This window comes from Altericroceibacterium xinjiangense (assembly GCF_003958635.1).
Taxonomy (GTDB): Bacteria; Pseudomonadota; Alphaproteobacteria; order Sphingomonadales; family Sphingomonadaceae; genus Altericroceibacterium_A; species Altericroceibacterium_A xinjiangense.
The window spans coordinates 1-40934 of sequence record NZ_RSEK01000014.1; the positions used below are offsets into that span (position 1 = coordinate 1).

A 40934-nucleotide genomic window follows, 5' to 3' on the forward strand; every position below is an offset into this window, starting at 1 on the left:
CCCCCGCAACCAACAGCCCATAACAACCAACAAGCCCCCTACGCATACGCGGCGGGGGATGTTCGTGTTGCTGGGTTCCATCGCACTCCACCTGTTCGGCGAAATCGGGTACTGTCAGAAGGACTGCACCGGATAGCAACATGCCGTCGAACCGAGGTGCGCAAGGCCATGCCGCGTCCTTGCAAGCCAGCCAATTTATTCGGGTATTTCCACTCCTCGCCCGAGGTGAGCCGCTTGGTTGTGATGAAGTATGTTCGCTTTCCGCCTTCACTGCGGAACGTGGAGGACCTGCTGTCTGAGTGCGGTATTTGCTGTCTGCCGCGAAACAGTGCGGCAGTGGTGGAACAGGTTGGCCCGATGTTTGCGGCCGACATCCGCCGGCAACGGGTTTCGCGCATGCGCGGCTTTCGTCATTGGAAGCGGTACTTGGACGAAATGTACGTTCGGATGAATGGGAAGATCGTGCACCTCTCGCGTGCCGTCAATTACCCGGACGAAGTCAGCGAAAGCTATGTCACCTGGACCCGCGATAAGGCTGTGGCCCTGCGGTTCACACGCGCAAGACGCTGAAGCGGCACGGCGAGGTGGAGCCAATCACGACCGGCGGACTGCGCTCCTATAAGGCAGCCATGGTTGAACTCGGGTGTGAGGCCAAACAGGAGACCGGCCGCTGGGCGAATAACCGCGCCGAAAACTCGCACACCTGGACGCCCCTATTATCCTCTGGCGCGTAATGGGCTGACGTGATTCACCTGTTCCGGAAATCGGAGGACGAGATGAAGCTGTCCGGCCTGCTTGCGATAGGTGATCATCGGAAACGACGCTCCGAGACCGGCGATCCGCTGGAGACGCTGCAGAAGATCATCGATATCGAGGCGTTCCGCCCGATGCTGGAGGCGAGGCTTGGGTATTCGGATGCTTCGAAGGGCGGAAGGCTTCCGTACAATCCGGTAATGACGTTCAGGATGCTGATCTTGGCCCGATGGGGCAGTCCTGCGCGAAATTGCCAGGACGACAACAGGGGCTCCGACGCTTGGGCCGACATTCCTATCGCTTCAAGGCCGGTGAGGAATGGCTGCGTAGGGCAAGCCGATGCGCGAGCATGTCCGCCGGGACAACGCGACCAAATCAGCGGTGCGATCGACGGTCGAGCATGTCTTCGCCCAGCAGAAAGACCGCATGGACCTGTTCATCCGCCCAATCGTCATCAAACGAGCGACGGCCAGGACCGGCTTGGTCAACATCGCCTACGACATGGGCCGCCCCGTCTCCCGCGAGCGACGCACGATGACAGGACAGCTGCGCCTGAAATCCAGGGAAATGCTCCGGACCAACACCCGAAAACTACGAAATTCGCATCAAGTGGCGCGAAAGCCGCGGGAATCAGGGCCGCGCCTGCTCGGTTTACCAGGCTCAGTCCAAGGCCGCTTTCTAGGCTGCGTGGATGGAGACCTCTACCTGCCGTTCCGACGACGAGAGCGAGCAATGCTGAGCTTCCGGCGAATGAAGTCGCTTCAGGCATTCGCTTCGATCGACGCCTCTTTCGCTAACCACTTCAACTCCGAACGCCGCCTCGTCTACAGGCAGACCTACAAGACCCGTCGCTTGGCCGCCATGGCCGAGTGGCGGAGGCTTGTCGGCTGAGGCTGCACCCGCACAGGCGGATTCCGTCGGACGGAGAGCAGTTCGCATCCGACTGACAGCGCCCCTGAACTGAGGAAGTCAATCCGGACGACGATCACACCCGCTAACAGGGTTGAACTTTGACGCCAGTCCACACTTTGGCCGAAACGTGCTCATCCAGCACTTGTGGCACGCCTGCTTCCGTGCCAGCCATGGTTTCGAATACCGGGGGTCTTAAGTGTGTCGAAACTGAGTCTTTTTGCGTCTTGTTCGGCGCTTTGCCTGCTTTGCGCGTGCGGTGGAGGCGGAGGGGTGGCGTCCGCACCGATACCAGCGCCGGCTCCGAGCCCAACGCCCACCCCGTCCCCGGCACCGACGCCCGCTCCGAGCCCGACGGCAAACACCTCTTTGCTTGAGCCGCTGCGGAGCGAAACGTTCCAAGCCGTCGCGGCGAAGGGACGCGAGGCCAATCCTGGCGGCACAAGTACTACGCCGGGACCTACAAGCTTGTCCGTGTCTTACAACGCGGCGACGGACAGCTACACGATAACAAGTCCGCTTGGTTCGGCTACGTTTGCGCCCGGCGATGCCGACCAAACGGCCACAAGTGACCGCATGTCGGCGTACTCTCGCGCGGCCGACGGCGTTACGGACCAGCTTCTGCTGAGCAAGCCTGGGGATGCCGGCTTTCTGAACTACCGCTATGTCGGTGCGGGCCTCTGGCAAAGGACCGAAGCGGGTCAGGGGGTCGAGATCAACGACTACACTGCATTCACATACGGCATCAGCACGACCCCAGATGCCGCGCACCGGGACCGCGACCTTCAGCACCGGCGTCACGGGCCTGCAGGAGACCGAATATGGCTTGGCGCAGTTCAACGGTAGCGGCCTTTTCTCCTTCAGCTTCGGCGGATGGAGCTGGAACGGCAAGGGCGCGACGATAGCAAGACTGCCTCTATCGCGGGAGCCGATCGATTCGAAACAGGACAGTCTTCTGGTCGTGGGCCATTTTTCTGGTTTTGGGCAAATTTCGTCCGGCGGCAACAGATTCCAGGGCTCTCTGACACTCACCTCCGGCTATCAATATTCGGGCTCACTTGACGGCAGGTTTTACGGACCGGCAGCGGAGGAGATCGGCGCGACATTCTCCGGGACCGATAGTATTGGCAAGCAGATGACGGGCACGCTGACAGGTCGGTTGGGAACTGCGGCGGAGAAGTTCGAGACGCTGCAGAACCTGTTCGGGCGGACTCCTCTGCCGGAGCTAGAGATTGCCCTATCTTACACCCGGAACGCTGACGGGACGTATTCTGACGCCCGGCTCCGGAGCCCTGGATACTCTTCATCTGCCGTTGTCATTGATCCAGAAACTGACACGATGGAGTTTGGCTTTGCCACGCTTTCGCCGGAGAACCGCGTTACCGAAGAAAGCGACAGCCGATTCTCCACCTACCACGTATCCCCCGACACCGCTGGCCCCCGGACTTATCGGGTGTTGAACTCTTCTGGCAGTAACGACCAACTGGCTCTGACTTACACCAACCTGGCCTTGGAGACGATAGGGCCCAAGGACTCACCCTCTGTCGATACCGCGAGGGTATATGGAATCCCGTCGCATTTCACCGCGCTGCCCCGCACCGGAACCGGCGTTTACAATGGCGTGCTCTACGGCACGGCAATCGGTAGCGGCGAAAAAGCGGATCGATTCCTTCTTAGCGGGACGGCAGGGCTCACGTTCGACTGGGCGGGGAATGTCTTTACAGGCACGCTCGTGCCGGTCGCCGCCAATGAGCGCACCGGCGAGAATTTTGCGCTCGGGACCTATTCGCTCATCAACGGCAGTTTCGCGGGAGTGACCGGCAGTTCAACCTATTTTGAGAGTGACATCGGCGGTGTCGACGCTACGACTGGACGCCTGAACGGACGGTTCTACGGGCCAGCAGCAGAGGAGATCGGCGCGGTCTTTTCGTTGACCACCCCTGGCGCGGGGACCGTGCTCATCGGCTCGGGGGCGATCGTAGGTACCCGCTGATCGTGCGTGGAAGACGCTTACTGCTAGGTGCAATTGCAGCGATCTTCACCGTCACGTCCGGCCTCGGCATGGCGGTGGAAGCTCGGGCGCAGCAACAGCTGGAGAACCTGCGCGCAACGGATCTGTTTGCCCTGGCAGCCGAGGCCGCGGCGAAGGGACAAAGCGACGATCCGCTAACGCTTTACAATGCTCTGTCCCGCGATCCGGACATCGAGATCCGCACCGAAGCGCGATTTCGCAAAGGGCAACTTCTCGAATCGCTTGGTCGCCCGGCGGATGCGGCCCTCGAGTACCGGGCAATACTCGACGCCAAGCCCGATGCGACGCGCGTCAGGCTGGAGCTGGCGCGCATGCTCGTTCTCCTCGGCGATGAGCGAGGCGCTCGCCGCGCTTTACGCCAGGCGCAAGCGGCAGAGCTTCCGCCCGACACAGCTGCCCTTATCGACCAATTCGCCGCTTCGCTGCGATCGAGGCGACCTTTCGGCGGATCGGTACAGGTTGGTCTGGCGCCGGACACGAACATCAACCGGGCCACAAGCGCCCGAACGCTGGAGACGATCATCGCCCCGCTGACCCTGTCCGAAGACGCCAGGGGGCAATCCGGCGTCGGGCTGCTGGCGGCGGGCCAAGCCTATGCGCGTGTCTCCGTTGCTCCAGACCTGTCGATCGTGCCGCGCGTCTCGGGCCGGGGTGCGTTCTACCGTGAAAGTGCTTTCAACGATATTTCCGGGTCGGCGCTTCTGGGGCTTGAATGGCAACTGGGCAATGATCGCCTGACGCCGTCCGCCGGACGAACCTGGCGATGGTACGGGGACAACCTTCTCGCGACGACCGACACTGTCACGCTCACCTGGATTCGCCCTGTCAATCGGCGCATGCAGGTCATTGCATCGGGGAGTGCCGCGTACGCCGACTATAAGCAGAACCGATTGCAATCAGGCGGCCTCTACGATCTGTCTGCAACGCTGGAATACGCGCTGGATCAGCGCAGCGGGATTGGGACCACTCTTAGCGGCACCCGACAAGACGCGGCGGACCCCGGCTATGCTACGACGTCTGGCGGATTCGTCCTTTATGGCTGGCGCGAAGCGGGCCGAACGACCGTGTTCGCGACGGTCGGCGCCCGGCGAACTGCGGGCGATGAGCGCCTGTTTCTGTTTCTTGAGCCCCGCCGGGAATGGCTGTTGCAGGCATCCGCTGGCGCGACACTTCGGCAGTTCACATGGCAGGGTTTTGCCCCGACAGTGCGAGCGGGGATCGAACGTAACGTTTCCAACGTAGGTCTCTACGACTACCGGAGATTCAATACGGAATTCGGCATAACGCGTGCGTTCTAGGGCCCCGTTTCTTGATCTGCGCGAATGACGGCAGGTAATTCTGTGTTACTTGTGTGAGCTCCGGCTAGCACGGTTTGAACATCTCGCCCCAAGGGTACTGAACCCCCTGGTGGTGCCGGAGAGGCTTTGCCCCTCAGCTGCGGGAGAACTGTTCGAACCGGTATTGCGGTCTCCGGATTCTTATCCGCCGCTTCTCGGCTCAAGATGGGCGGCCTTCTCGGCTCGCAGCCGCAAACCGGACTGGCGGCAGTCGGCCATTCCCAGTTACAGGCAAGCTATACAAACGCGCCCGTTACGTTGAGATGTGGCTGCTCGAGTCCCTCGATGCGGCCGATGCCGGCGTGCACGCCCGATCGCGCGTGCAGTACCGGGGGAAGCTCTACCGGGCGCTGAACCCGGTCTATGCCCGCGAGCCGCTCTCGGGTCGGGGAGCCAAGCTGTATGGCGGCCGGTTCAATCCCAAGGGCGCGCCGGCGCTCTACCTGTCACTGTCGCTCGACACCGCGATCCGGGAAGCCAATCGAGCCGGCAGCCTGCAGCCGACGACGATTGTTGCTTACGACGCTGACATCGACAACGTCTTCGATACCCGCGATACCGACGCGCTTGCCGGCCTGTCGCTGACGGCGAGCGATCTTGCGGATCCTGCCTGGCGCGACCTGATGAAGCGGGACGGTATCGCACCGACCCAGCAGTTCGCATTGGGCTGCATCGCGCAAGGACATCATGGCCTGCTCGTGCGCAGCTTCGCGCGCGGGACCGGCGAGGGAGATTCCAACCTCGGCCTCCGGGTCTGGGGCGACGCCGGACCGGCCCGCCTTGCGGTTGCCGACGACCAGGATAGGTTGCGGATCTAGCCCTGGAGCGCAGACAGCGGCCAGATCTGGCACCGGCTTGATCCACCGGAACCCTGTGGCCGATCCGGCAGGGTCCGGCAGGGCAGCTCAGGCCGCTCTGGTCGAGTAGCAGAGGTTTGTGAGCCAAGGCTTGCACTCGCCCAGGGAGATTGCGCCCAACGGCGAGCGGTTCGCAACCGAGTGATAGCACCGGTTACTTCCTCCAAAGTTGGGACGCTAATCGGGCTTTACGACACCGGTGTCATTCCGTAAGCAGGACTTGGGAGAAGGATGTGCGCTTTCCAGCATTAACTCGCAGAACGATGCTCACCGGGATTGCCGGTACGGCGCTGACGGCTTCCATTGCCGGCTGCGTCCGCTTTCGAGCAGGGGCACAGCCAGCCGACATGCCGACGCCTGTGACGGGGGTCGCCGGGGCGGGGCCGGGACTGCAGTGGCGCCGCGGCCATGACAATCAGCGCATCGCTGATCTAGGCAACGGTCAATACCTCAATCCAATCGTGTCGGGGGATCATCCGGATCCGACCATCCTCAAGGATGGCCAAGACTACTACATGACCTTCTCGACCTTCGACTCCTATCCGGGGCTGGTGATCTGGCACTCGCGCGATCTGGTCAACTGGGAGCCGCTGACTGCAGCATTGACAACGAATATCGGGTCAGTCTGGGCGCCCGAGCTGGTCAAGCACGATGGGCGCTACTTTCTCTACATCCCGGCACGAACCGCGGACTACCGTTCGAGTTATGTGATCTGGGCGGACCGCATCGAGGGACCCTGGAGCGAACCGATCGACCTCAAGCTGCCCGACCACATCGATCCTGGGCATGCCGTGGGCGAAGACGGGTCACGCTGGCTGTTCCTTTCCGGCGGGGACCGCGTGCCGCTGGCACCGGACGGGCTCTCCACCATCGGCCAGGTCGAACACGTCTACGATCCATGGCGCTATCCGGACGATTGGGTGGTGGAGGGTTTCTCGCCGGAGGGACCGAAGATCACCCATCATGGCGATTACTACTACCTGATAACTGCCGTGGGAGGGACTGCTGGTCCGCCGACCGGGCACATGGTGATCGCGGCGCGATCCCGCTCGATCCACGGACCGTGGGAGGATGCGCCGAACAATCCGCTGGTGCGCACGACCGACCTCTCGGAGAACTGGTGGTCGCGCGGCCACGCTACCTTGGTGGAGGGGCCATCCGGCGACTGGTGGTCAGTCTACCATGGTTATGAGAACGGGTTGTGGACCCTGGGCCGGCAAACTTTGCTCGATCCGATTGAGTGGACCGATGACGGCTGGTTTCGAATGACAGGCGGGGATTTGTCGAGCCCGATGGCAAAGCCGGCTGGCGGCACGGCCGTGCGGCACGGGCAGCCGCTGTCTGATAGCTTCGAAAAACTTGAATTTGGCCGCAAGTGGAACTTCTTCAAGCCTTCCCCGACGGAGCGCGATCGCGTGCGGGTGGCGGACAACACGTTGTTCCTGAAAGGCCGCGGCACGGCGCCGTCCAATTCCTCTCCGCTGCTGCTGATCGCCGGCGATCAGTCGTATGTGTTCGAAGCCGATATCGAAATTCCGCCCGGCGGCACGGCGGGGCTGATCCTGTTCTACGACGAGAAACTCTATGCCGGCCTCGGCTTCGACAAAAATCGCTTCGTCACGCATCAATACGGGATTGAGCGCGGCCGGCCGGCCAATCCGCATGGCCGCAGCCTGCGGATGCGCGTCACCAATGATCGCAACATCGTCACCTTCGATACGAGCGACGATGGGGGGCGGACGTGGCACCGCTTCGACCGCGGCATGGAGGTATCGGGTTATCACCACAACGTGCGGGGCGGCTTCCTGATGCTCCGCCCCGGGCTTTACGCCGCTGGCCCAGGAGAAGCACGGTTCAAAAACTTTACCTTTCGCGCGCTGTGAAGCGGCTGCGCACTGGGGCCGCGCTTGCGGCACTGCTGGCGACGAGCTGCGCGCCTATGACTGCGGCGGAAGGAGCGCTGCAACCTTCCGCCGCAGTCTGGCAGTTCGACAATCTTGAGCACATCGGCGGCGCTCGCGTCGGGGTGGAGGGCGATCCACAGGTCGTCGCCACCGGCCTCGGCCCTGCCGTTCAATTCGACGGGGAGGAGGACGCGCTGTTCATCGAAACCCATCCTTTAGCGGGCGCGCGGCAATTCACTGCGGAGGCCATCTTCCGCCCGGAAGGCGGCGCCTTCGAGCAGCGCTGGATGCATCTTGCGGAAGCAGGCGCCGATGCGCCCGTCGGTGTCTATCCTCCCGTTCCGCCAAGCGGACCGCGGATGTTGTTTGAAATTCGGGTGGTGGGAGACCGCTGGTATCTTGACGCATTCACGTCCGGACCCGGCTATTCGCAGGCGCTGATGGCACCCGAGAAGACGTTCCCGGTCGGCCGCTGGTATCATGTGGCACAGACCTATGACGGGCGCACCTACCGAAGCTTCGTGAACGGGGAGCTGCAGGCGGAGGCGGAGATCGCGTTCAAGCCGCAGGGGCCGGGCTATTCATCCGTCGGCACCCGGATCAACCGGCGCGACTATTTCAACGGGCAAGTGCTGTCCGCACGCTTCACGCCCGCCGCGCTGTCGCCCGATCAGTTCATGCCGCCACCAGTGCCGAAAAGCGATTGAGGCGAGCTTCGACAAACGAAGCCGCTCGTACGGGAAAGGATCATCGATGAACCGCCGCCAATTGCTGGGAAGTGCCGCAGCACTGTCGCTCGCGTGGCAAATCGGTCCCGTCTTTGCGCAGGGTGCGGGGGACGAGCAGATCCTGCAAGCGATGCAGCGCGCCACCCGCTTCATGACGGATCGCGTGGCGGTCAACGGCGGTTATGTCTGGTCCTATCTGCCCGACATGTCCCGCCGGTGGGGCGAAATGGAAGCCAAGCCGTCGATGATCTGGATCCAGAATCCGGGGACTGCGGCAATGGGCCACCTGTTTCTCGACGCGTATCATGCGACGGGTGACGAGATGTATTATCGCGCCGCCGAGGATGTCGCCGGCGCGCTGATCTGGGGCCAACATCCATCCGGCGGATGGAACTACCACATCGATTTCGGCGGCGATGCGTCGGCACGCGACTGGTACGAAACGATCGGAGTCCACGGCCGCCGGCTTGAGGAATTCCGCCACTATTACGGCAATGCGACCTTCGACGATGGCGGCACGGTAGACAGCGGCAAGTTTCTTCTGCGCCTCTACCTTGAAAGGCGCGATCCCAAGTATCGCGCCCCGCTCGACAGGGCGGTCCAGTTCGTGCTCGATGCGCAGTACCCTATCGGCGGGTGGCCGCAGCGTTTCCCGATCAACCGCGAATATTCGAACGGCGGCTTGCCCGACTACACGGCGAACATCACCTTCAATGACGAGGTCAACGCTAACAACGTCGAATTCCTGGTGCAGGTCTACCAAGGCTTGGGAGAGGAGCGCGTGCTCGATGCGGTCCGGCGCGGAATGGGTGTCGTGCTGCTCGCGCAGCAGGGACAGCCGCAGCCGGGCTGGGCGCTCCAGTACACGCCCGCGCTGGAGCCTGCAGGCGCTCGCACATCCGAGCCGGTGTCGCTGGCGACGCATACGACGTACGCCTCCATCCAGCAGTTGATGCAGTATTACCGGTGGACCGGTGACAGCAAGTACCTGGCTCGTGTTCCTGAGGCGATCGCGTGGCTTGAAAAGCTGGAACTGCCGCCCGAACGGCAGGTCAACGGTTTCACCCACCCTACCTTTATAGAGGTCGGCACCGACCGCGCGCTTTACCTCAACACCACCGGCACCTGGACCGGCGACGCCCGCAACGAGACAGTCTACCAGCCGCGTGACGGGGTCAGCTGGGTGAACCGCAAGCTGGACCTCCAGAAGCTGCGGGACGAGTACCGCAAGCTTGCGGCAATGCCCGTTGCCGAGGCGACGAAAGGCTCTCCGCTGCTGGCGGACAACCGAATCCTCCTGCCGCGGTACTACCTCGTGGATGAGCAGCGCGGTTCCGACCTCAACATCGGTGACAGCGCAGGCGGCAGCAACATTGCGGCGCTGCTGGGCAGTCTCAACGCGGAGGGCTACTGGCCGACGCCTCTGCGTGCCACCAGTCATCCCTACCGCACCGATCCAGAGGCTGCCCTCCTGCCGCCGGTCCGTGCGGCGGATGGCGAGCTGGTCGACCCGCGCGACACCTCCCCCTTCGTCACGAATGATCCGGTAACCGGCATTTCGACAGGCACATACATTAACAACATGAGCGCGCTTATCCGCGCGCTTGGAAGGTAACCGTGATGAGGCGCATCCTTCTTGCAGCCTTTCTGCTGGCGCATGGCTCGGCGGCGGTGGCTGCCGAGGGACCTTGGTACACGCAAGGCGAGTTCCGGCCGGAGCAGCGCATAGCGATCGAGGTACGCAATCCGCTTAGCCAGGCGCGTACGGAAAGCCCTGTCGTGATCCGCCGATCCGATCTGCCGATGCTGCACGACGTGCACGAATTGTCGATCACTCTGGTAGATCCGGCCGGGACGCCGCGCTCCGAACCATCTATCCGCACCCGCGCCGCCGAGGGAGCGCATGGCCGCGTGGCGGAAGCCAACGGTCGCGCCTTTGATTACCAGTTCGACGACCTGGACGAAGACGGCCTTTGGGATGAGCTGTTCTTCATCGCCGACTTCGCGCCTGGCGAGACGAAGACGGTCTACGCCTACCTCGGCCCGCAGCAGCGAGGTTGGAACCCGCATCGAACCCACGCCGCGATCGGCAGCTACATGCGCCATACCGTTCCGTTTTGGGAAAGCGAGAACGTCGGGTGGAAGCTGTGGTACCCGACCGATATCGACGTCTACGGCAAGCGCCAGCCGCAGCTGATGTCGAACCGGCTCTACATGGAAAATCTTGACGGTTACGCCGTCTCGCTGATCGATCCGAAGCTTGGCTCGGACATCATGACGGTGGCGGATTCCTTCGGCGGTGGAGGCATCGGCGTGTTTGACGATCCGACCCAGCCTGAGGCTGTATCGCGCCCGCGCTTCACGCCGGAGGCTACCGGCGGCGACAATTTCAACGCCGGTCCGGTCAGCGATACGCGCTACGCCTTCTCGGTTCTGGCAAATGGCCCCTTACGCAGCATCGTGCGGGTCCGGACGATGAACTGGGACAGCGGGCAGGGCGAGTACGAGGTAGAGCAGGTCTACACGGCCTATGCCGGGCAGGATTACACGACGGCCAAGGTCCACTTCCCGCGCTTCGAGCCGGAGCACCCCGGGGCCGCCTTCGCCGTCGGCATCCGACAACGTCCCGGCGAGACCGGGTTCGTGCAGAAGGACGGCATGGTCATCACCACCGCGCCGGAGATCATTCGCAACCCGGACGACGTCGAAGCGGTGCAGCCGGACATGGCGGTGGACTTTGCGGGTACGGCGCTGGTGGTGCGCGACGAGTACAATCCCGACTACGTGTTCAGCCCCGCGCGCGGCGGCAATCACATCATGCGGGTCAAGCCCACTGCCCACAACGGGTTCGAATATCTGCTCGCGGCCGGGTGGAGCGAGGGCACCGGCCCGGCCACGGCCGAAGCATTCAGGATATACGTCGAGAACGCCGCACGCGAATACGAGGCACCGGTCCAGTTTGTCGCCGCTTCACAGCAGATGTGGACCAACGGGAACCCGGGCGGATGACCGCGCCTCCGGAGAAGACCGGGCGTCGGGGGCGTACGGTTACGCTCGGCCTTGCGGCCCTTCTGCTTGCCCCTGCCGCCCTCGCGCAGCAAGCCGCGCCTGCGGCCCATCCTTTCGTCACGCTGGATGCGAAGGAGCGGCTCGTCTACCGACCGGCTGCGTCAGGCGACCGGATCATCGATTTCTCGCACGCGGGCTATGCGGGCGGGGGCGTGCCAATCCCTACGCCGGCTGCCACCATCGTGGTGCCGCCGCAGACAGGGGACGCCCGGGAGGCGATCCAGACCGCCATCGATCTGGTTTCGGCCCGATCGCCCGGCCCGAGCGGCATTCGAGGCGTCGTGCTTCTGCAGCCCGGGACCTATCGCATCGAAGGACAACTGAAGATCGACACCGGCGGGGTGGTCCTGCGTGGCTCGGGCATGGGGCCGGGCGGCACCCAGCTCATTGCGACCGGCCAGGATCGGCGCGCGCTGATCGACGTTCGCGGTGCGGGCACGATCCAGGAGGAACAGGGCAAACGTGCCGCGGTCGTCAGCGCGCGGGCGCCTGTGGGGAGCCTGACGCTGACGATTGCGAGCGCCGACGGCCTGCGCATCGGCGATCCGATTGTCGTCTACCGCCCGTCGACCACGGAGTGGATAGACCGCTTGGGCATGAACCGCTTCGAAGGTTGGCGGCCGGAGAACCGGCTGCACTGGCAGCCCGGCACGCGCGATATTCTGTGGGAGCGGCGGATTACGGGTATCGATGACAATCGCCTGCACTTGGACGCACCGCTCACTACGGCACTGGAACCGGCTGACGGCGCGTATGTCGCTCCCTATCGCTTCCCCGGCCGCATCGCGGACGTGGGAGTGGAAAACCTGGCGCTGGTTTCCGAAGTCGATCCGACGCGCCCGAAGGATGAGGACCACGCCTGGTTCGCCATCAGTCTCGATACGGTGGAGGATGCCTGGGTGCGAAACGTGACGGCGCGGCAGTTCGCCAGCTATGGCGTCAACATCGGCCCACAGGCGCGCCGCATCACCGTGCAGGATGTGTCGGCGGCGGATCCCGTGTCGGAGATCGGCGGTTTCCGGCGCCGGGTGTTCTATACCGCCGGCCAGCAGACCTTGTTCAACCGCTGCCGCAGCCGGCACGGTGCCCACGACATGGCCATGGGCCACGCGGCTGCCGGTCCCAACGTGTTCCTCGATTGCGTGACGGAGGAATCGCTCGACGACAGCGGTCCGCTTGAGAGCTGGTCTTCCGGTTCGCTATTCGACCGCGTTCGGATTGGGGGCAACGCGCTGCGGCTGACCGATCGCGGCACCGGTGGGCAGGGAGCCGGATGGACGGCCGCCAATTCCGTGCTCTGGAATTGCGAGGCGACCGATGTCGAGGCGGCGAATCCGCCCGGAGCCTGGAACATTGCAGCCGGTTGCAAGGGAACAGCATCGGGCGACGGGATCGTGGTCGATCCCCGGGCCGTGCCGTACCGTGATTTCTTCCGGGCGCTTTCCGTCGCACCGGACAGTCTTTATCGCGCCCAACTTAAGGAGCGCCGCGGGGCTAGGGCGCTGGCGGTGCTGGATCCCGCGGTCATTCCTGTCGATCCGACGGGCGTTCCGCGGCTGACCCAGCGCCACATCGCGGACCGGCGCGAGCGCCTGGCTGCGGCGGCGGGCGAGCCGATGCCGCCGCTCAGGATCGAGGACGGGCGCTTCATGATCGGCGATCGGCCAGCCTGGGCGGGCCAGCGAAGCTTCGCCTGGTTTCAGGGCCAGATGCCGCCCGCCCTCGCGGAGAGCTTCGGCCCGGCAATTACCCGCTTCGCCCCCGGCCGCATCGGACCCGGCCTGACCGATGAACTGGAGGACGTGGTCGACGGCATGTCCTTCGGTGAAGCGTTCACCCACCACTACGGGCTCTGGTATGACCGCCGGCGGGTGAACCATGACTATGACGGTTCGGCCGAGCGCCGCTCGGGCGAGGTCTGGGGGCCTCTGCTGGAACAGCCATGGAGCCGCAGCGGGGAGGGGCGCGCCTGGGACGGCTTGAGCAAGTACGATCTGACACGCTTCAATCCATGGTTCTTCGATCGCGTAGATGAGTTCGCGCGGCTGGCGGATGAGCGCGGGCGCATCCTCTATTACAACTTCTACTTCCAGCATAACCTTCTGGAGAGCCGGTCACACTACGCCGACTTTCCGTGGCGCCCGGTGAACACGGTGCAACCGACCGGCATGCCTGACGAAGTGCCCGCGGCGAGCGCGTTCTACGACGTGTCGGACCCGGTCCGCCGCGATCTCCATCGGCGCTACATCCGTCATTCTCTCGACCAGCTGCGCGGCAGCAGCAATGTCGTCTACGGCATCGACCGCGAATATACCGGGCCGATCAGCTTCGTGAACTTCTGGCTCGACACGATCGCCGAATGGTCAGGCGAGCATGGGGAGCAGCCGTTCGTCAGTCTCGAGGTGCCGAAGGACCAGCTCGATGCCATCCTCGCCGATCCGGTTCGTGCACCGCTGATCAGCGCCATGGATGTGCATCACTGGGTCTATCGGCCCGACGCCTCGCTGTTTGCCGTCGACGGCGACGTGGATCTGGCGCCGCGCCAGCAGTTCGGTGCGATCGTCCGTCCGCAGGATATCGCTGCGCTTCGTGCGCGGCATCCGGAACTGCCCGCCGACCCCGAAGCCTTGAGCGCGACGCCAGAATACCAGGCGATGCGCAGCGACCTCTGGCGGTCGACGGAAGCGATGCGATACCGCGCTTGGCGCGAATATCGAGACCGCCATCCGCGACTCGTGCAACTTACGCCGCAGGACCACTTCCCGCGGCTGACGGCAGCCGTGGAACGCGCAGTGCCCGCCGCGATGCGCGCGGGGCTGGAGCCGACCAATGCGGTGCTCGCAGGAGCGGAGAGCGCGTGGGCATCCCGTCATCCCCGGTCGGGCGTCTGGCTGGTCTATTCCACCACTGGGGGTGTCCCGGAACTCGACCCGGCGCAGGTCCAGGGACGGTTTCAGCTGCGCTGGATACCGGCTGTTGGGGAGGAGATCGTGAGCCAGTGGAACAGCGGAGCGGCGCTCCTGCCACCGCCGGGCGTGCGGGCGCCTTGGGCCGCCTGGCTCACGCCGGTGTCAGAGTGCCTGGTTGTGCAAGTTCACCAAGAATTGGGGAGCAAATGCTGATGCATTCAGCCCCGGGATTTTCACAGGAGGCCCGTTTCGACTGGCTTCCGCTACTTTCTCTGGCCCCCTGCAACCTGTGCCGTTCCATCGCGCCGGCCGATGTCGGGCAGGCTTTTGCAAACAGGATTGATGACAGATGATAAAGGTATTGCGCTCGGCGTTTACTGCCGCCGCCGTTCTTCTCGTCAGCACGGCACCGGCCCAGGCTGCACCGCGAGAGGAGATCCTTGAAACCATGAAGAAGGCGACTCGCTTCATGGTCGAGGAGGTTGCAACCGGAGAAGGCGGCTATGTCTGGTCGTACCTTCCCGATATGTCGCGCCGCTGGGGCGAACTGGAAGCGTACCCGAGCATGGTCTGGGTCCAGCCTCCGGGCACGCCGACCATGGGTCACCTGTTCCTCGACGCCTATCATGCGACGAAGGACGAGTATTATTACAATGCGGCTGAGAAGACGGCGGCCGTCCTGATCGCCGGTCAGCATCCGAGCGGCGGATGGAACTATTTCTTCGACCTCGCCGGGGAGCCTTCGACCCAGCGCTGGTACGACACAGTCGGCAAGAACGCCTGGCGGCTTGAGGAATTCCAGCACAACTGGGGTAACGCCACGTTCGACGATGCCGGCACGTCGGAAGCGATGCAGTTCCTCCTCCGGCTCTATGCAGAGAAGCGCGATCCCAAGTACCTGCCGGCGCTGGAAAGGGCACGCGACTTCGTGCTGGAAAGCCAGTATCCGATCGGAGGCTGGCCGCAGCGTTACCCGCTGCGGCACGACTTCGCGAAGAACGGCAAGCCGGACTACTCGTCGTTCATCACCTTCAACGACGATGTCGCGGGCGAGAACATCAAGTTCCTGCTGATGTATGATCGCGTGCTCAACGACGAGAGAGTGAAGGACGCGATCTACCGCGCCATGAACGCCTTTCTCGTCACCCAGCAAGGAGCACCGCAGCCGGGTTGGGCGTTGCAGTACACGCCGATCGATCTGCAGCCTGCCGGAGCGCGCAGCTATGAACCCAAAGCTCTGGCGACACACACCACGGCGGCCAACATTCGGCAACTGTTCGACTTCTACCAGCTGACCGGCGACACAAAGTTCCTGGCCCGCATCCCGGAGGCGCTGGACTGGCTGGAATCGGTGCGTCTCCCTGCGGATCTGGTCAAGGATGGTCGCGCCTATCCCACTTTTGTCGAAATCGGGACCAATCGGCCGCTGTTCATCCACCGCCGCGGTTCGAACGTGGTTAACGGTGAATACTATGCCGACTACGATCCATCGGACACTATCGGCCACTACAGCTCCTTCCGCAGCATCGACGTTGCGGGCCTGCGCGAGGAATACGAGCGCCTGAAGGCGACGCCGCCTGAAGAGGTGGTCAAGGGCTCGGCGCTGAAGTCCGAAGCCCCGGCGCCGCTTCCCCGCTACTTTGTCGCAGACATGTCCGGAGGCGGCCAGGAAGGTTCAAGGGAGGCTGACCAGATCATTGCAGCCCTCAACCGGCAGGGCTGGTGGCCAACGCCGTTGGAGACGACCAGCAATCCCTATCGAGGGAGCGGGGCGCTGGATGCGCAGCCTGGCGACTACCGCCGGACCCACGTAGGCGATGCCACCGATACCTCACCTTACGCCGCAGACACGCCTGCGGTGGGCATTTCGACCAGCAGTTACATCGAGAATATGGCGGCGCTGATCGCCGAGCTTGAGAAGGAAAGGAGGTAGTATGAAGAATATTGCATTGTTCGCCGCCTTGGTGCTCGCCAGTCCGGTTGCCGGCCAGCAGACCCCGCCCGAGTATGGCGACGCGATCTCGCTGGAGCACGCTAAGACGATCGTTGCCGCTGCGGAGCAGGAGGCTCGCGCTCGCCAGTTCAAAATGGCCTTCGCCATTGTAGATCCTGCGGGGGAGTTGATCCTTTTTCACAGGATGGATGGAACCCAGTATGGCTCGACCGATGTGGCGCGTGAAAAGGCGAGGACCGCCGCCCGCTTCAAGCGCCCTACCAAGGTCTTCTTCGATGCCGTGTCAGGGGGGCGCACCCCGACGCTCAGCGTTCCTGGCGTGATCGCGATCGAAGGCGGGGTTCCGATCCTGGTCAACGGCGAGATCGTTGGGGGGCTCGGCGTCAGCGGGGGCACTGCGGAACAGGATGGCGAGATCGCGAGCGCGGGACTGGCTCGGGCGCGATGACGTTCCGGCGCTGAGGGGGAGAAGAGATCGGCTCGATAGCGGCGCGCCCGGCGATGATTACCTGGCTAGACCCCGCTATCGCTTGTCCCAGGTCTTTTGAAGGCACTGCGCTGGCGATCTGCTGCCGCGTGAAAGGCCGATAGCCGGAGCTCAGCCGGATTGCGCTTGTCGAGCCATGTGGCTCACTTGAGCGACGCTGACCCGGCGACGCCTCACGGCCGGATTCAGCTGCTCTCTACTCCGCTCCGGCGGGAGGCGAGGGGGAGTTTTGTACCGCGCCTGTTTCATCGCAGGGCAGCTCCCTACGGTGCGATATGCGCCTCGATAACGCCCACGCCCTCAAAGAGGGCGCGAATGTAGGCACCCGGCAAGACTTCGTGGACTCCCGTGATCGCTCCACTCGATACCCACCATCCAGCCTGCGGAGTAATCCCTCGTTGCTGCAAGTTGCTCAACAGGTAGCGGACGGCGCCGAAGGGGCCGTCCAGCATCGTCGCGGTGGTCGCCTCGCCAGCGACTTCTCCATTCACTTCAAGCTTCACCTCGATGCTTTCGAGTTCCGCCCAGAGTTGCCGATCGACCCGGGGGCCGAGTACCAGCCCTGCATTGTTGCCATGATCCGAAACAGTGACGCAGGGGCCGTCCGTGTTGATACCCGGATAAGGGGAAGAGGCGATCTCGATACCGATTCTGATCTCGTCGATCCACTGGCGAACGGATTCATTGGTCCGCGGTATCTCATGATCGGAAGCAGGCGGGGCAAGCCGCAGCATGAATTCCGCTTCAGCAGCGGCAAAACCGCCCCTGAAGATCGGCATGGTGGCCGCTTCACCCGTGCCGTCCACGATCGTGTCGGCAAAAATAGGCCCAGCAAGGCGATTCGATCCCAAGCGGCTGTCCTCGGGTGGGTTGATCTTGCCGACCTTCCACCCGCCGATCGGCCTCGCCCAGAGGGACAGTGCTCGGTCCTGGATGCGGTAGGCCGCTTCCAGATCCGCTGGCCGTTCACCAGGGTACGTCCGCAGTATCTCACCCGAGCGCCTTGCCTCCACGAATGCTTCGGCGACATCACGATTAGCGGCGACCAAAATCCCATCTCCCGAAATGCAGGTTTGGGGCTATGTGAGCGCTATGGACACCGGTGTCAAACTTTTGATCTTTTCGGCACGGGTCAGAAGCATCCGGCAGGTGCGGCAGGACCGAAGAGATTTGGAATCGGGAGGGAAGAAGGCTGGCAGAACGTGTGGCTACAAGCCGGTGGTAATTGACGATGTTGCGGGGATCCGGGGCCCCAGAGGATCGGAGATGCATCGGGTTGGGGTTGCTGCAGCCGAAGGTTCCCGCCGCCTCCAACCGCTATTTTTTCTCGCAATGACAACGCTGCTGAGGCCCACGATGTGTACGCCAGTGCAGACTCTATGTGCCGAACGAATCGGTGCGGATCGTGCCTGTGCGTCAATGCAGCCGTCGCCGTTCAATCTCACGCGGCACCTCATTCTTCAGCCCAGTGGCTTAAACCGCCAAATGATCGACAGCGGTTGAAATCCATGTTCGAATGCGACTAAGCAGTGGTATGACACCGGTGTCCAGCTTACGCGGAGCCGAACAGCACAAGACGAACTGGGAGACATTGAATGTTTGCGAAGACTTATCACGCCACGCATCCGGACATGATGGGGAGCGTCACGAACGAGGAGTTGCGTGAGCGTTATCTGGTGCAGGGGTTGTTTGTGGATGGGCGGGTTACGCTCAAGTATTCGCACAACGAGCGATTCGTGATCGGCGGGGTTGTACCGCAAGGCGGCGCGATTGCGTTGCCGGCGCAGACCGAGCCGGAGAGCGCGAAGGGGCGTCCGTTCCTTGAGCGGCGCGAGATGGCGGCGGTGAATATCGGCTCCGAGGGGGCGATCACGGTCGACGGTCAGCGCTTCGAGATGAAGAACAAGGAGTGCCTCTACGTCCCGATGGGTTCGAAGGACGTCAGCTTCGAGGGGGAGGGCGCGCGGTTCTATCTTGCCTCGCTGCCGGCGCACAAGGCGCTGCCGATCAAGCACATCACCCTGGAGCAGGCCAATCCGCTGGAGCGCGGCGATCTCGTCAACTCGAACCAGCGCACGATCTACCAGCTGGTGATCCCCGGCGTGTGCGACAGCGCGCAGCTTCTGCTCGGCCTGACGGTGCTGGAGGAGGGCAGCGTGTGGAACACGATGCCGCCGCACCTGCACGACCGGCGCAGCGAGATCTATCTCTACTTCGACCTGCCGACCGAGGATGACCGGGTGATGCACTACATGGGCGAACCCGACAGCATGCGGCACCTCGTCATGGCCAACGAGGAGGCGGTGATCAGCCCGCCCTGGTCGATCCACATGGGTTCGGGCACCAAGAACTACGCCTTCATCTGGGCGATGGGCGGGGAGAACCTCGACTACACGGACATGAACGTGCTGGATATCTGCCAGCTCAAGTGAGGGGGAAAGCTGCAATGGCCATATCATTTGACCTGTCGGGCAAGGTCGCGCTCGTCACGGGCGCCAACACGGGGATCGGGCAGGGGATCGCACTGGCGCTCGCTGGTGCCGGGGCGGACCTGGTGCTCGTCGGCCACCTGCCGCCCGAGGAGACGATCAGCGCAGCCGGAAAGCTGGGCCGAAAAACGTGGTTCATCGAAGCGGACCTGCTGACGATCGAGCCGGTGGAGGGCATCGTGCAGCAAGCGCTCGATGCAGCCGGCCGGATCGACATCCTGGTCAACAACGCCGGGATCATCCGGCGCGCGGATTCGACGGAGTTTTCCGAACGCGACTGGGATGAGGTGATGAACATCAACGTCAAGACGGTGTTCTTCATGTGCCAGCGCGTGGGCCGGCACATGATCGAGCGAGGCTCGGGCAAGATCATCAACATTGCCTCGATGCTCAGCTTCCAGGGCGGCATTCGGGTGCCGAGCTATACCGCATCGAAATCCGGCGTGGCGGGGATCACCCGGCTGCTGGCCAACGAATGGGCCGGCAAGGGGATCAACATCAACGCCATCGCGCCGGGCTATGTCGCGACCGACAACACCGCGCAGCTGCGCGCCGATCCGGAGCGTTCGCAGGCGATCCTCGACCGTATTCCCGCGGGCCGCTGGGCGAGCCCGGAGGACATGGGAGGGGCAGCGGTGTTCCTCGCCTCGCCGGCATCCGACTACGTGCAGGGCCACGTGCTGGCGGTCGACGGCGGCTGGCTCGCGCGATGAGCACAAACGCAGGTGCACCGGTCGTCTGCTTCGGAGAAATGCTCCTGCGGCTCACACCCCGCTCACAAACACCACTCGTCCGCACCAACCAACTCGCGGTCGACGTCGGCGGAGCAGAGGCAAACGTCGCATGCGCACTCGCCAGCCTTGGCCGGTCGACCCGAATGGTGACCGTGCTGCCCGACAATCCGCTCGGGCGCATGGTGCAGATGCAACTCGCCGCAGCCGGCGTCGATACTCGTGCCGTCGTGAAGACCGAGGGGCGGATGGGCCTCTACTTCTACGAGCCGCCGACGGGCCCCATTGCCGGCCGCGTAACGTACGACCGGGCCGACAGCGCCTTCGCCCTGGCCGATGCCGGTTCGCTCGACTTCGCGGGTACGTTGGAAGGTGCGGCGTTGCTGCACATCTCGGGCATCACGCCCGCGCTGGGACCACGGGGCGTGGCACTGGCCCGCGAGGCGGTCGAGGCGGCCAAGCACGCCGGCGTGCCGATCTGCTTCGACGGCAACTATCGCGCCAATCTCTGGTCCGCATGGGACTGTGATCCCCGGGCGATCCTGCGTGAGCTTGTTGGAGAGGCGCGTGTCCTGATCGGAAATCATCGCGACATCTCGCTGCTGCTCGGCGAAACATTTTCCGGCGACGGGCCGGAGCGCCGCCGGATGGCATCGGAAGCGGCATTCGCCGAATTCCCGAATCTGGAGCTCATCGCTTCAACCGCGCGGCACGTGGAGACGGGCGCGATCCACCGGATCACTGCGCGGATCGATCTGCGCGGCGAAGGTGTCCAGACTGAGGAAGCGCGAGTCGAAGGAATCGTTGACCGGATCGGCACCGGCGATGCCTTCGCTGCGGGGTTGCTCCTGCGTTACCTGGAGGGTGCTTCGGCGCAGGAGATGGCGAAATCAGCGCTGGCACTGGCAGTGATGAAGCACGGTCTGCCCGGCGACACGATCCTGGTGACCCGGCGTGAACTCGAGGAGTTCGATCTTGGTGGTGGCGATGTCAGGCGATAATGGTGTTTCACGTCGTGAGGTCGTCAAGGCCGGCCTGGCCGGTGCCGCGATGATTGCAGGAGCCCGGTTGAGCGCCCAAAACAATTCTCAACCGGCTTCTCCGCGCGCAGGCCGCTATGCCGGCTTCGTCGACCGCGGCGTTCCCGCCTTTCTCGGCATTCGCTACGCCACCGCCGAACGCTTCGCGCGGCCGCAGCCGGTGCCCTTCCAGGGAGAGACGGTGCGGGCGACGCAGTTCGGGCCGATCGCACCGCAGGCCGGGATGCAGGACCACGTGCAGAGCGAGGACGCACTCTACCTCAACGTCTGGACCCCGGACGCCGATCCCCGTGCGCTTCGGCCGGTGATGGTCTATTTCCATGGCGGCGCCTACACGTCTGGGAGCGTGACCGATCCGCTGACCCACGGGCCTTACCTGGCCGCGGCGCAGGACGTAGTCGTCGTCTCGGTCAATCAGCGCCTCAACGTGCTCGGCTACGCCTGGCTCGCGCCATACGGAGAGCGCTTCGCCGACAGCGGCAATCTCGGCCAGCTTGATCTGATTACGGCGCTTCGTTGGGTGCGCGACAATATCGCGGCTTTTGGCGGCGATCCGTCGCGTGTGATGGTGTTCGGCCAATCCGGCGGCGGCGCCAAGATCGCGACGCTGATGGCAATGCCAGCCGCCCGCGGGCTGTTCCATTCGGCAGCGACCATGAGCGGCCAGCAGGTGACAGCCAGCGGCCCGGGCAACGCCCGCGCACGAATGCGCGCCTTCTGGGCGGAACTGGGGCTGGACGAGGGCGACGTTGAAAGCTTGCTGACGCTCCCGGTGGAGCGGTTAGTGGAAGGGCTCGGAGCCACTGATCCGATTCTCGGAGGGCGGGTGTATTTCGGCCCCGTTCTCGACATGACCAATTTGCCGCGCCATCCCTTCTGGCCCAATGCGGCGGAGCAATCGGTCGGCATTCCGATGATACTGGGCAACACGCTGCATGAGACGCGCGCCTTCATCGATCCGCGGGGGGAGGTGCTCCAAGGGCTCGACTGGTCGAATGTCGCAGAGCGGCTCGCTTCGCAGATCAAGGTGGACCTCGATCCGCGCTGGGTTGTCGCCCAATACCGGAAGCAGTTCCCCGACTTCACGCCCGAACAAGTGTTCTACGCCGCCACGACTGCCGGGCGAAGCTGGCCGGGCCAAGTCATCGAGGCGGAAGAGCGGGTGCGGGCAGGAGCGGAAGCAACCTGGGTCTACCAGCTCGATCGTCCTTCGCCTGTCGATCCGCTCCGCGGCGCGGCGCACACCGACGATCTCCCGTACCTGTTCGGGACGCTCGATGCCCCGGGCAGCTATTCGGGCACGGATGAGCGGGCGCGTGAGATCAGCCGCCAGATGAGGGAAGGCTTCGCCGGACTCGCGCGCACGGGGCGACCAGGTCTCGACTACTGGACCAACTACACCCTGCCGGAGCGCGCGACGCTGGTTATTGGCGAGGAGGCGACGCGGATGGTCGATGACCCGCGACGTTGGCAGCGTGAGCTTTGGGCTTTGGCGCCATACATCCAGCCGGGCAGCTGAAGCTCGCGCCAGCGAACGCGAGCAGGTGAGATGACGCGACCACGTCGGCGCGGGAGAGCCACTGAGCGCGTTCGGCAGGACGTTTAGCTATCTACCTCGCCTGTTGATCCGTTGTCGACGGGCAGCGTCGCACCGGGCGCCCGAAGCGTTGCCGAGCCGAGCGAGGCTATCGCTTGGATCTCGGAGCGTGCTTCCAACCTCGCCCGGCGGTCTCTGAACGTCTGTGGCCGACGGGATGCTCACCGATTGCGGGATTAGGATGGAGGACCCGGCGGCGGAACTCCATCAGGCGTGGCTGCGCGGCGGCACCGCGGGTCCGGTAGGCGGCGGACATGCCAATCGCCGCGTGGGGAGGAGGCTCGCGTACGGTTACCTCGCTCTCGGTGATCACTGCCATCGCGGCGGAGGCAATGCTGACAGGACGACGGACTGCATGGCACACCCGGCCACGCTCAGCCCCAGCAGGGGCAGGAGCAGGAGCCTCTCACCGTCCAGCGCTCCTCATGTCGCGATGGCGGGGTGAGAGGTGCTCCTGCGCACCCTCCGCCCTCGATAAGCACCTTCGAGTGGGGGAATCGTTGCGAGGTTCCAGTCGCTTTACCCGAAGACTGCGCGGGTCGGCGTGATCCCGGATGTTCGCCAACTTCGGACCCGCTGATTCGCGGACCCTCGGCAGTGGTGGCTACGGCCGGGCTGCCCGGCCGCGGGCTGGCCAATGTGACGGCGCGAGTGATGCTGCGGCTGCGCTTCTTCGGTCGATTGGCGCGGCTCGGCAGTGGCCGCGCCTCCCGTAGGACCTGCCGCGCAGCATGCACAAACATCTCTCCTCAGTTAAGCTTCTGATCGGGCTTGACAGCCGTGCGGAGCAAGCGCACTTAATGAATGACACCGGTGTCCAAGAAGCCGGAGCAACATGGAGCAGGATGCGAAAGGGGCGGCCTTTACAGGCGCTGCCGGCTCACTTCCTGCTGCAACATGAACAGAGGGAGGGGACATGACGCGTCCAGTCGTTTCGTCGAGTCTGAAGTCCGTGCTGCTGGCCGGGGGGGCATTCCTGCTACCCGCAGCGGCGATGGGGCAGGACATTGCCGTACCGCCGCCGCCGTTGCCGGAATCCGCTGACGTGCTCGAAGAGCAGATCAGCGAAGAGGTGCCCGTTTCGGAGATTGTGGTAACCGGTTTCCAAGCGTCGTTGAATGCCGCGGTTGCCGCCAAGCGCGCGTCGGCCAGTCAAGTCGACGTGATCGTGGCGGAAGACATCGCCAAGTTCCCCGACACCAATCTTGCCGAGTCGCTCCAGCGGGTCCCCGGCGTCGCGATCCAGCGCGATGCGGGCGAGGGCCGGCAAATCGTGGTGCGCGGCCTCGGCTCCCAGTTCACCCGCGTGCGCGTCAACGGGATGGAGGCGATTGCCGCCTCTCCAGACAACGCCGGCCGGGGCTTCGACTTCAATATTTTCGCTTCGGAGCTGTTCAGCTCGATTATCGTCCACAAGACGGCGGAGGCCTCACTTGATGAGGGCTCGCTTGGTGCGGTCGTGGATCTCAACACCGGCAACCCCCTGTCCTACGATCCCGGGTTCAGCCTCGTCGGTTCGGCCCAGGTGCGTTACAACGACCTGAACGAAAATGTCGGTCCGCGCCTAGCTGGACTGGTTGGCTGGACCAACGAAGATCAGACGCTTGGCGTATCCGTTTCGGCTGCATACTCGAAGTATGAAACCTCACAGCTGGGCAACAACACCGTACGGTGGCAGCAAGCCGCGTTCCGCTCGGTTGAAGGCACGGATTGCTTCGCCAACCGAACCTATGTGTCGAGCCCCGTGTGTGACGAGGTCGGTCTCGCTTTCCATCCGCGCATTCCGCGCTACGGCCTGATCAGCCATGATCGCGAGCGCCTCGGGCTTACCGGATCGATCCAGTGGGCGCCCTCGGACCGAACCAATATCTCGATCGACGGTCTGTATGCGAACTTCAGCGAGGATCGCCAGGAGTTTTGGGGTGAGGTGCTGTTCCGCTCCAACGAGCGCACGATCGATGTCGTCGATTACACGATCGATGAGAACAACAATCTGATCAAGGGCACGTTCGACAACGCCTGGGTGCGCACCGAGAATTATCTCCGCCAAACGGAAACCGACTTCTATCAGGTTTCGGGCCGCCTTGAGCACCAGCTGACCGACAGGCTCGCAGTCAACCTGCTCGCGGGCAAGTCGAGGTCGAACGCCGACAGCCCGGTCGAGACGACACTGATCTTCGACGATCGCGACTTCAAGGGTTACAGCCACGATTACACCGACATGTACCGCCCCGTGCTGACCTTTGGCGGCGACGGGATCAGCGATCCCGCGCAGTTCCAGCTTGCCGAGTTCCGTGATCGGCCGGGCAGCGTGGTGAACGAGTTCCAGACGCTGTCAGGCAACGTCGTGTGGGAGGTCACCGACGAAGCCTTCCTCGAAGTAGGCGCCCTCTACCGCAAGTTCGGATTCGACCAGGAATCGTTCCGGCGTGACAGCACTTACTGCGGTGCCTTCTCGTGTGCGCCGGGGCAGTATGGTCTGCCGGTCACGGCAGACATATCCGAGCTTTTCACCCTTGGCAGCGCGGGACAGCCGGCCGGGACCACCACCACCTGGCTCATCCCCCAGCTTCAGGCAGCCGCCGACGCGGTGAACCTGTATGAGCGGGAGGCGAGGCGGGACCTTGGCAGCAGCCCTGCTGTGACCGAAGAAGTGACCGGCGGCTATTTTCAGGTGGACTGGGACACCGAGGTGCTCGGCTTCCGCACCACCGGCAACTTCGGCACGCGCTACGTCAACACCGATCAGAGTTCGACCGGCTTCATCGGCGCCCAGGAGGTCACGGTTGAGCGCAGTTATGACGACTGGTTGCCAGCGATCAATCTGAACGTGTTTCTTTCCGACGATCTCATCCTGCGCGGCGCAGTAAGCAAGGTCATTACCCGGCCTTCGCTCGGCACCCTTTCCCCAGGCGGCTCCATTGACGAGTTCAACTTCCGGCTCAGTTCGGGCAATCCGTTCCTCGATCCGTATCGGGCGGTCGCTTACGATGCCTCGCTCGAATGGTACGTTGCGCCCGGCGCTCTCGCCTCGGTCGCGGTTTTCGCCAAGGATATCGCGAGCTTCCCGATCGCGAGCTCGTTGACGGGCACTTTTGCCTCTTTCGCAAGCTACGGGTTTACGACCGACCAGCTCACCCCGGGCACGCCTGTGTACAACGCTCTCGTCGGAGGCGGCAATCCGAACGTCCCCTTCGAATTCCGCACGCAGGTAAATGGGGAGGGCGCAAGCCTCAAGGGCATTGAGCTGTCGCTCGTACTGCCGTTCTCGGCTTTTGCGGAGGGCTTCTTCGCCGACTTCGGGATTATCGCCAACGGGACCCTGATCGACAGTGATGTGGACTACACGATCCTCGGCCCGGCCACCGCACTGAATTCAAGCGGCAATCCGACCGGGGGCACGACCGATATCTATGTCCGGCCGCTGATCGACCTCGCCAAGAAGGCCGCCAACGGCACGATCTACTACGAGAATGAACGGTTCTCGGCTCGTGTTTCTGCCGCCTGGCGCGACGGTTACATCGATGGCACCAGCGGCAACCGGAACATCTTTGAAGGGTTCGGGAGCACGCTAAACGTCGATGCGTCGATCCGCTATCGGCTGACGGAGCAGATCGAATTCGCGGTGGAGGGCACCAACCTGACCGACCAGTACCGCACGCGCTGGGTCAACGACCCTTCCATGCGGAACTACGAGTACAACCATTTCGGCCGGGTCATCATGGCTGGCGTCCGCTTCCAGCTCTAGGCGGAGAGTCGATAAATGGACGTGAATCGCCGATCGCTGCTGGCGGGGGGTGCGGGCCTGATGGCCCTCGCCGCCAGCCGGGTAGCAGCACAGACAGCCCCGCCCGTCGCGGGCGGGGCTCTCCCTCCAGGGCTCCCGCAGCCGACCGAGACGATCGATCTCTGGCCGGCTGGGGCTCCGGGAATGCCGGCGCGCCCGCCAGTCGAGACGGTGGACGAACGATCGACCGATACCCTCGTCACTGATCGCGCTGTACGCGGAATTTCGGTGCCGCGCATGGCGGTGTTCCGGCCCGACCGGCCGAACGGCGCGGCCGTCCTGCTGATGCCGGGCGGCGGCTACCGCCATGTCGTGGTCGACAAGGAAGGCTATGAGATGGCGCGCTGGCTGAAAGCACGCAACTTCACGGCCTTCGTCCTGTTCTATCGCCTGCCAGCCGAGGGATGGGCTGCAGGACCGGATGTGGCTCTTGCCGATGCCCAGCGCGCCATGCGTCTCATTCGGTACAATCATGCGGACTTCGCGATCGATCCGGAACGCGTCGGGGCGATGGGCTTCTCTGCCGGTGGGCACCTGTGTGCCGATCTCGGCACGCGCTTTGCTCATCCCGCCTACCGCCCGGTGGACGAGGCTGATGCGCTGAGTGCCAAACCGATCTGTGCAGCGCCGATCTATCCCGTCGTTTCCATGATTTCTGGTATCGCACATGCCGGGTCGCGCGACCTTCTGCTGGGGCCGAATCCATCCCCTGCGCTCGAAGCGCAGCATTCTCCCGATCGCAACGTGCCCTCCGACGCGCCGCCTTTTTTTCTGCTCCACGCGGAGGATGACGAAGTGGTACCTGTCGAGAACACGCTGCTTCTGCGGACCGCGCTGGAAGCTCGAGGCATTCCGGTCGAGACGCATCTTTTTCAGCACGGCGGTCATGGGTTCGGCCTACGCAAGACGATTGGCAGGCCGGTTGAGCTTTGGCCGGAGTTGTGGCGGGCCTGGATCCGTGGAACCGGCCTCGCATGATCCAGCTCGACTGCTCCTTCGCGCGCCGAAGAATCTCCCCGCAAGCCGCCGGTTCTGCTGGCGCACTCGGCTGTAAAATCGAGCCACGACCTGGGCGGAGAGCCCTCGTTCGGGCGGTGCTCTCTGCGTGAACAACCCCGCTCAGGGCATGGAGATGCCCGCCTGCAGCCCTGCGGACCGAAGGGATGGGTTGGCGCTCCGGGCAGGTTTTCACAACGGGGAGGCGAGCAAGAGCCGTTGTTGTGGCTTTCCCTATCACCGTCTTTGAGGATTGAGGAATTGCAGGAAAGAAGCCGATTGCCGTCGAGCCTCTGCACGCCCCTGGGACGTAGATCCGTCCTGATGGGCGGCATTGCTGCCTCCGCTGCGGCGTTCCTGCCGGGGTGCAAACCGCAACTGGCGGGGGTGCTTACCAGTTCAGACACCCACCCGGCGGACTATCCCACGGTTCAGGCGGTCGAGTACATGGGCAAGCTCCTCGCCGAGCGTACCGGGGGACGTCTCGGGATCAAGGTTTATGCCGGCGGGCAGTTAGGCAGCGAGACCGACACGCTTGAGATAACCAGCTTCGGTGGGCTTGACCTCAACCGCATCAATCTTGCGCCGCTGAATTCGATAGAGCCGGCAACCCTTCCTTTTGCGCTGCCCTTCGTGTTCGACTCGGTGGCGCACATGCGGCGGGTGGTGGACAGCGAACTCGGGGACGAGGTGCTGGCATCGCTCGAGCCGCACGGCCTCGTCGGATTGGTGTTCTACGATTCGGGCGCCCGCCATTTCTACAACACCAAGCGTCCGATCGTCACGCCTGCCGACATGGTCGGATTGAAGCTGCGAGTGCCTGCTTCCGACCTGTACGTAGCAATGGTGAATGCACTGGGTGCGAACGCGGTGCCGATCCCTTTCGGCGAAGTCTATCAGGCGCTTGCCCAGGGTGTGATCGACGGGGCGGAGAACAACTGGCCCTCTTTCGTCAGCGCCCGCCATTATGAAGTGGCGCCGTATTTCAGCCTGACCGCGCACTTGCTGACACCTGAAGCTCTGGTGATCAGCAAGGAGACATGGGATCAGCTCAGTCCGGATGACCGTGCCCTTGTCCGCCTTGCGGCGCGAGATTCGGTACCGTTCATGCGTCGGCTGTGGGATGCGCGGGTCGAAGAGGCGCGCGCGACGATCATCGCCTCCGAGGTGCTGGTCAACTCGGTTGATACCGATCCTTTCGCCGCGCTGATGCGGCCCGTGTGGGACGAGTTCATCACCACGCCGCAGCAGGCGGCGCTGGTGGAGCGTATTCTCGAAATGGGGAGTGGCAGATGACCCGCACATTATCGGATTGGCTCATCCGCTTCGGTTCGTTCGGGCTCGTGGCGATGACTGCGATCATCGGCTGGCAGGTCTTCGGACGATACGCACTGCAGTTCAGCCCATCGTGGACTGAGCAGGCCTCGCTGGTGCTGATGATCTGGTACGTGATGTTCGGGGCGGCCGCCGGGGTTTACGAAGGATTTCACATCCGCATCGCGCTGCTCGATGAAAGGCTCGGAGAAAGAGCTGTGACGGTGCGGCGTCTGGTCGCGGCCATCGTAGCAGTGCTCGGCGCGATACTGCTGATCTACGGCGTGCAGATGTGTTGGCTCGTGCGGACGAATGTCATTCCCTCGCTCGGGATCAGCCGCTCCCTTGCTTACGTTCCGCTGCCCGTGTCGGGCTTCCTGATGGTCGTCTTTGCAATCCCGCGCATCGTCAGCGGAGCACCTTATGCGGATGAAGGAGTCGACTGATGGAGCTTGCTGTCCTCTTCGGCGCCCTGTTTCTCCTGCTGGTGATCGGCGTTCCGGTCGGTTTCGCGCTGCTGGGCGCGTCGCTGGCGTGCTTTGTGGTAATGGGAATCCCGGCCATCGTCGCAGTGCAGCGGGTCGCTGCCGGGATCAGCGTATTCGCGCTGATGGCGATCCCGTTCTTCATCTTTGCCGGAGATCTCATGTACCGCGCCGGTATTGCCGAGCGGCTGGTGCGCGTCGCTGACGCCGCGATGGGGCGGATGAAGGGCGGGCTTGGCTTGGTGAACGTCGGCGCGTCGATGATGTTCGGCGCGGTGTCGGGCTCGGCCATCGCCAGCGCGTCTGCCATCGGCTCCACGATGGTCCCGCTGATGAAGGAGAAGGGCTATCCCGCCGATTATTCGGTAAACATTACGGTCACTGCGGCAATTGTCGGCCTGCTGATCCCGCCTTCCCATAACATGATCATCTATTCGGCGGCATCGGGTATTGGGGTTTCGATCGGCGATCTGTTCGTGGCGGGAGTCATTCCGGGCCTGCTGACCGGCTTCATGCTGATGGGCACGGCCTGGTTCATTGCGCGCAGGCGTGATCTCCCCCGGGGAAGCTTTCCCGGCTGGCGCAGCTTCATTCGGGCGGCTGCCTATGCCCTTCCTGGCCTGATGACCGCGATCATCATCATGGGCGGCATCCTCAGCGGCTTCTTCACCGCGACCGAGAGTTCCGCCATCGCCGTCATCTACACGGTCCTGGTTGGCGTGCTGGTTTATCGCAGCCTGGGCTGGTCTGCGTTCTGGGAGGCGGCGGCCAAGTCCGTGCGCACCGCATCCATGGTGCTGTTCATTATCGCCGCCGCCACCGCCTTTGGTTTCGCCCTCGCGCTGCTGGAGGTTCCGGCGGCACTTGGGGCTCTGATCGGCTTCATCACCGAAAATCCGCTTCTCACACTGCTGATCATCAATATCATACTGCTTGCGCTCGGAACGTTCATGGACATGGCGCCGCTGATCGTGATCACCACGCCGATTTTCCTGCCGGTGGCCATGAACGTAGGTGTCGATCCAGTGCATTTCGGAATTATCATGATGCTGAATCTGGGGATCGGGCTGGTGACGCCGCCGGTCGGATCGGTGCTGTTCGTAGGTTCGGCGATTGGCCGAACACCAGTGACGACGCTGGTGCGCACGATTTGGCCGTTCTACGCGACGCTGATCGCCGCGCTGTTGCTGATCACCTACATTCCCGCTCTCTCGCTGTGGCTGCCCGCCGCTTTCGCGAGCTGACAGGCAGGGCGCGACTGAAGGGTCGCGCCCCGTTTGCACCGGCGATCACGCATTGCCGAGTCACTGCGCCGCCGTGTTTTGGCACACCGGCTATCGTTGATCGGATACGCAGTGCCTGCACGGCTGGGCACATTGCCGGCCTTGAGAATCTCTGCGCTTGCCGTGGATCTAGAGTGTCACGCCGCGTTTCCAGATCGCGATCGCGCGCTGGCCTAGCCGCTCTGCCGCGGTCGACTGGCCGCCCGCAACGGCCATTAGCAGTTCGCGAAATGCCTCGTCGACACCGACGGTACTCTCGCTCAGTGCCCGGCCTGCGTCGAAATCGATCCAGTCCCTCTTGGACGCTGCAAGGTTACTGTTGGAGGCGATCTTCACGGTCGGGACCGGGAAGCCGAGCGGTGTTCCGCGTCCTGTTGTGAAGAGCACCAGCGTGGCCCCTGCCGCAGCGAGCGCGGTCGATGAAACGGCATCGTTGCCCGGTGCCTCCAGTAGCGTCACGCCGGGCTCGCTCGCCTGTTGGCCATAGCCGATTACATCGGCGAGCGGCGCATTCCCGGCTTTCTGTACCGCACCAAGCGACTTTTCTTCCAGCGTCGTTATCCCGCCCGCGATGTTTCCGGGTGAGGGGTTCTCAGACACCGGCAATCCTTGGTCGAGGAAGTAGCGCTTGAACCGGTTGAGCAGCGCAGCCGCCCGCTGGTGCACGTCTTCCGACGTGGCGCGGGCAAGGAGTGCGTGTTCGGCACCGAAGATTTCCGGGATTTCGGTCAGCACAAGCCGCCCGCCCGCCCCGGCGATCCAGTCGGAAAACCGGCCGAGCAGCGGGTTTGCGGTGAGGCCGGAAAACGCGTCGGATCCGCCGCACTTCAGCCCAACGGTGAGTGCCGAAACGGGCAATGGCTCACGCTTGGCGTCCCCGAACTCCTTCGCCAGTTCCGCGATCAGCCGCAGCGCCGCCTCACGCTCGTTCCCAGCGTCTTGGGCGCGCAGGGTGCGGATCTTGCCGCGGCTCCGTTCGGGCACTTCGGCGAGGAGGGCGTCAAGCTGGTTTGATTCACAGCCTAGCCCCATCAGCAGTACGCCGCCCGCATTCGGATTATCGCACAGGCCCGCCAGCAGCGCACGTGTGCCGCTAAGATCGTCCCCAAGCTGTGAGCAACCGTGCGGGTGCCCGAAGCCGACCACCGCATCGACGCGGCCCTTGTGGAGGCTGTCTGCCTCGCGCGCGATCGCCTCGGCCATTGGGGCGACGCATCCGACGCTGGGCAGAATCCAGATTTCGTTGCGGGTCGCGGCCCGGCCGTCAGCCCGCCAGTATCCCTGCCACTTCGGTTCCGCGGTGCCGGGGGCTCTGGACCTTTCTGTGAAAGCGGGGCGCGCGTACTCTTCCTCTCCGGCAAGCGCGGTCCCGAGGTTATGCGTGTGGACGTGCTCGCCCGGCGCGATGGGCGCGGTGGCGCGGCCGATCCGCTGCCCATACTTGATAACGGGGCTGCCCACGGAAATCGGTTCCAGCGCGAACTTGTGTCCGGTCGGCACTGGCTCCCTTGTAGTTAGTCCGATCCCGGCGATGCGGAACGAATGCCCTTCCGTAAGATCCTGCAGTGCGATCGCGACGTTGTCATCCGCGTGCACACGTAGAGCGGGGGGGTTGTGAGAAACCGGTGTCATGGTTCACTCTTGCCTCTTGGGCGACAAAACTGCAATCCGCTACACCCAGAAGGAGAGGATGCATGACCCGGCCTGACAGCGAAGGCAAAGGCGTGGCGCGTGGCCGCGAGGCACAGCCGACGATCAACGATGTCGCGCGGATCGCGGAGGTGTCGAAGAAGACGGTGAGCCGCGTCATAAACCGTTCGCCTCTCCTGAATGAAGCGACCCGCAAGAAAGTCGAGGCGGTCATTGCCGAACTCGGTTACGTACCCAACCCGCAGGCTCGCGCCCTTGCGCTGAGGCGCAACTTCCTGATCGGTCTTCTGCACGACAACCCGAACGCGCAGATGGTGCTGAACTTTCAGGAAGGCGTACTGGAAGCGCTTCGCGGCACGGAGTTTGCGCTCGTTCTTCACCCGGTGGACCGCCATTCTCCGCAGATGCTGGACGGCATCCGGACGTTCCTGGAGCAGCAGCGTCCCTACGGAGTGTTGATCCTGCCTCCGATCTCCGAAAATGACGAGCTGGCCGCGCTTTGCCGTGAGATTGGCTGCGGTTATGTCCGGATGGGATCCGCGCATCTCGACAACGATGCGCACCTGGTCGAGTCGAACGACCGCCAGGCAGTCGGGCACGCGGTCGACTACCTGGTCGACAGTGGCCATCGCCGTATCGGGCTGATCGCCGGACCGGAAGGCTTCCGCTCCGCGCGGGAACGTTACGAAGGCTTTGTCGAGGCGATGACTCGCCATGGGTTGTCGGTCGGCCCAGAACGGGTGGCGCGGGGAAACTACACCTTCGACAGCGGGCGCGCGGCGGCCGAGCGGCTGCTTGAGGCCAGCCCCCGACCCACTGCAATCTTTGCCAGCAACGATGAAATGGCCGCTGGCGCGCTCCACGCCGCGCGGCAGCGAGGAATCGAGATTCCCGCCGAGTTGTCGCTGATCGGGTTCGACGATACGGCAATTGCGGCGCACATATGGCCGCCACTGACGACGGTGCGCTGGCCTATCGTATCGATGGCGCGCGCTGCCGCCTTCAAGCTGATTCGCCCGGCCGAAACGGCGCAGCAGCCATCGCAGTTCCTGTCGGACCTCGTCCGGCGCTCATCCGTGGCAATCCGGCCGGCGGACTCCGGCGAAGATTAGGAGCGGGGTTGCTAAGATGGCCCAAAAGCGCATATGAAGTTGCCTGACACCGGTTACCTAAGTCGGGCTGCAGGTTCCCATGGGAGAAACATTGAATGTTTGCGAAGACTTATCACGCCACGCATCCGGACATGATGGGGAGCGTCACGAACGAGGAGTTGCGTGAGCGTTATCTGGTGCAGGGGTTGTTTGTGGATGGGCGGGTTACGCTCAAGTATTCGCACAACGAGCGATTCGTGATCGGCGGGGTTGTACCGCAAGGCGGCGCGATTGCGTTGCCGGCGCAGACCGAGCCGGAGAGCGCGAAGGGGCGTCCGTTCCTTGAGCGGCGCGAGATGGCGGCGGTGAATATCGGCTCCGAGGGGGCGATCACGGTCGACGGTCAGCGCTTCGAGATGAAGAACAAGGAGTGCCTCTACGTCCCGATGGGTTCGAAGGACGTCAGCTTCGAGGGGGAGGGCGCGCGGTTCTATCTTGCCTCGCTGCCGGCGCACAAGGCGCTGCCGATCAAGCACATCACCCTGGAGCAGGCCAATCCGCTGGAGCGCGGCGATCTCGTCAACTCGAACCAGCGCACGATCTACCAGCTGGTGATCCCCGGCGTGTGCGACAGCGCGCAGCTTCTGCTCGGCCTGACGGTGCTGGAGGAGGGCAGCGTGTGGAACACGATGCCGCCGCACCTGCACGACCGGCGCAGCGAGATCTATCTCTACTTCGACCTGCCGACCGAGGATGACCGGGTGATGCACTACATGGGCGAACCCGACAGCATGCGGCACCTCGTCATGGCCAACGAGGAGGCGGTGATCAGCCCGCCCTGGTCGATCCACATGGGTTCGGGCACCAAGAACTACGCCTTCATCTGGGCGATGGGCGGGGAGAACCTCGACTACACGGACATGAACGTGCTGGATATCTGCCAGCTCAAGTGAGGGGGAAAGCTGCAATGGCCATATCATTTGACCTGTCGGGCAAGGTCGCGCTCGTCACGGGCGCCAACACGGGGATCGGGCAGGGGATCGCACTGGCGCTCGCTGGTGCCGGGGCGGACCTGGTGCTCGTCGGCCACCTGCCGCCCGAGGAGACGATCAGCGCAGCCGGAAAGCTGGGCCGAAAAACGTGGTTCATCGAAGCGGACCTGCTGACGATCGAGCCGGTGGAGGGCATCGTGCAGCAAGCGCTCGATGCAGCCGGCCGGATCGACATCCTGGTCAACAACGCCGGGATCATCCGGCGCGCGGATTCGACGGAGTTTTCCGAACGCGACTGGGATGAGGTGATGAACATCAACGTCAAGACGGTGTTCTTCATGTGCCAGCGCGTGGGCCGGCACATGATCGAGCGAGGCTCGGGCAAGATCATCAACATTGCCTCGATGCTCAGCTTCCAGGGCGGCATTCGGGTGCCGAGCTATACCGCATCGAAATCCGGCGTGGCGGGGATCACCCGGCTGCTGGCCAACGAATGGGCCGGCAAGGGGATCAACATCAACGCCATCGCGCCGGGCTATGTCGCGACCGACAACACCGCGCAGCTGCGCGCCGATCCGGAGCGTTCGCAGGCGATCCTCGACCGTATTCCCGCGGGCCGCTGGGCGAGCCCGGAGGACATGGGAGGGGCAGCGGTGTTCCTCGCCTCGCCGGCATCCGACTACGTGCAGGGCCACGTGCTGGCGGTCGACGGCGGCTGGCTCGCGCGATGAGCACAAACGCAGGTGCACCGGTCGTCTGCTTCGGAGAAATGCTCCTGCGGCTCACACCCCGCTCACAAACACCGCTCGCCATGGGTGGGCAGCCCTAACGAAACTCGGGCGACGCGCGAAAGGCTCCGGGGCTCAACCGAAGCCCCGGAGTTCGCGCCGCGCGGAAATGCCGCGACCGACCATCCACGGCTTGAGCGCTTTCGCGCGCCGCGAGTGCTGCCGCTCTTTCCGCTTCCCATCAGCTCGTATCGCTCCCGGTGAAGCTGATTGCCCTGTCACAGGGGATCTGGCTGTTCATGGTGATAAGGGTGAAGCGGCCTGACCGCTGCACGAGTCCAATCTGGACAAGTAAGTTAACTCTTCAAACTGACGGCGACGCCAACTGCACTCCCGCACGGGCGCTTGCCAATGACACCGGTTTCCCTTAGCAAAGGACAAAAGCGGGAGAGTGAGATGGGTGAGGCTGCGACGGATTTCGCGACAGGCTTGGCGCAAGCGTTTGTGACCGCTCGGCGCGAGAGCAAGGTGCTGCCCCCTCCTTCCCAAGATTCTGCCGAAAACGTCGCTTCTACCTGCGCCCTGCAGGACCAGACGATTGCTAGCCGTCGTCGTGCCGCGACCGGGAGCGCAAGGCCTGGCGCCATTCCCTGCTGGCATGGACGTGCTCCGCTACAGCCGCGATGCAGCCGACGAATTCTCGATGGAGCAGCCGGACCTTTGGGCCGCTCGCCCGAGAACAGCCAAATGCCGCCGCTTCACGTTCGAGGCTCTGGAGAACCGAATTGACAAAGCCGCTCTACCTCCACCCCGACCGGCTGTTCCCGGCTGATCCGGCAGTGCGCGCCGTTGCGCGTGATCTGTACGCCGCAGTCGCGGGGCTACCAATCCTCAGTCCGCATGGTCATACTGACCCGGCATGGTTCGCGAGGAATGAGCCGTTCGGCAACGCGACCGAATTGCTGCTGGTGCCCGATCATTACCTGTTCCGGATGCTCTATTCGCAGGGGGTCGCAATGGAGGATCTCGGTGTCGGCAATCCCGATGCCGATCCGCGCGAGGCGTGGCGAATATTTGCCCGCAACTTCTTCCTTTTCCGGGGCACGCCCTCACGCATGTGGCTCGACTGGGTGTTTGCCGAGGCATTCGGGCTGGACGTGCAGCTGTCGGGCGGCACGGCTGACCTCTACTATGACACGATCACGGAGGCGCTGAAGACCGACGCTTTCCGCCCGCGCGCGCTGTTCAACCGGTACGGGATCGAAGTGCTCGCGACCACGGAAAGCCCGCTGGACGATCTTGCCCACCATCGGCAGATCCGGGACAGCGGCTGGGAGGGGCGGGTCATCACCGCGTATCGGCCCGACCCAGTGGTCGATCCTGAATTTGAAGGGTTCGCGGGCAACCTAGCCCGTTTCTCCGATCTGACAGGAGAGGATTGCAGTAGCTGGAAGGGCTATCTTGCAGCGCACCGGCAGCGGCGCGCGTTCTTCAAGGCAGCGGGGGCGACCTCCACCGATCATGGCCATCCTACCGCCGTCACGGCCGATCTCTCGCCGACCGAGGCCGAGGCGCTGTTCGCGTGTGTGACGGGCGGGGATTGCACCGCGGCGGACGCCGAATTGTTCCGCGCGCAGATGCTGACGGAGATGGCGGCGATGAGCCTGGACGACGGACTCGTCATGCAGATCCATCCGGGCAGCTTTCGCAATCACAACGCGCAGGTGTTCAAGCAGTTCGGGCGTGACAAGGGGGCGGACATCCCGATGCGCACGGACTACGTCCATGCCCTCAAGCCCCTTCTTGATCGCTTCGGCAACGAAGCCCGGTTGTCGATCATTCTCTTTACCTTGGACGAAAGCGCCTATGCGCGGGAACTGGCGCCGCTGGCGGGGCACTATCCGTGCCTGAAGCTGGGACCAGCCTGGTGGTTCCACGACAGTCCGGAAGGAATGAGGCGGTTCCGGCACATGGTCACCGAGACGGCTGGCTTCTACAACACCGTAGGCTTCAACGACGACACTCGCGCATTCCTGTCGATCCCGGCGCGTCACGACGTTGCCCGGCGGGTCGACTGTGGCTTCCTCGCCGGTCTGGTAGCGGAGCACCGGCTGGAGGATTGGGAAGCGGCGGAACTCGCTCGCGGACTGGCGTATGACTTCGCGAAGGCAGCGTACCGGCTATGAGGCTCTCGTATCGGACATTGTCGCACGTGCCCGACCAGGTACTGCATCCGGAGTATGATGCGCAGGCGCAGAAAGTGGGCATCGTCCACTTCGGAATCGGAGCGTTCCACCGGGCGCACCAGGCCTGGTACACCGATCGCGCGATGGCCGCGGGGGACCGCGACTGGGCGATCTGCGGGGTGTCGCTTCGCAGCCCCGACGTGGCGGAGCAACTTAATCCGCAGGACGGGCTTTACACGCTTTCGACCCAAGGCGGCTCAGGTGAGGAACTGCGGGTGGTCGGCGCGGTGCGCGAGGTGCTGTTCGCGCCGGGCGATCCGCAGGCGGTGGTCGGCCGCGTCGCTTCGCCTGACACACGGATCGTGACGCTGACGGTAACGGAGAAGGGCTATGCACGCAGCGGCGGTGGTGGGCTCGATCAGACACTGGCGGAGCGCAGCTTCTATCCGTTGCTCACCAAGGGACTTCTGCAGCGGCGTGCGGCCAATCTTCCGGGACTGACGGTGATCAGTTGCGACAACCTCGCCGACAACGGGCGAGTACTCGCCGCCTTGATGACCGAGTACGTCGCGGCGCACCATCCGGAGTTGTCAAGTTGGCTGGTCCGCGAATGCCGCTTTCCAGCAACCATGATCGACCGCATCGTCCCCGCCACGAGCGCGGCGGACAAGGAGCGGGTCGAAGCGGCGCTCGGTTTGCGCGATGAAGGCGTCGTGGTGGCCGAGCCATTCAGTCAGTGGGTGATCGAGAACGATTTCGCCGGCCCGGTGCCTGACTGGGCAGGGCAGGGCGCGCAGATTGTCCCCGACGTCGCTCCATACGAAGCTGCCAAGCTGCGCATGCTCAACGGTGCCCATTCCGCGCTCGCCTATCTCGGACTGGAACGCGGGCATGACTACGTTCACGAAGCGGTGTCCGACCCCGCCTTGAGTCCGCTGATCGAGCAGTTGATGCGCCGGGAAGCCGCGACGAGCCTGGAGCCTGCACCCGGGCAGGACCTTGGCGCCTATGCGGACAGCCTGCTGGCCCGCTTTGCCAACTCGGCGCTGCCGCACAAGCTTGCCCAGATCGCGATGGACGGGAGCCAGAAGATCCCCCAGCGCTGGCTTGCGACACTCGCATGGCACAGCCGCCGGGGAGAGGAATGCCCCGCGGTGCTGACCGCGCTGGCTGCGTGGATGCGTCATTTGCGGCACGGCGGACCGCTGGTGAACGATCCGCGCGGGGACGAATTTCGCACGCTGTGGCGGGAAGTCGGCGACGATGGCTTCGCGAGTGCCTTGTTCAAGCAAGGCGGTGCGATCGCCTCGGACTGGTCGCCGCAGGATGCACAATTGAACGAGCTGACCCGCCGGTATTGTGCAGGACAGCTTGCCGCCAACACCACGGAGCCCTCATGACCCGTACTATCGATGAGATCATGCTGACTGCGCCGGTTATCCCGGTGCTGATCGTCGACAATGCCGCACAGGCACGCCCCCTGGCGGAAGCGCTCGTCGCGGGCGGTTTGAACGTGATCGAGGTGACGCTGCGTACGCCCGCGGCGCTTCAGGTCCTGCGTGAAATGCGTGCGGTCGAGGGTGCGATCGTAGGGGCGGGCACGGTGACCAATCAGCGTGAGCTTGCCGCGGCGCTGGATGCTGGCGCCGACTTCATCGTTTCTCCCGGGCTGACCGAGCCGCTCGGCAAGGCGGCGGTGCGCGAGGGGGTGCCGTTCCTCCCCGGCGTTGCCACCGCGGGCGAGATCATGCGCGGGCTGGATCTCGGGCTGACCCACTTCAAGTTCTTCCCGGCGGAAGCTGCGGGCGGAATCCCGGTGCTGAAAGCGCTCGCTGCCCCGTTCGCGCAAGTGCGCTTCTGCCCCACCGGCGGGATCACCGCTCAGAGCGCGCCCGAGTGGCTCGCGCTGGATCCGGTGCTGTGCGTCGGCGGCAGTTGGGTAACCGGCAAGGGCGCGCCTGATTACGCCGCGATCGAACAGGCTGCACGCGAGGCGAGCAGCCTGCGGAGTACGACCCGATGATGGAGATCCGACTTTCCTCGTTTCCCGTTCGCATCGGGTCTCGCTCGCGCGAAGTGGGGTATGTCAGTTCCTGCACTCATGGCGCGGCGGACACTAGCTACCTGCGCAAAGCGACATGGCTGCGCTCCGCCGCTGGTGACAATGACAATCTGATGAGCGAACAAGAGAGGTTCGAGAGGGCCATCGCGCGAGAGCTTGCTGGACACCAGTACGAATGACCGGGCCTTTCGAGCAAGAGCCCGACCGGCTGTGTCAGGGCAACTGCACCTGCTTCTCTGGCCCTGCTGCAGTCTCCGGCAACGAGACTGCATGGGAGGTGCTGGACCAGAAGTTCTTTGGAAGTGAGGGCGCTTACGCCCTCAAGCCATAAATGCAGTTGCTCTGACAGCACTAATGTTGGCGACTAATGAGAAAAGCAGGCCGAATATGACCAAAATCCTCATCTTGTCCTTGGCTGGCGCCGCGGCCGCCTGCTCTCCCGGTGGCGCATCTGATGGCATCAGGGAAGCCATCGAGATCGGCGCAAATGACGAAGCGACGAGTGGTGGCAACAGGGTTGTGACCACCGGCAAGACCGATATCCCCTTCGGTGAGGTGCCGGCAGGAGTGCTGGCCGCGGCCCTTGATGCGCGCCCTGGGTTCACGGTAGCCGAAGCGGAAGCCGAAGTCCGTGACGGACGCCGCTATTTCGATATTGGCGGCACTCTTCCCGACGGCACTGAAGTCGAGTTCGACATCATGCAGGATGGTCGGCGGTGGCGCGTCGTTGAAACGCAGCGCGACATCGCCTTTGCCGCCGCGCCGGAACCGGTTCGCGCCGCATACAGCTTCAGCTTCGCTCCCACGCGGGTAATCGAAAGCACCCAGGCTGACGGGCTCGTCATCTACGAGCTTTTTGGCACGGCTGCCGGGAGTTCCGAGGAACAGAAGGTCGAGATCAAATGGGACGGGCACCGGGCCGAAGTTCTCACGCATGAGTGGGCTCACTGATCGGCAAAGCGAGAATGCCTCGCGCGGTGAGCGGAGAACCTTGCTGTGGGTACTGTCCAGGGAGCGGTAACGGACAGCGATCAGGCGCATGGAACAGTAGGACAGGCGTAAGCCTCACCCTGGCGAAGCCGCTAATCCTCGGGTGGACTCTGCGCTCTACCTAGACCTGCGCGTCTCCTACGACTTCGCGGTCGGCGACAATGACTGCGAGGTCTTCGGCATGGTCACGAACCTCACGGACAGGGATCCACCGGTGACGCCGTATCACAGCGTGTTTGAAGCCCATCCAATTCAGACGAATAGTGTGCTCTTTGACCTGCTGCGCCGGCGCTATACGATTCGTGTGAAATTCAGGATGTAGATGGCACATTGTCCGACAGATCAGTTCCCCATAAAGTCTGCGAAGTGAAACCATGATCAAGAGCCCTGGAAATCTGAACTTCTCCCGCCGTGGAGTAGTCGCCGGCGCGCTCGGAACGGGCGCATTGATTGCCGCCGCCCCGACCTTCGCTCACACTCCGGGGAGAAAGCCGAACTTCCTGTTCATCATGGCGGACGACCTCGGCTACGCCGACCTGTCGGTGTACGGCCGCCGCGACTACGAAACGCCGGT

The 40934-nt window shown here is 63.8% G+C and carries 29 protein-coding genes and 3 pseudogenes; 30 read left to right on the forward strand and 2 right to left on the reverse strand.

Translation table 11 applies throughout. The annotated features are described in order from the left end of the window. Window positions 1-168: 168 nt before the first annotated feature. The 13 genes and pseudogenes from ELY13_RS15700 to ELY13_RS12810 all read left to right on the forward strand — a co-directional run. Window positions 169-701: pseudogene (locus ELY13_RS15700) on the forward strand (DDE-type integrase/transposase/recombinase); the annotation flags it as partial. Window positions 702-776: 75 nt separating this feature from the next. Further along, window positions 777-974: pseudogene (locus ELY13_RS15790) on the forward strand (transposase); the annotation flags it as partial. A gap of 118 nt (window positions 975-1092) precedes the next feature. Beyond that, window positions 1093-1644, forward strand: coding sequence for a hypothetical protein (locus tag ELY13_RS15205; RefSeq protein ID WP_206436062.1), 552 nt, complete (start codon window positions 1093-1095; stop codon window positions 1642-1644). 778 nt (window positions 1645-2422) lie between these two features. Further along, window positions 2423-3655 (forward strand): HupA family protein, encoded by a 1233-nt coding sequence (locus tag ELY13_RS12765; protein WP_126174308.1) that lies wholly within the window; start codon window positions 2423-2425, stop codon window positions 3653-3655. Between the two features lie 68 nt (window positions 3656-3723). Further along, complete coding sequence (locus tag ELY13_RS12770; protein ID WP_126174309.1) at window positions 3724-4992, forward strand: surface lipoprotein assembly modifier; 1269 nt, start codon at window positions 3724-3726, stop codon at window positions 4990-4992. Between the two features lie 302 nt (window positions 4993-5294). Beyond that, window positions 5295-5849 carry an RES family NAD+ phosphorylase gene (locus ELY13_RS12775; protein WP_206436063.1) on the forward strand — a complete coding sequence of 185 codons (555 nt, stop codon included), beginning with the start codon at window positions 5295-5297 and terminating at the stop codon, window positions 5847-5849. A gap of 386 nt (window positions 5850-6235) precedes the next feature. Beyond that, on the forward strand, window positions 6236-7771 hold the full coding sequence (locus ELY13_RS12780) for a family 43 glycosylhydrolase (RefSeq protein WP_126174331.1): 1536 nt from the start codon (window positions 6236-6238) through the stop codon (window positions 7769-7771). Next, a complete protein-coding gene (locus tag ELY13_RS12785) occupies window positions 7768-8499 on the forward strand; it encodes a LamG domain-containing protein (protein ID WP_206436064.1) in 732 nt (243 codons plus the stop codon). The genes ELY13_RS12780 and ELY13_RS12785 overlap by 4 nt, the downstream gene beginning before the upstream one ends. 46 nt (window positions 8500-8545) lie before the next feature. After that, complete coding sequence (locus ELY13_RS12790; protein ID WP_126174310.1) at window positions 8546-10135, forward strand: pectate lyase; 1590 nt, start codon at window positions 8546-8548, stop codon at window positions 10133-10135. A 5-nt stretch (window positions 10136-10140) separates the two neighbouring features. Beyond that, complete coding sequence (locus tag ELY13_RS12795) at window positions 10141-11529, forward strand: DUF4861 family protein (protein ID WP_126174311.1); 1389 nt, start codon at window positions 10141-10143, stop codon at window positions 11527-11529. Continuing rightward, entirely contained in the window at window positions 11526-14711 is a 3186-nt protein-coding gene (locus tag ELY13_RS12800) for a DUF6298 domain-containing protein (protein WP_126174312.1), read from the forward strand. The genes ELY13_RS12795 and ELY13_RS12800 overlap by 4 nt, the downstream gene beginning before the upstream one ends. 235 nt (window positions 14712-14946) lie before the next feature. Further along, window positions 14947-16431 (forward strand): pectate lyase, encoded by a 1485-nt coding sequence (locus ELY13_RS12805; RefSeq protein ID WP_126174313.1) that lies wholly within the window; start codon window positions 14947-14949, stop codon window positions 16429-16431. 1 nt (window position 16432) lies between these two features. Then, entirely contained in the window at window positions 16433-16900 is a 468-nt protein-coding gene (locus tag ELY13_RS12810; RefSeq protein ID WP_126174314.1) for a GlcG/HbpS family heme-binding protein, read from the forward strand. Window positions 16901-17202: 302 nt separating this feature from the next. Here ELY13_RS12810 and ELY13_RS12815 read toward each other — a convergent pair whose 3' ends face one another. Next, entirely contained in the window at window positions 17203-17988 is a 786-nt protein-coding gene (locus ELY13_RS12815) for a 2-keto-4-pentenoate hydratase (protein ID WP_241233702.1), read from the reverse strand. A gap of 546 nt (window positions 17989-18534) precedes the next feature. On the opposite strand from ELY13_RS12815, the gene kduI (ELY13_RS12820) reads away from it, so the two are divergent. From kduI (ELY13_RS12820) to ELY13_RS12860, 9 genes are all read left to right on the forward strand, one after another. After that, window positions 18535-19371: a 5-dehydro-4-deoxy-D-glucuronate isomerase gene (kduI, locus tag ELY13_RS12820; RefSeq protein WP_126174316.1), complete on the forward strand. Its 837-nt coding sequence runs from the start codon at window positions 18535-18537 to the stop codon at window positions 19369-19371. A 14-nt stretch (window positions 19372-19385) separates the two neighbouring features. After that, window positions 19386-20141, forward strand: coding sequence for a 2-dehydro-3-deoxy-D-gluconate 5-dehydrogenase KduD (kduD, locus tag ELY13_RS12825; RefSeq protein WP_126174317.1), 756 nt, complete (start codon window positions 19386-19388; stop codon window positions 20139-20141). Next, window positions 20138-21160: a sugar kinase gene (locus ELY13_RS12830; protein WP_126174318.1), complete on the forward strand. Its 1023-nt coding sequence runs from the start codon at window positions 20138-20140 to the stop codon at window positions 21158-21160. Before kduD (ELY13_RS12825) ends, ELY13_RS12830 begins: the two co-directional genes overlap by 4 nt. Then, window positions 21147-22718, forward strand: a complete 1572-nt coding sequence (locus tag ELY13_RS12835) for a carboxylesterase/lipase family protein (protein ID WP_126174333.1) — start codon at window positions 21147-21149, stop codon at window positions 22716-22718. Before ELY13_RS12830 ends, ELY13_RS12835 begins: the two co-directional genes overlap by 14 nt. A 994-nt stretch (window positions 22719-23712) precedes the next feature. Further along, window positions 23713-26544, forward strand: coding sequence for a TonB-dependent receptor (locus ELY13_RS12840; protein WP_126174319.1), 2832 nt, complete (start codon window positions 23713-23715; stop codon window positions 26542-26544). A 15-nt stretch (window positions 26545-26559) separates the two neighbouring features. Continuing rightward, window positions 26560-27561 carry an alpha/beta hydrolase gene (locus ELY13_RS12845; RefSeq protein WP_126174320.1) on the forward strand — a complete coding sequence of 334 codons (1002 nt, stop codon included), beginning with the start codon at window positions 26560-26562 and terminating at the stop codon, window positions 27559-27561. Between the two features lie 342 nt (window positions 27562-27903). Next, on the forward strand, window positions 27904-28875 hold the full coding sequence (locus ELY13_RS12850; RefSeq protein ID WP_126174321.1) for a TRAP transporter substrate-binding protein: 972 nt from the start codon (window positions 27904-27906) through the stop codon (window positions 28873-28875). Beyond that, complete coding sequence (locus ELY13_RS12855) at window positions 28872-29339, forward strand: TRAP transporter small permease (RefSeq protein WP_126174322.1); 468 nt, start codon at window positions 28872-28874, stop codon at window positions 29337-29339. The genes ELY13_RS12850 and ELY13_RS12855 overlap by 4 nt, the downstream gene beginning before the upstream one ends. Continuing rightward, window positions 29339-30622, forward strand: a complete 1284-nt coding sequence (locus ELY13_RS12860; RefSeq protein ID WP_126174323.1) for a TRAP transporter large permease — start codon at window positions 29339-29341, stop codon at window positions 30620-30622. The genes ELY13_RS12855 and ELY13_RS12860 overlap by 1 nt, the downstream gene beginning before the upstream one ends. A 168-nt stretch (window positions 30623-30790) precedes the next feature. Here the strand turns inward: ELY13_RS12860 and ELY13_RS12865 are convergent, their stop codons facing one another. Next, complete coding sequence (locus ELY13_RS12865; RefSeq protein ID WP_126174324.1) at window positions 30791-32293, reverse strand: UxaA family hydrolase; 1503 nt, start codon at window positions 32291-32293, stop codon at window positions 30791-30793. Between the two features lie 62 nt (window positions 32294-32355). Here ELY13_RS12865 and ELY13_RS12870 point away from each other — a divergent pair, with 62 nt between their 5' ends. From ELY13_RS12870 to ELY13_RS12910, 8 genes and pseudogenes are all read left to right on the forward strand, one after another. Continuing rightward, complete coding sequence (locus tag ELY13_RS12870; protein ID WP_126174325.1) at window positions 32356-33423, forward strand: LacI family DNA-binding transcriptional regulator; 1068 nt, start codon at window positions 32356-32358, stop codon at window positions 33421-33423. Between the two features lie 95 nt (window positions 33424-33518). Beyond that, the gene (gene kduI / locus ELY13_RS12875) at window positions 33519-34355 is read left to right on the forward strand and encodes a 5-dehydro-4-deoxy-D-glucuronate isomerase (RefSeq protein ID WP_126174316.1); all 837 of its coding nucleotides are present in this window, start codon (window positions 33519-33521) and stop codon (window positions 34353-34355) included. Between the two features lie 14 nt (window positions 34356-34369). After that, window positions 34370-35125, forward strand: coding sequence for a 2-dehydro-3-deoxy-D-gluconate 5-dehydrogenase KduD (gene kduD, locus ELY13_RS12880; RefSeq protein WP_126174317.1), 756 nt, complete (start codon window positions 34370-34372; stop codon window positions 35123-35125). A gap of 782 nt (window positions 35126-35907) precedes the next feature. Continuing rightward, complete coding sequence (gene uxaC / locus ELY13_RS12885) at window positions 35908-37308, forward strand: glucuronate isomerase (protein ID WP_126174326.1); 1401 nt, start codon at window positions 35908-35910, stop codon at window positions 37306-37308. Window positions 37309-37334: 26 nt separating this feature from the next. Continuing rightward, the gene (locus ELY13_RS12890) at window positions 37335-38708 is read left to right on the forward strand and encodes a mannitol dehydrogenase family protein (RefSeq protein WP_241233703.1); all 1374 of its coding nucleotides are present in this window, start codon (window positions 37335-37337) and stop codon (window positions 38706-38708) included. Next, a complete protein-coding gene (eda, locus tag ELY13_RS12895; protein ID WP_126174328.1) occupies window positions 38705-39331 on the forward strand; it encodes a bifunctional 4-hydroxy-2-oxoglutarate aldolase/2-dehydro-3-deoxy-phosphogluconate aldolase in 627 nt (208 codons plus the stop codon). Before ELY13_RS12890 ends, eda begins: the two co-directional genes overlap by 4 nt. A 426-nt stretch (window positions 39332-39757) precedes the next feature. After that, window positions 39758-40321: a PepSY-like domain-containing protein gene (locus ELY13_RS12900; protein ID WP_206436065.1), complete on the forward strand. Its 564-nt coding sequence runs from the start codon at window positions 39758-39760 to the stop codon at window positions 40319-40321. Window positions 40322-40734: 413 nt separating this feature from the next. Further along, window positions 40735-40934: pseudogene (locus ELY13_RS12910) on the forward strand (sulfatase family protein); the annotation flags it as partial.

Coding starts and splice junctions, on each gene's coding strand:
- ELY13_RS12850 (WP_126174321.1), top strand. CDS start 27,904: ATGGGCGGCATTGCTGCCTCCGCTGCGGCGTTCCTGCCGGGGTGCAAA.
- ELY13_RS15205 (WP_206436062.1), top strand. CDS start 1,093: ATGCGCGAGCATGTCCGCCGGGACAACGCGACCAAATCAGCGGTGCGA.
- ELY13_RS12845 (WP_126174320.1), top strand. CDS start 26,560: ATGGACGTGAATCGCCGATCGCTGCTGGCGGGGGGTGCGGGCCTGATG.
- eda (WP_126174328.1), top strand. CDS start 38,705: ATGACCCGTACTATCGATGAGATCATGCTGACTGCGCCGGTTATCCCG.
- ELY13_RS12810 (WP_126174314.1), top strand. CDS start 16,433: ATGAAGAATATTGCATTGTTCGCCGCCTTGGTGCTCGCCAGTCCGGTT.
- ELY13_RS12770 (WP_126174309.1), top strand. CDS start 3,724: ATGGCGGTGGAAGCTCGGGCGCAGCAACAGCTGGAGAACCTGCGCGCA.
- ELY13_RS12800 (WP_126174312.1), top strand. CDS start 11,526: ATGACCGCGCCTCCGGAGAAGACCGGGCGTCGGGGGCGTACGGTTACG.
- kduD (WP_126174317.1), top strand. CDS start 19,386: ATGGCCATATCATTTGACCTGTCGGGCAAGGTCGCGCTCGTCACGGGC.
- ELY13_RS12900 (WP_206436065.1), top strand. CDS start 39,758: ATGACCAAAATCCTCATCTTGTCCTTGGCTGGCGCCGCGGCCGCCTGC.
- ELY13_RS12780 (WP_126174331.1), top strand. CDS start 6,236: ATGCCGACGCCTGTGACGGGGGTCGCCGGGGCGGGGCCGGGACTGCAG.
- ELY13_RS12765 (WP_126174308.1), top strand. CDS start 2,423: ATGCCGCGCACCGGGACCGCGACCTTCAGCACCGGCGTCACGGGCCTG.
- ELY13_RS12830 (WP_126174318.1), top strand. CDS start 20,138: ATGAGCACAAACGCAGGTGCACCGGTCGTCTGCTTCGGAGAAATGCTC.
- ELY13_RS12795 (WP_126174311.1), top strand. CDS start 10,141: ATGAGGCGCATCCTTCTTGCAGCCTTTCTGCTGGCGCATGGCTCGGCG.
- ELY13_RS12865 (WP_126174324.1), bottom strand. CDS start 32,293: ATGACACCGGTTTCTCACAACCCCCCCGCTCTACGTGTGCACGCGGAT.
- ELY13_RS12835 (WP_126174333.1), top strand. CDS start 21,147: ATGTCAGGCGATAATGGTGTTTCACGTCGTGAGGTCGTCAAGGCCGGC.
- ELY13_RS12775 (WP_206436063.1), top strand. CDS start 5,295: ATGTGGCTGCTCGAGTCCCTCGATGCGGCCGATGCCGGCGTGCACGCC.
- ELY13_RS12840 (WP_126174319.1), top strand. CDS start 23,713: ATGACGCGTCCAGTCGTTTCGTCGAGTCTGAAGTCCGTGCTGCTGGCC.
- ELY13_RS12855 (WP_126174322.1), top strand. CDS start 28,872: ATGACCCGCACATTATCGGATTGGCTCATCCGCTTCGGTTCGTTCGGG.
- kduI (WP_126174316.1), top strand. CDS start 33,519: ATGTTTGCGAAGACTTATCACGCCACGCATCCGGACATGATGGGGAGC.
- kduI (WP_126174316.1), top strand. CDS start 18,535: ATGTTTGCGAAGACTTATCACGCCACGCATCCGGACATGATGGGGAGC.
- ELY13_RS12860 (WP_126174323.1), top strand. CDS start 29,339: ATGGAGCTTGCTGTCCTCTTCGGCGCCCTGTTTCTCCTGCTGGTGATC.
- ELY13_RS12870 (WP_126174325.1), top strand. CDS start 32,356: ATGACCCGGCCTGACAGCGAAGGCAAAGGCGTGGCGCGTGGCCGCGAG.
- ELY13_RS12805 (WP_126174313.1), top strand. CDS start 14,947: ATGAAGAAGGCGACTCGCTTCATGGTCGAGGAGGTTGCAACCGGAGAA.
- kduD (WP_126174317.1), top strand. CDS start 34,370: ATGGCCATATCATTTGACCTGTCGGGCAAGGTCGCGCTCGTCACGGGC.
- ELY13_RS12790 (WP_126174310.1), top strand. CDS start 8,546: ATGAACCGCCGCCAATTGCTGGGAAGTGCCGCAGCACTGTCGCTCGCG.